39 protein-coding genes and 1 riboswitch (1 of these 40 running past the window's edge) are annotated in these 46,132 nt (G+C 38.8%); of the genes, 30 read left to right on the top strand and 9 right to left on the bottom strand.

Annotated features, from left to right (window positions below):
* Nucleotides 1-89 precede the first annotated feature (89 nt).
* Nucleotides 90-1,571 carry a cardiolipin synthase gene (gene cls, locus HMPREF2961_RS04530; RefSeq protein ID WP_156272189.1) on the bottom strand — a complete coding sequence of 494 codons (1,482 nt, stop codon included), beginning with the start codon at nucleotides 1,569-1,571 and terminating at the stop codon, nucleotides 90-92.
* Nucleotides 1,572-1,882: 311 nt separating this feature from the next.
* Between cls and HMPREF2961_RS04525 the strand changes: the two genes are divergently transcribed.
* Nucleotides 1,883-4,549 carry a cation-translocating P-type ATPase gene (locus HMPREF2961_RS04525; RefSeq protein WP_024636181.1) on the top strand — a complete coding sequence of 889 codons (2,667 nt, stop codon included), beginning with the start codon at nucleotides 1,883-1,885 and terminating at the stop codon, nucleotides 4,547-4,549.
* Between the two features lie 302 nt (nucleotides 4,550-4,851).
* Complete coding sequence (locus HMPREF2961_RS04520; protein WP_002315232.1) at nucleotides 4,852-5,604, top strand: class I SAM-dependent methyltransferase; 753 nt, start codon at nucleotides 4,852-4,854, stop codon at nucleotides 5,602-5,604.
* A gap of 22 nt (nucleotides 5,605-5,626) precedes the next feature.
* On the opposite strand, the gene HMPREF2961_RS04515 is transcribed toward HMPREF2961_RS04520, so the two are convergent.
* A complete protein-coding gene (locus HMPREF2961_RS04515) occupies nucleotides 5,627-6,781 on the bottom strand; it encodes a hydroxymethylglutaryl-CoA synthase (RefSeq protein WP_002335590.1) in 1,155 nt (384 codons plus the stop codon).
* Nucleotides 6,782-6,965: 184 nt separating this feature from the next.
* Between HMPREF2961_RS04515 and HMPREF2961_RS14490 the strand changes: the two genes are divergently transcribed.
* The 3 genes from HMPREF2961_RS14490 (at nucleotide 6,966) to HMPREF2961_RS15650 (ending at nucleotide 10,917) form a co-directional block, all read left to right on the top strand.
* Nucleotides 6,966-9,407, top strand: a complete 2,442-nt coding sequence (locus HMPREF2961_RS14490; protein WP_083314204.1) for a hydroxymethylglutaryl-CoA reductase, degradative — start codon at nucleotides 6,966-6,968, stop codon at nucleotides 9,405-9,407.
* 200 nt (nucleotides 9,408-9,607) lie between these two features.
* A complete protein-coding gene (locus HMPREF2961_RS15655; RefSeq protein ID WP_223261073.1) occupies nucleotides 9,608-10,198 on the top strand; it encodes a phosphatidylinositol-specific phospholipase C domain-containing protein in 591 nt (196 codons plus the stop codon).
* A 503-nt stretch (nucleotides 10,199-10,701) separates the two neighbouring features.
* Nucleotides 10,702-10,917 carry an RICIN domain-containing protein gene (locus tag HMPREF2961_RS15650; protein WP_123837990.1) on the top strand — a complete coding sequence of 72 codons (216 nt, stop codon included), beginning with the start codon at nucleotides 10,702-10,704 and terminating at the stop codon, nucleotides 10,915-10,917.
* A 132-nt stretch (nucleotides 10,918-11,049) separates the two neighbouring features.
* Here HMPREF2961_RS15650 and HMPREF2961_RS04495 read toward each other — a convergent pair whose 3' ends face one another.
* The 3 genes from HMPREF2961_RS04495 to HMPREF2961_RS04485 form a co-directional block, all read right to left on the bottom strand.
* Complete coding sequence (locus tag HMPREF2961_RS04495) at nucleotides 11,050-11,754, bottom strand: hypothetical protein (RefSeq protein ID WP_002290126.1); 705 nt, start codon at nucleotides 11,752-11,754, stop codon at nucleotides 11,050-11,052.
* A 185-nt stretch (nucleotides 11,755-11,939) separates the two neighbouring features.
* Nucleotides 11,940-12,185 carry a hypothetical protein gene (locus HMPREF2961_RS04490; RefSeq protein WP_002290128.1) on the bottom strand — a complete coding sequence of 82 codons (246 nt, stop codon included), beginning with the start codon at nucleotides 12,183-12,185 and terminating at the stop codon, nucleotides 11,940-11,942.
* A gap of 16 nt (nucleotides 12,186-12,201) precedes the next feature.
* The gene (locus tag HMPREF2961_RS04485) at nucleotides 12,202-13,053 is read right to left on the bottom strand and encodes an aldo/keto reductase (RefSeq protein ID WP_002290130.1); all 852 of its coding nucleotides are present in this window, start codon (nucleotides 13,051-13,053) and stop codon (nucleotides 12,202-12,204) included.
* Nucleotides 13,054-13,218: 165 nt separating this feature from the next.
* Between HMPREF2961_RS04485 and HMPREF2961_RS04480 the strand changes: the two genes are divergently transcribed.
* Nucleotides 13,219-14,223, top strand: coding sequence for a nucleoid-associated protein (locus tag HMPREF2961_RS04480; protein ID WP_002290131.1), 1,005 nt, complete (start codon nucleotides 13,219-13,221; stop codon nucleotides 14,221-14,223).
* Between the two features lie 293 nt (nucleotides 14,224-14,516).
* Here HMPREF2961_RS04480 and HMPREF2961_RS04475 read toward each other — a convergent pair whose 3' ends face one another.
* Nucleotides 14,517-14,873, bottom strand: coding sequence for a YxeA family protein (locus tag HMPREF2961_RS04475; RefSeq protein ID WP_002290132.1), 357 nt, complete (start codon nucleotides 14,871-14,873; stop codon nucleotides 14,517-14,519).
* 367 nt (nucleotides 14,874-15,240) lie between these two features.
* Here HMPREF2961_RS04475 and tuf point away from each other — a divergent pair, with 367 nt between their 5' ends.
* The gene (tuf, locus tag HMPREF2961_RS04470) at nucleotides 15,241-16,428 is read left to right on the top strand and encodes an elongation factor Tu (RefSeq protein ID WP_002289463.1); all 1,188 of its coding nucleotides are present in this window, start codon (nucleotides 15,241-15,243) and stop codon (nucleotides 16,426-16,428) included.
* Nucleotides 16,429-16,617: 189 nt separating this feature from the next.
* Here tuf and mprF read toward each other — a convergent pair whose 3' ends face one another.
* Both mprF and HMPREF2961_RS04460 read right to left on the bottom strand, forming a co-directional pair.
* A complete protein-coding gene (gene mprF, locus HMPREF2961_RS04465) occupies nucleotides 16,618-19,209 on the bottom strand; it encodes a bifunctional lysylphosphatidylglycerol flippase/synthetase MprF (RefSeq protein ID WP_002315227.1) in 2,592 nt (863 codons plus the stop codon).
* A 25-nt stretch (nucleotides 19,210-19,234) separates the two neighbouring features.
* Entirely contained in the window at nucleotides 19,235-19,996 is a 762-nt protein-coding gene (locus HMPREF2961_RS04460; protein ID WP_002315226.1) for an alpha/beta fold hydrolase, read from the bottom strand.
* A 165-nt stretch (nucleotides 19,997-20,161) separates the two neighbouring features.
* Here HMPREF2961_RS04460 and HMPREF2961_RS04455 point away from each other — a divergent pair, with 165 nt between their 5' ends.
* From HMPREF2961_RS04455 to HMPREF2961_RS04375, 17 genes are all read left to right on the top strand, one after another.
* A complete protein-coding gene (locus HMPREF2961_RS04455; protein ID WP_002290135.1) occupies nucleotides 20,162-20,794 on the top strand; it encodes a lysozyme family protein in 633 nt (210 codons plus the stop codon).
* A 57-nt stretch (nucleotides 20,795-20,851) separates the two neighbouring features.
* Entirely contained in the window at nucleotides 20,852-21,712 is an 861-nt protein-coding gene (locus tag HMPREF2961_RS04450) for a DUF368 domain-containing protein (protein ID WP_002309619.1), read from the top strand.
* Nucleotides 21,713-21,900: 188 nt separating this feature from the next.
* Complete coding sequence (locus HMPREF2961_RS04445) at nucleotides 21,901-24,216, top strand: cation-translocating P-type ATPase (RefSeq protein WP_002315225.1); 2,316 nt, start codon at nucleotides 21,901-21,903, stop codon at nucleotides 24,214-24,216.
* Nucleotides 24,217-24,397: 181 nt separating this feature from the next.
* Nucleotides 24,398-26,239 (top strand): DNA primase, encoded by a 1,842-nt coding sequence (gene dnaG, locus HMPREF2961_RS04440; protein WP_024636185.1) that lies wholly within the window; start codon nucleotides 24,398-24,400, stop codon nucleotides 26,237-26,239.
* A gap of 23 nt (nucleotides 26,240-26,262) precedes the next feature.
* On the top strand, nucleotides 26,263-27,372 hold the full coding sequence (gene rpoD / locus HMPREF2961_RS04435; RefSeq protein WP_002290142.1) for an RNA polymerase sigma factor RpoD: 1,110 nt from the start codon (nucleotides 26,263-26,265) through the stop codon (nucleotides 27,370-27,372).
* Nucleotides 27,373-27,588: 216 nt separating this feature from the next.
* Nucleotides 27,589-29,721, top strand: coding sequence for a cell division site-positioning protein MapZ family protein (locus HMPREF2961_RS04430; RefSeq protein ID WP_024636186.1), 2,133 nt, complete (start codon nucleotides 27,589-27,591; stop codon nucleotides 29,719-29,721).
* Between the two features lie 281 nt (nucleotides 29,722-30,002).
* Nucleotides 30,003-30,866 carry a virulence factor B family protein gene (locus HMPREF2961_RS04425; RefSeq protein ID WP_002290150.1) on the top strand — a complete coding sequence of 288 codons (864 nt, stop codon included), beginning with the start codon at nucleotides 30,003-30,005 and terminating at the stop codon, nucleotides 30,864-30,866.
* A gap of 104 nt (nucleotides 30,867-30,970) precedes the next feature.
* Nucleotides 30,971-31,444, top strand: a complete 474-nt coding sequence (locus HMPREF2961_RS04420) for a ferric iron uptake transcriptional regulator (RefSeq protein ID WP_002290152.1) — start codon at nucleotides 30,971-30,973, stop codon at nucleotides 31,442-31,444.
* Between the two features lie 95 nt (nucleotides 31,445-31,539).
* On the top strand, nucleotides 31,540-32,427 hold the full coding sequence (xerD, locus tag HMPREF2961_RS04415; RefSeq protein WP_002290156.1) for a site-specific tyrosine recombinase XerD: 888 nt from the start codon (nucleotides 31,540-31,542) through the stop codon (nucleotides 32,425-32,427).
* An 18-nt stretch (nucleotides 32,428-32,445) separates the two neighbouring features.
* Entirely contained in the window at nucleotides 32,446-32,817 is a 372-nt protein-coding gene (locus HMPREF2961_RS04410; RefSeq protein WP_002290158.1) for a GNAT family N-acetyltransferase, read from the top strand.
* Nucleotides 32,814-33,584, top strand: a complete 771-nt coding sequence (locus HMPREF2961_RS04405; protein ID WP_277885141.1) for a segregation/condensation protein A — start codon at nucleotides 32,814-32,816, stop codon at nucleotides 33,582-33,584. Before HMPREF2961_RS04410 ends, HMPREF2961_RS04405 begins: the two co-directional genes overlap by 4 nt.
* The gene (scpB, locus tag HMPREF2961_RS04400; RefSeq protein WP_002290163.1) at nucleotides 33,568-34,143 is read left to right on the top strand and encodes an SMC-Scp complex subunit ScpB; all 576 of its coding nucleotides are present in this window, start codon (nucleotides 33,568-33,570) and stop codon (nucleotides 34,141-34,143) included. The genes HMPREF2961_RS04405 and scpB overlap by 17 nt, the downstream gene beginning before the upstream one ends.
* On the top strand, nucleotides 34,144-34,860 hold the full coding sequence (locus tag HMPREF2961_RS04395) for a pseudouridine synthase (RefSeq protein ID WP_002313886.1): 717 nt from the start codon (nucleotides 34,144-34,146) through the stop codon (nucleotides 34,858-34,860).
* 81 nt (nucleotides 34,861-34,941) lie between these two features.
* A riboswitch (FMN riboswitch) is annotated at nucleotides 34,942-35,066 on the top strand.
* A gap of 123 nt (nucleotides 35,067-35,189) precedes the next feature.
* A complete protein-coding gene (locus HMPREF2961_RS04390; protein WP_002290166.1) occupies nucleotides 35,190-35,801 on the top strand; it encodes an ECF transporter S component in 612 nt (203 codons plus the stop codon).
* A gap of 377 nt (nucleotides 35,802-36,178) precedes the next feature.
* The gene (locus HMPREF2961_RS04385; protein ID WP_002290168.1) at nucleotides 36,179-37,702 is read left to right on the top strand and encodes a YfcC family protein; all 1,524 of its coding nucleotides are present in this window, start codon (nucleotides 36,179-36,181) and stop codon (nucleotides 37,700-37,702) included.
* A gap of 232 nt (nucleotides 37,703-37,934) precedes the next feature.
* Nucleotides 37,935-39,275: a M20 family metallopeptidase gene (locus HMPREF2961_RS04380; protein ID WP_002315221.1), complete on the top strand. Its 1,341-nt coding sequence runs from the start codon at nucleotides 37,935-37,937 to the stop codon at nucleotides 39,273-39,275.
* A gap of 154 nt (nucleotides 39,276-39,429) precedes the next feature.
* Complete coding sequence (locus HMPREF2961_RS04375; RefSeq protein ID WP_070704018.1) at nucleotides 39,430-40,167, top strand: alpha/beta hydrolase; 738 nt, start codon at nucleotides 39,430-39,432, stop codon at nucleotides 40,165-40,167.
* Nucleotides 40,168-40,329: 162 nt separating this feature from the next.
* On the opposite strand, the gene HMPREF2961_RS04370 is transcribed toward HMPREF2961_RS04375, so the two are convergent.
* Nucleotides 40,330-40,551: a ferredoxin gene (locus HMPREF2961_RS04370; protein ID WP_002290171.1), complete on the bottom strand. Its 222-nt coding sequence runs from the start codon at nucleotides 40,549-40,551 to the stop codon at nucleotides 40,330-40,332.
* A 30-nt stretch (nucleotides 40,552-40,581) separates the two neighbouring features.
* Between HMPREF2961_RS04370 and HMPREF2961_RS04365 the strand changes: the two genes are divergently transcribed.
* The 6 genes from HMPREF2961_RS04365 to der all read left to right on the top strand — a co-directional run.
* Nucleotides 40,582-41,613: a helix-turn-helix domain-containing protein gene (locus HMPREF2961_RS04365; RefSeq protein ID WP_002315219.1), complete on the top strand. Its 1,032-nt coding sequence runs from the start codon at nucleotides 40,582-40,584 to the stop codon at nucleotides 41,611-41,613.
* Complete coding sequence (locus HMPREF2961_RS04360) at nucleotides 41,600-43,003, top strand: RecQ family ATP-dependent DNA helicase (protein WP_002315218.1); 1,404 nt, start codon at nucleotides 41,600-41,602, stop codon at nucleotides 43,001-43,003. Before HMPREF2961_RS04365 ends, HMPREF2961_RS04360 begins: the two co-directional genes overlap by 14 nt.
* 65 nt (nucleotides 43,004-43,068) lie before the next feature.
* Entirely contained in the window at nucleotides 43,069-43,704 is a 636-nt protein-coding gene (locus tag HMPREF2961_RS04355) for an SAG1386/EF1546 family surface-associated protein (RefSeq protein ID WP_002315217.1), read from the top strand.
* Between the two features lie 48 nt (nucleotides 43,705-43,752).
* Nucleotides 43,753-44,433 carry a (d)CMP kinase gene (gene cmk, locus HMPREF2961_RS04350; RefSeq protein WP_002309595.1) on the top strand — a complete coding sequence of 227 codons (681 nt, stop codon included), beginning with the start codon at nucleotides 43,753-43,755 and terminating at the stop codon, nucleotides 44,431-44,433.
* 134 nt (nucleotides 44,434-44,567) lie between these two features.
* Entirely contained in the window at nucleotides 44,568-45,797 is a 1,230-nt protein-coding gene (gene rpsA / locus HMPREF2961_RS04345; RefSeq protein ID WP_002290176.1) for a 30S ribosomal protein S1, read from the top strand.
* Between the two features lie 181 nt (nucleotides 45,798-45,978).
* Nucleotides 45,979-46,132, top strand: partial view of a ribosome biogenesis GTPase Der gene (der, locus tag HMPREF2961_RS04340; RefSeq protein ID WP_002315215.1) — the beginning only. Its footprint extends 1,157 nt past the window's final position; only the first 154 of its 1,311 coding nucleotides appear in the window; it begins with the start codon at nucleotides 45,979-45,981; its stop codon lies beyond the right edge, outside the window.

Genomic DNA, 46,132 nt, shown 5'->3' with positions numbered 1-46,132 from the left:
GAAGGTCAGCTGATTGAACACCGTTTATTCAGAAAAAGAGGTTGTGACACGTTTTGTCACAGCCTCTTTTCTCTACTTGAATGGAAAAATTATAAGATTGGAGAAAATAATCGAGAAATTTGTTGTTTGAATAACAGCCAGTTAGACATTTCCTTCACTGTTTCAGTCGTCATTGGTGAACAATGTGTCTCATCTTCTTTAAACTGAGTAGCAAGTTCTTCTAAAAACTCAGGATCGTAGATGACAGCACTTGTTTCAAAATTCAATCGGTAGCTACGAATATCTTGATTTGCTGAACCTACCATGCAGATTTCATCATCCATTATCAATGTTTTTGCATGGAGGAAGCCATTCTCATAGACAAGGATTTGTACGTTTTCCTTGATGAGCTGACGAGCATAATATTGTGTTGCTCGATAAATAAAAGGATGATCCGGTTTATTGGGGATCATGATTTTTACATCGACACCAGAAGCAGTTGCGATTTTCAAAGCAGCAATGACACTTTCATCAGGAACGAGGTAAGGTGTCTGTATCCAAACACGTTTTTTAGCAGAAGTAATCAATTTGATAAACGAAAGCTTGATTTGTTCGCGTTCGTTATTTGGTCCGCTTGAGACAAGCTGGATGGACGTATCAGCAAGTTTGGATTCGTCTTGATCTGCTTTTTTAAAGAAATAATTCAAATGATAGCCGACCTTTTTTTCTTCAGGTACTGAGACGTTCCAGTCTGTTAAAAAACGAAGTTGAAGCAAAGAAGAAGCGGCACCGAAAATCCGTATATGCGTATCACGCCAATAGCCGAATTTTTTTGTCGTATTTACATACTGATTGGCAATGTTGAAGCCACCGGTGTAACTGATCTTTCCATCGATCACAACGATTTTCCGGTGATCATGGTAATTCAATCGGAAACGAAGCAATGCTTTTTGCGAGGTAACAAATGTATGGACATGTCCACCATTTTTGATTAGACGATTGAAATCTTTTGCTTTTGTGCCATGGGAGCCAAATGCATCATATAATATACGAACTTCTACGCCTTCTGCGGCTTTTTCTTCTAAAACGCGTAAGACTTGCTGACCGATAGTATCTGTCACAAATGCGTAATATTCGATATGGATCGAATGTTTGGCTTTTTTTAGATCTTGAAGCAGTGAATCTAATTTCTTTTGTCCGTCTGTGAGAAGAGTGACAGAATTCATTCTTGTCAGCGGCATACGATTTAATGAAGAGAAGAAGTCGACAAATTGTTGTTTGTCTTTGTCGCCCATGTCAGGATCGTAATGTTCAATGGTATCTCCTCTAAAAGACTGAAAGTTTTCTAATTCTTTCAAGTCACTTTGTCGGAGATAGAATTTTTTCTTATCCGTTAATCCACGTCCGAAAAATAAATATAATACAAAACCCACCCCAGGAAGGGCAAATAATACTAAGAGCCATGCCCAAATAGCTGCTACATCTCGGGGTTTGATCAAGATAGCCACTAAAGCAATAAGTGCATTCAATAGATAAAGGGCGGTTATAATACTAGATACCACAAAAATGTTCCTCCTTACATACAATAACATTAGTATAGCATGATAGAAGAAAGAAGCCTACCAAGGTGAATATACTTTTCACTCTTTTCATGAAAATGTAGGTAAATCGGGCTAAAGTAGTTGCTTTTTGTAGCTTAATAAGGTAGGATATTAGTACAGTTGAATATCTCCTTAGGGGAGTAACCGGCAACATTTTGTTGCGATAATATCAACAGTAAGTTAACCAAATGGTTTTCTGGTATTGTATGAAATGGTGAGACCTAAGACAAATGCGTATTTGTCTTAGGTCTCTTTTTTTTCAGACAGGACTAGGACCGAGATCAAAAAATGGGGGATGAAATTTGGAAAACAAGGAACAAGCACAACAAGCGGTCTATAAAGAAACGATCGACTCGTTGATGCAGCAAACGCAGAGCTCAACCGATGGATTGAGCACCACGCAAGCGAAGGAAAAATTAGAAAGAGATGGCTTGAACCAGCTAAAAGAAAAGCCGAAGAAGCCAACTTGGAAATTGTTCTTAGAAACCTTCAAAGATGCAATGGTTATCGTATTGCTGATTGTCGCACTGATTCAGATGGTCATGGGAGACTACATCGAATTCTTAGTTATTTTAGCAGTGTTGATGTTGAATTCTATCATCAGTGTTGTCCAAACAAAAAAAGCAGAAGGTTCTTTAGAGGCATTGAAAAATCTTTCAGCACCTGATGCTCGAGTGATTCGTGACGGTAAAGAAAAAACGATTCCGGCAAACGAACTTGTCGTAGGGGATATCGTGTTGTTAGACGCAGGCGATTATGTACCTGCTGATGGACGATTACTAGATGCGGGTTCATTAAAAGTAGATGAAGGCATGCTGACAGGAGAGTCGACTTCCGCAGAAAAAGAAGTAATGGATATCACAAGTACTGTTCCAATCGGTGATCGTACGAATATGGTATTCAGTGGAACGATCGTAACTTACGGACGCGGTAAATTCTTAGTGACTTCAACTGGGAACAATACGGAGATCGGACAAGTTGCTGGTCTTTTGGAATCAACAACTGAGCAAGTCACTCCGTTACAACGAGGTCTGGATAAATTCAGTAAAAAATTAAGTCTGGCTATTTTGGCATTATCTCTACTGATTTTAGGTATCCAATTGTTCCGTATTTATCTTGGAGAAGGTACAGGAGATATGACTGCAGATATCGTCAGCGCAGTGATGTTTGCCGTAGCCGTAGCCGTAGCTGCTATTCCAGAAGCATTACAGTCTATCGTAACAATCGTGTTATCTTTGGGAACGAATAAAATGGCGAAACGTCATGCCATTATCCGAAAACTTCCAGCAGTTGAGACACTTGGTTCGACAAGTATCATCTGTACAGATAAAACGGGTACATTGACACAAAACAAAATGACAGTTGTTGACTACTTTTTAGGAAATGGCGATACTGGAGATTTCACAAACGATCCTTCAAAGTGGACAGCTGACGAACGTCGTTTGATTGAAATCAGTGTCTTAGCGAATGATGCATCAATCAGTGAAGATGGGACTAAATTGGGCGACCCTACGGAAGTAGCGTTTATCGATTTTAGTGAAAAACTAAACCAGCCTTATCAGGAAATTCGAAACAACTACCCAAGACAAGCAGAACTTCCTTTTGACTCAGATCGAAAATTGATGTCTACTGGACACACGATCGATAACGAAAATTACTTATTTGTCAAAGGGGGACCAGATATCGTCTTCCAACGCAGTAAAAAGGTATTACTGAATGGCGAAGTTGTTCCGATGACGGATGAATTGATGAAAAAATTCCAAGAGCAAAATGAAGCTTTTTCAACACGAGCATTACGTGTACTAGCTTTTGCTTACCGTCCACTTGATAATTTTGATTTGTCATTTGAAGATGAAGATGATTTGATCCTTGTTGGTTTGCTTGCTATGATCGATCCTCCACGTGCTGAAGTCACTCAAGCGGTGACAGAAGCAAGAAGTGCAGGAATCAAAACGATCATGATTACTGGTGATCACAAAACAACAGCTGTTGCTATCGCAAAACAAATCGGGATTTTTGAAGAAGGAAACTTAGCTCTGACTGGAACGGAATTAGATGAATTAACAGAAGAGCAACTAAACGAAGTTTTAGAAAAAGTCACCGTTTATGCACGTGTTTCTCCTGAAAATAAAATCCGTATCGTTCGTGCTTGGCAAAATAAAGGTCATATCTCCGCTATGACAGGTGATGGCGTAAATGATGCACCAGCATTGAAACAAGCAGACATCGGGATTGCTATGGGAACTGGTACAGATGTGGCAAAAGATGCAGCAGCGATGGTATTGACGGATGACAACTTTGCTTCTATTGTCAGCGCAGTAGAAGTAGGACGTAACGTGTTTGATAATATCAAGAAAGCTATTTCTTATCTATTTGCCGGAAACTTAGGTGCGATCATTGCGATCATCTTTGCCTTAGTTGCTGACTGGTCCAATCCATTTACAGCATTACAACTGCTGTTCATCAATTTAGTCAATGACTCACTGCCAGCGATTGCATTAGGTACAGAAAAAGCAGAACCCGCTACGATGAACCGTCCGCCAAGAGATCCAAATTCAGGAATCTTTACGGACAAAACATTGATTTCTGTAACATATCGTGGTGTGCTGATTGGGATTGCTGTTATCTTCGCTCAATGGCTTGGCATGCAGCATTCACCTGAATTCGGTGTAGCTATGTCATTTTCAACATTGATTTGGTGTCGGACATTGCAAACATTCCCAGCACGTTCAAATACACAAACAGCTATCCAAGCAGGGTTCTTCTCTAACAGAAGTGTCTTACTAGCTGTAGTTGTATGTAGCGCGCTTTACTGCTTAACAATGATTCCAGGACTGAAAGAAGTCTTCTCTATCCCATCAGCATTTGGATTGACAGAAGTCTTTACATGTATGGGAATCGCCCTTGTGACAATCATCTTGATGGAAATCACGAAATTGATCATTGTACGAGTACAAGGAAATAAATAAAACGAATCAAGGAGGTTGTGAAATCAGCGTTCTGATCTGAGTATTAGAGAAACAAACGGAAAAATAGTTCCTCATATTTTGCCGTTTGTTGAGCTAATACCGAAGGTCAGCTGATTGAACACCGTTTATTCGGAATAAGGGACTGTGACACGACGTTTGTCACAGTCTTTTTTTATTTATAATAGACGGAAAGCAAAACATTTTTTTATTCATCAAAAGAGATATAATAGATAAAAGAGGAGAGTTATTTATTCCGAAAAGTGAAAATATCTAACAAAAATCAAAAAGTAAGAGGGATTCAAATGAATGAAAAAGAATGGGATGATTTTGCGGAAGAATATTATGAAATCCAGCAAGAATCACAAACAACTATTGCAGAAGATGTAAGAGAATATCTGAAGTCGGAGAAAGTCCTGCCTGCTGAAATAGTAGCAGACGTTGCCGGAGGATCTGGCAGATTTCTTTCTTTAGCAAAAGAAGTTAATCACTACGATTTGATTGATTTTTCTTCAGGAATGTTAGCAAATGCAAAAAAAGAAGCAGAAAAAATTGACTTATCAAATGTTTCCTTTATCAAACGATCATTAGAAGAATTTATCCAATCCAGTGAGACATATGAAGTGGTTTTTACAGCAGCAAACCCAGCTTTGACACATCCCAATCAATTAGAAAAACTGATGAAAAAGTCAAGCAAATGGTGCGTGATAATGAGAGTAGTGGAATCAATCGATGATGTTTTTTATCCTATCGAAAAGCAACTAGGAATGATAGAAGAAGATCCTAATACAACCCCATTTATCATGGATCAATTTGAATCATATTTAATTGATAAAGGATTCAAAGTAAAGAAAAAAGATTTTACTTATTTTGCACAGGAATCAATTACTGAAGAGTGGATGAAGATGTACTATGAAGAGTACGCAAAAGACCCTGTTATGACTAGATATATTCGCAAACTATTCAGTGAAAAACAAGAAATCATCAGTACGACTAGGTTGACCTATCGATTGCTTCTCTGGTCCAAGGACAAAAAAAGATCCCCTCACATTTCGTGAAGGGATCTTTTTTATGCGTGTATTATATTTTGTAATAACGAATATCATTTTCAATTTTTGTAATCGAGAAAGGTACGTCTGATGTATATTCTGCGCTTTCTCCATGTTCAGGAAGCGATTCGCTGAAAATCGTTTCATATTCGTCAACAGAGATTCGTTTTCGAGAATCCAGCATCTCTTGATGAGATTGCGCGAAGAGATATTCTTGATAGTTTTCCTCCAGATAACCTGTAAAAAATTCACTTACTGCACCAGAACCGTAGCTGAATAAACCAATGCGGTCTCCTGGCTGCAATGATTTCGAATTTTCCAGTAGAGAAGTTAGTCCAAGGTATAATGAACCAGTGTAAAGATTACCGATTCGTCGGCTGTAACGAATGCTTTCTTCATAGCGAGCCAGTAGCCGTTCTTGATTTCCTTCATCTGTTTGGTCTAATACGCTTTGCAATGCCTTTTTTCCCATCTTCGTATATGGGATATGGAAAGCAATCGCTTGATAATCTTCGAGTCCTCGACCCGATAATTCTTTATGTCGATTCCAAACTTTTTGGAACGATTCGATATACGTAGAATTAGATAAAGGTCCATCGACAACAGGAAATTCACTGTAATCTGGACGCCAGAAATCATAGATATCTTCTGTCAGAAATACGCTGTCGTCTTCAATCGATAAAATACGCGGATTTTGAGTGATCATCATCGCAACAGCACCGACACCTTGCGTCACTTCACCCCCGCTTGCCAAGCCGTAACGAGCAATATCACTTGCTATGACTAGTACTTTTCGTTCTGGATGATTTTTGACATATTCTTTTGCCATGTGTAAAGCTGCGGTGCCACCGTAGCAAGCTTCTTTTACTTCAAAAGAACGAGCAAAAGATTGGATTTTTAGTAAATGGTGGATAATTACCGCACTCGCTTTTGAATGGTCAATCCCGGATTCTGTTCCGACGATGACCATGTCGATTTGCTCACGGTCTTTTTCTGTCACGATCTTGCTGGCAGCATTTGCCCCTAGTGTAATGATATCTTCATTCGCACGATTGACTGCCATTTGGTCTTGACCAATACCGATATGATATTTTGCAGGGTCATCTCCACGGCTTTCTGCTAATTCTGTCATATCTAAATATAAATTAGGAATAAAAAAGGAAAGACGATCAATCCCTATTTTCATTTCAACACCTCTTTACTCATGATAAAAAACTTACTTTACTAAAGTATCATAAAAAGATTAAAAGAAATATAAAAAAGCGAATATTTAAGGATTGTTAAAATTTAATCTTAGAAAAAACTAACTGGAACAAGAGCTATTTGTTTTTATAGCAAAGAATGGTATATTTTTGTAGGAGGTGGCTTACTTGAAAGAAGTCGTAATGATAGATGCTGCAAGAACGCCGATAGGAAAGTATCGCGGAAGTTTAAGTTCATTTACTGCAGTTGAATTAGGCATACTTGTGACCAAAGAATTATTAGATAAAACAAAACTGAAAAAAGATAAAATAGATCAAGTAATATTCGGGAATGTCCTGCAGGCTGGTAATGGTCAAAATGTTGCTAGACAAATTGCTTTGAACAGCGGTATCCCAGTGGATGTCCCTGCAATGACAATCAATGAAGTTTGTGGATCTGGTATGAAAGCAGTGATTTTAGCACGTCAACTGATCCAATTAGGTGAAGCAGAGCTTGTGGTAGCAGGCGGAACAGAGAGTATGTCACAAGCACCTATGCTGAAACCCTATCAGTCAGAAACAAATGAATATGGCGAACCAATTTCCAGTATGGTCAACGACGGATTGACTGACGCATTTTCAAATGCACATATGGGATTAACCGCAGAGAATGTGGCAACCCAATTTTCTGTGAGCAGAGAAGAACAGGATCGTTATGCCTTGGCATCCCAATTGAAAGCAGCTCAAGCTGTTGAAGCTGGCATGTTTTCTGAGGAGATCATTCCGCTCAAGATTTCTGCTGAAGACGTGTTATCTGAGGATGAAGCAGTTCGTGGAAATAGTACATTGGAAAAATTGGGTACATTACGTACAGTATTCTCGGAAGAAGGAACAGTAACAGCAGGCAATGCTTCTCCATTGAATGACGGTGCCTCAGTGGTGATCCTTGCATCCAAAGAATACGCAGAGAATAATAATCTGCCTTATTTGGCAACCATCAAAGAAGTAGCGGAAGTTGGTATTGATCCAAGCATCATGGGAATCGCTCCAATCACAGCCATTCAAAAATTGACAGATAAAGCAGGAATAGCTTTACCAACGATCGATCTTTTTGAAATCAATGAAGCATTTGCGGCTTCATCTATCGTGGTCAATCGAGAACTACAGTTAGATGAAGAAAAGGTCAATATCTATGGAGGAGCAATCGCATTAGGACATCCAATTGGGGCAAGTGGTGCACGGATTTTGACCACGTTAGCTTACGGATTGCTTCGTGAGCAGAAGAGATACGGGATTGCTTCATTATGTGTTGGCGGAGGTTTAGGCTTGGCAGTCTTGTTAGAAGCGAATACGGAGCAAACACGTGAGGATTTGCAAAAAAAAAAGTTCTATCAGCTCACGCCATCTGAACGGCGCAGTCAATTAGTCGAAAAAGGTGTATTGACACAGGAAAATGCACTGATTTTTGAGGAACAAACACTTTCTGAAGAGCTCTCAGATCATATGATTGAAAACCAAGTGAGCGAAGTGGAAATCCCAATGGGCATTGCACAAAATTTCCAAATCAATGGCAAGAAAAAATGGATCCCGATGGCTACAGAAGAACCATCTGTTATTGCAGCTGCAAGCAATGGCGCAAAAATCTGCGGAAATATCTGTGCAGAAACACCTCAACGGCTGATGCGCGGACAAATCGTTCTATCAGGAAAATCGGAGTATCAAGCAGTGATCAATGCAGTGAATCATCGAAAAGAAGAACTGATTCTTTGTGCAAATGAAAGCTATCCTTCCATCGTGAAACGCGGGGGCGGTGTTCAAGATATCTCTACACGGGAATTTATGGGAAGTTTCCATGCCTACCTATCTATTGATTTTTTAGTGGATGTAAAAGATGCAATGGGTGCCAACATGATCAACTCGATTCTTGAGAGCGTAGCAAACAAATTACGGGAATGGTTCCCTGAGGAGGAGATTCTATTCAGTATTTTAAGTAATTTTGCTACAGAATCGTTGGCTTCTGCCTGTTGTGAAATCCCCTTTGAACGCTTAGGAAGAAGTAAAGAAATTGGTGAACAAATTGCTAAAAAAATCCAGCAAGCAGGGGAATACGCGAAGCTTGATCCGTATCGTGCAGCGACGCATAATAAAGGAATCATGAATGGTATAGAAGCTGTAGTAGCAGCTACAGGAAATGATACACGTGCGGTAAGTGCTTCGATCCATGCCTATGCGGCAAGAAACGGATTATACCAAGGATTAACAGACTGGCAGATTAAAGAAAATAAACTAGTTGGGAAGTTAACAGTGCCTTTGGCTGTGGCTACAGTGGGCGGAGCTTCTAATATCCTGCCAAAAGCTAAAGTATCCTTAGCTATGCTAGATGTCGATTCAGCCAAGGAACTAGCGCAAGTAATGGCTGCTGTAGGGTTAGCTCAAAATCTTGCTGCTTTGCGAGCATTAGTTACAGAAGGAATCCAAAAAGGACACATGGGGCTTCAAGCTCGTTCATTAGCGATCTCAATTGGGGCAGTTGGTGAGGAAATCGAGCAAGTTGCGCAAAAATTACGTGAAGCAGAAAAGATGAATCAGCAGACAGCTATACAGCTATTGGAAAAAATCCGAGAAAAATAAAAAAGTATCTTTAGAGGAAGAAAGCAAGATTTGCAGTTATTTTATTTACTGCAGATCTTGCCTTTTTTCTTTTACGAGAAAAATGCGTTCATTGTTAGAATATTTTTCTAGCTATAATTAAGTGTGCGCACAAAATAAAAAAGAATGGAGAACTTATGAATAAGAAAAAACTTACCGTACTACTGAGCATCTGTTTTGGGGTGTTTTTACTAGGTTATAAAGTCCCAATCTCTTATGCCAATATGACTACCGAATCTTGGACAGCTCGTACATATAATCGGAATTGGATGAGTCAGTTAAGAGATGATGTACGTCTATCAGAATTATCTATTCCAGGGACACACAATTCAGCGACAGCAACTTATAGAGGAGGACTCAGTGATTATGTGAGAACACAAAGTATCGACATCCGCAAGCAACTTGACAATGAAATACGTTTTTTAGATATACGTGCCATTGATGGTGTTTTTACGATGCATCACGACAGGTACTATCTAAACCAGAATTTCGGTGATGTACTTAATAAAACAGTGGCCTTTCTTCGTGACAATCCTGAAGAAGTAGTCTATATGAGATTGAAACAAGAATACAGTAGTGAAAATGACCATACATTCAACCATATTCTTAATACACGATATTTACAAGATAGTCGCTGGAGAGATTACTTTACGCTAATCCGACTCTTAGCGAGACACGAGGAAAAATCGTCATTTTTCGTAATTTCTTGGGAAATAATGTCGGAATCCCTTATCCGTCAAGTTTTGATATACAAGACTATTGGAATCCAGTGAATCCAAATGATAAACGATGGGCTGTCGAGCAGCAAATTGATAGCGCAAATCAAAGTAGAGGGACGAATGGTGTTAAATATATCAATTTTTTAAGTGCAAACGGATTTTGGAGCGGCGTACAGGGGTAGGCAGCAGTAACCAATCCTTTTACCTATCGTCGTATATTACATAGAAATATCAGACACATAGGAATCGTTCCTAACGATTACCCAAGCGAAAAGCTCGTCAATGCGATTATTGACATCAATCATCGCTTATTAAAAGATACTGAAAGCAGAGGCAAATACCATGGCTATATCGCTTCTATTCAATGTCAAGCAGATGTTTGGAGAGTAGTAGACTGGAATCAGAGTAACAATACTGGGATCATATTTAGAAATCGAGGTCATTCAAATCAAAAATGGATTTTCGAATATGATGAACAGACAAGATCATATATCCTAAGAAGTCTGGCAAATCCAAGATATCTTCTAGCAGAAGATATCTCATCTCGTGACGTAGAGATGATCGGTGGTTTCTTGACTCGGGCAAGATGGCGATTGATACCAGCTAGGGAAGAGCATGTAAATGGGGATGTTTATTATCTACAAAGTGTTCGGAGCCAACGAGTCTTAACTGTGCAAAACGACATATATTTAGATAATCGTCCTTTGCGTATGCAACCTTTGGAACATGCGCAAAGACAACGCTTTGTCATTCACAGAGAGGACATGCAATAGACAAGAAAAACAAATTGAAAAAAGCACGAATCTATTGTTATATTCGGATATATATTTTTAATATTAACTATTTATTATATGACTAAAAAGGCTGGAATCTTCGATTCCAGCCTTTTGTGACAAATAGAATTTTTATCTATCGGTAATCGCTGTCGCTGCAAATTGTTCAATTAAAGGAATCAAAGTCAATTTGACTTTGTATTTTCGTTCAAGTGCTTTTTCGATGACAAATTCATTTTCAGCAGTCATAGAAATAGTTGCTAACTTACGAGGTTCATCCGCATTTTTTTCATAAATAACTACTTCTTGTTCATTTTGTTCTGTGTAAAATTTAGGATACTCAGCAACAGCTTTTGAAAAATCAGCAAAACTTAAAGCGGCATTCGTATCAGTTGAGCGTGTATTTTCAGTTGTGTCCGCTTTTGGTTCTTCCACTTTTTCTTCTGGCACACTGACTGTTTCTTCTGTCACTGGTGTTGCAACGGTTTGTGCAGTTGGTTCATCGTTTTTCAATCGTTGATCATTCCAGTAAGATACGATCTCAATAAGAAGATTGTCACGGAATCGTTCGAAAATACCGTTTTCTCCCGAACGGATCCGCTTTAATACAGTATTGAAATTATCATCGATAGGCACGTTGATTCGTGTATCTTCATTTGTCTTTCCAGCTAATCCGATCGTTAAGATTTGACGGTTTTTGGGATCAAGCATGACTTGTAATGGCAAACCATAACGTCTCAAGCTTTCATCTTCTAGAGAACGGAATAACTGTCCTCTTACACCATCCAATGAAGGACGGAATTGATTTAATAATTTTTGTTTCTGTTTTTTCTTCATATGTTCTCTCCTTCGCTCATACCCTTTCGATTATAAGAAAAAAAAAGCCAAATGAAAAGGAGTAATGCAAAAAAACTTGCGTATACGCAAATTACAACAGAAAAATTTGCTTATTTTTCCATTTTTTGAAAGAAAAATAAAAAAAAGGAACAGGTTATCTATTCACATAACCTGTTCCAATCTTTTTATCTTTTCGGTATCAAGGCAAAAACAGGTAACTCAGGTGAATAAATGACTTCGTGTTCGTGCCAAGTTGTGACCATTAGTGAATGATCGAACCGTTTTTTTAGCTCTTCGATAATTTGATCATGTGTCCAGTTTCTTGCAGGAAAATGTTGGATCTTCTCTGCATCGATCAAAAAGACAAAATCGGAATGAAAAGTCTGAATGACTTCTTCCGAGAGAGAATTCAAGCGTTCGATTGGATCCATAAAATCACCTTTCGACTTAGAATTGGGTAGTATCTGGGTCTTTTGCCTTGCCAACTACACCATCTAATTGATCAATTTGTTTCATTTCTTCTTCTGTCAATTCAAAATCAAACAGTTCAGTATTTTCTTTGATTCTGCTTGGTGTGACTGACTTAGGAAGAGGAAGGAATCCGTGTTGCAATGACCAACGTAAAGCAACTTGTGCGATCGTCTTATCATGCGCTTCAGCGATTTGTTTCATTTCAGGTACATCGAAGATTTTCCCAGTGCCTAATGGGCTGTATGCTTCAAGGATCATCTCATGTTTTTTTGCATACTCAACTACAGCTGGCTGTAATTCACCTGGTGCAAGGAAAACTTGATTGACCATTGGCATGATTTTTGCTGTTTTAGCAAGTGTATCTAGATGGTGGGGCAAGAAATTGCTGACACCAATTGCTTTGATTTTACCTGCTTCATACAGTTCTTCAAATGCTCGCCATGTATCTGCGTTTGCTTGTTCCCAATTATCACGAAAAGCAACTGGATTTGGCCAGTGAATCAAGAACAGATCTACATAATCTGTTTGGAGTTTCTTTAATGATTCCTCAAAAGAAGACATCACAAGTTCATAACTGTGATTGGCATTCCATAACTTTGTTGTTAGGAAGATCTCTTCTCTAGGAATGCCACTTTCCTTAATCGCTTGGCCGACACTTTCTTCATTCTTGTATCCTTGGGCAGTATCGATATGGCGATAACCTGCAGCCAGTGCTTCTTTAACAGAGGAAACAGCGACATCCCCGTCAGGTGTTTGCCATGTGCCGAATCCTACTACTGGAATTTCGTAACCATTTGATAGACGATACGTGCTTGTTAATGAATTCATACTTTCAGCTCCTTTTTTATTCGTTCATCTATAAGTTTAGCGCATTTTCCAAAAAAAAGAATCCATTTTGTTTCTACTATTGAAATTTTTGTTTAAAAGAAAATGATTTTGATTCTGGCATTTTTGATTTTTTTTCCGTAAACTAGGACAGAAGGGAATGAGGAAATGGATATCTATTTAAAAAAAGCAATCCTGCATATTATTGACAGAGAAACAGGTTCGCCGGTCTTTTCACAAAAAGAGCTAGATCTGACAAAAGAATATATTCGTGATTTTCTTCAAAAGAAAATCCAAAAAATCTCTTCTGCCCAAACGAAAACTGGACAATTGGCAGAAGAAAGCATGATCGTTGAATCACTTAAAATCGCTCAAGAAAATTTTGTGGAAGCAAGTGAAGCAATCGTTCAGCGATGGTTCGATATTTACCAAGAAAGTGAAGAGGCGCCAAGTGCAGATGTATTTGTTGTTTTGTATGAATTAGATACAGTGATGTACCTATCTTTATTGAAAGTCAATTATCGTGAGGCTTATACGCATTTTGTTGAAGCAGACGAAGTAGGGATTGACAACCGTTTGATTTTGAACCGAGCAATACTAGGCGCGAAAACACAAAAAGCAGATGAAGCCTTCGCGGTGAACTTGTCCGATTGGACCTACGAATTGATTGAAAAAAAATATGAGTTTTCCGGTAAAAAAGAGCTTTATTTTTCTGGAAGAGTGATCGAAAGTGTTCCTGCACCTTCTTTAGAGGAAAACGTAAAAGTGATCCAAAAAGTAGCCAAGCATCTCGGAAAAAAATTCGAGACAGAAGAATTTGATATCATGGCTGATTTAAAAGAAGCTGTCTATGACACGATAGAAGAAAAAGGACGGTTGGATCATGAGATGATCGCAGAAAAAGTCTTCAAGGAAAACATTACGGCAAAACTGGCTTTTAAAGAAGAAGTACAGGAGCAAGGGTTTGTCCCAGAAGCACCCCCTGTAAAAGAAGTACAAGAAATTTCTGAGAAAAAATTTGGAAAACAAAAATTTAAACTATCAAACGGAATCGAACTGATTGTACCAGTCGATGTATATCGCAACCCAGATTTGATTGAATTTGTGAATAATCCGGATGGTACGATATCTGTGATGATCAAAAATGTGGATGAAGTATTGAATCGTTTATAAAAGAGACTGGAACATTAGATGTTCAACTACCGATGTTTAGTTGAATGAATGGTCCATGAGAAAGATCTGAAAAGACGAATATAACAAAAAAAGAGCGTGAGACAAAAGTAAAGAACACTTTAGTCTCACGCTCTAAACACGTATAAACGGCGGAAGCAGAAGCAACTCCTTCGGAAATAAGCTGAAATTCACAAAGATTTGAAAAGCAATTTTCGTGAATTCCTTCTTATTTCTTGGAGTTAAACGCTTCTGTCCCTGCCTCTTTTTATCTAATAAAATTTTAAGACCACCGATTATTGATCGATTTTTTCTGCCGCATTTTTAGGGACTTCAGAAGCTTTTATTTCTTCCCAGCTTAATACACCTTTACGAGGATTGACTTTGAGTTGGAGATACGCATTCATTTTTAATGGATGTTCTCTTACTTCATGAAGCGTCACTTGTTTTTTTTCTCCATCTTTGTTATAAGCCGCTTGCTTGTAGGTATAAGTCGTAAATTTTTCTCCATTATCTGTTCGGAAAGCTGACATTTCGCCATTCGTCGTGATTTTTGTATAATAGGCTTCGCCGCCGTAAAAATAATGATAGGCTGCAAAACTTCCGCCGAGAAAGATGCCTAAAACGACAAGTACGCCAATTAATTTTTTCATGTACTTCACCTCTCTTCTTATTATTAACGAAATAGAAGATTTCGTCTATTGAAAGTTGTTGGCGACAGCTGAATTTTAAACTTTTCCTCATTTTGTTCTTATTGCTTCAAAAGAAAGTTAAAGAAGAGCTTGAAGTTTTTCTCAAAAAACATAATTTTTTATTTATAAAAGGTACTTTTTTCGCGTATAAGACAGGCGAGTGCTCTTAGTTGACTTTGACCAATTTTGACGTATAATAAGCTTAGTTCGAATCTTACAAAAAGTAAGCCGGACGTATTCTTTTTGATTTATTCAAAAAAAGACTATAATAAAAAAGTGAGAGCTGAAATCCTTCAGTGATCTATATTATTTAGGAGGTTTGTAAATTATGGCAAAAGAACATTACGACAGAAGTAAACCACACGTTAACATTGGTACAATTGGACACGTTGACCATGGGAAAACTACTTTAACTGCTGCGATCACTACAGTATTAGGCAAAAAAGGCCTAGCAAATCCTCAAGACTATGCTAGTATTGATGCAGCTCCAGAAGAACGTGAACGCGGGATTACGATCAATACCGCACACGTAGAATATGAAACAGAAAAACGCCACTATGCGCATATCGATGCACCAGGACACGCGGACTATGTGAAAAACATGATTACAGGGGCAGCCCAAATGGATGGTGCCATCTTAGTCGTTTCTGCCACTGATGGTCCGATGCCTCAAACACGTGAACACATTTTGTTGTCACGTCAAGTTGGTGTAAAATACCTAATTGTTTTCTTGAACAAAGTAGATTTAGTCGATGATGAAGAATTGATCGATTTGGTAGAAATGGAAGTTCGCGAGTTATTGAGCGAATATGGTTTCCCAGGCGATGATACTCCTGTGATCAAAGGTTCCGCATTAAAAGCATTGCAAGGCGATCCAGATGCTGAAGCTGCTATTATGGAACTGATGGATACAGTGGATGAATATATCCCAACACCAGAACGTGATACAGATAAACCATTACTATTACCAGTGGAAGATGTTTTCTCCATTACAGGACGAGGAACTGTTGCCTCAGGTCGTATTGACCGCGGTGCTGTTCGTGTCGGTGATGAAGTAGAGATCGTAGGGATCAAACCCGAAACACAAAAAGCAGTTGTCACAGGTGTAGAAATGTTCCGTAAAACGTTAGATTACGGGGAAGCTGGGGATAACGTAGGCGTACTGTTACGTGGTATCCAACGTGACGATATCGAACGTGGACAAGTACTTGCTAAACCAGGTTCCATTACTCCACATACAAAATTCAAAGCTGAAGTGTACGTGTTGACAAAAGAAGAAGGTGGACGTCATACACCATTCTTTAACAACTACCGCCCACAATTCTACTTCCGTACAACTGACGTTACTGGAACAATCACGTTACCAGAAGATACAGAAATGGTCATGCCTGGTGACAATGTGACGATTGATGTTGACTTGATCCACCCAATCGCTGTTGAAAACGGAACGACCTTCTCCATTCGTGAAGGTGGCCGTACAGTAGGTTCAGGTATCGTTACAGAAATCGAAGCATAAGAAACGTGACTCGAATATTTTGGTAATGAAAAATGTTTAAAATGAAAAGCGGTCAAAACAGAAATCTTGTTTTGACCGCTTTTTTTGTTCTTCAATTGTACAATAAGAGAGGGCAGGAGCCGTACCTCACGCTTTGGTTCAGTCTCTTTTATTTATATTGTGAGTGTTTCCTTACTAACTACGCAGTTTTTAGTACTTTCTTCGTATCCATTTTTTCAAACCATTTATTCTACCTTGTGTCTGCTCAACTGGCGTATTATCAATAATCAGCAAAGCAATCATAACATATGCAATCCAACTATCTCGCGAATATAGGGTGTAGCGTGAGACCCAGTTCGTAGCGTACTTGCTTTTGTATTCTCTTAATCCATGGAAAGAATAAAAATGAGAGCCAAACTCGTAAACCAAGTAAGCAATTCTTTCCTGTAAAAAACTCTTTCTGGAAGTTCCAACATTTGAAAGAGGTGCCATCCCTAAATTGAACCATTGGATATGTTCTTCTTTCATATAAGCAAATAAATGCAGGAACAAGAAATCCATACTGCCGGAAGGGGCTTTTTTGGGATCATATCGCATCAAATCGATCGTTCCTACTTTGTTGTTCGTGTAAGTAGGCATGATCGTCGCAAAAGCGACAATTTCTTCTTGAGTATTTTTGACTACAGCAATAGGCGCTCTTTGTAAATAATCTTCCGAGAAAAAGCCTAAAGAAAAACCTTTTTCTTTTCGTGAACCCAACCAATTATCAGAAATATTTTTGAAAATACTCATTTGCTCAGCAGAAAACGGCGGTTGTAAGACATCAAATGTAAATCCTTCTCGTTCAATTCGGTTCAAGACAGCCCGAGTGCCCTTCATTTTTTTCCCTGATGTTGTAAAACTATTCAGGTCTACATAAGCTTCTTCCCCCATTTTAATGAAGTCATAGCCGAATTCATGCAAAATCATAACGATCTCTTCGCTTGTTTCGTAGAAAACAGGTAAATAACATAATCGGTCTGTCTCTTCGATGAAAGCTTCAATTGCTTCTGGAAAATCTTCTTTCTTACCAGAAGGATCGCCCATTACGATGCATTTATTATTGAAGCAAGCGAATTGGAGAAGCACAGTTGGTTCACCGTCTTTTTCATAGGCAAACATCCGCTTGTCTTTTAAGAAGATCAATTGACTGTCGGAGTTTCCTCCATAAGTTGTGAGGATCTTCAGTGCCTTTTCTTCATTAAAGGCTTCGCCAATCTGTTTCTTTTCTCCTTGAAGAAAATGGACAAATAGAACGATCATGAAGCTAACGGCGATAATGGCCAACAACCCTGAAAACCAAATCTTTTCAGAAGGGAATAAGAAAAAGGAAATAAAATGGTGACGCCGATGTGGAAAATCAGGCAGATTGTATACACCAATAACGATATAAAGCAATGTCAATGCACCGATAATGATTCCGTCGATTGTACGCCATTCCCACGAATAGATGAGTTGTTCCCGAAACAGTTCGTTTTTGGACGCAAGAATGATCAGAAGCAGAATAGACAAGAAAATCACCGGTGTGAAGCTAAAATCGCTTAATAAAACATAAAACAAAGCGAGTCCGATCAAGAAAATTGTAGGCAGATAGGCTCGTTTTACGCGTGCAGCGATCCCTCTCCCCATAACAATCAAAAGAAATCCTAATAATATACTAGGAAATTGGATAATAAAGTGGAATTTCAATGGGTTCAAACTATGAAGCCAGCGAAACTCTGTAAAAGCTTGCGGAATAGTGGCAGAAAGTACCAACATGATTCCAGAAAAGTATAAGAGGACAACCACGATTTTATGCGCGATTTCTGTTGCTAACTGCTTAGGGATCCCTGAATAACGTTGATCAAAAGTGGAACCGATATTTTTGAAGAAAAAGACGATTCCAATCAAAAACGGAATGATGTAGTAGAACAGACGATAAAGCAAGATCCACACAACGACTGTTTCTCTTGGCACACCAATAGCAGATAATCCGATAATCATCATCACATCGAAACTGCCGATCTCGCCAGGAATCATAGACACAATCCCTATCACTGAAGCAGCAATGAATAACGGAATCGTTTGCCACAGATCGATTCGGATTTCCATTAGGTAACCAACAGAAAGGAAACTGAACAGGACACCAGACCATTCCAATAATGAAACAAGCAAGAGCTGTCCTTGCGTTTTAAGTGAGGTACCACCAAGGAATCCTTTCTTTTTGAAAGTAGTGAATAAAAAGACAACAGGGAAATACAGACCGCCGCCAATCAGCCATATCCAATATTGCTTCAAAAAAGGAGCAACTGGCGTGAAGACTACAAGTAAAAAAGAAAGCAGACTGTAAATAGAAAGTCCAGCCATCAAAAACAAGAAAACTTTCGATAATGCCTGGATCACGTTTTTGCTCTCTTTCTTTTGTCCATATAGCTCAGAGCGAAGCCCCACACTGACAAACCCGCCGAAACCGGCAATATTGTTGATTGTATTGATCAGCCAGCTTGTCTCAAACAAGTAACGAGGATTCTGCTTTTGTTCAAGCATCCGATTCAAAATAATATCATAACCAATCATAGGTAACACAGAGACAAGACCAATCAACAGCATAAGTCCGCTTTTCCAAATAGGTATAGTGGCAAACGTTTCTCCTAATTGCTGGATAGATAGAGTCTTACCGATGGACATCAATTCACCGACAATAATGACAATGACAGAAATCAAAAAGATTGTTTTGAACAGTCCTAGATGGTTTTTCAGCCATTGTATGGTAGTTTTTAACAAATAAATCACCTTCTATTCCTAATAATTATGTTTCAGAAAGAAATTGAAGAACTTCTCGGTTGAAGCGTTCAGGATCTTTTCTAGCTAATTCATGTCCTTGTTCTTTTACAAGTACAAAAGAAGCTTTTGGTATAGTTTTAGCTATATACAGAGAATGTTTCAGCTTGATCACATCTTTTTTTCCTACAATAATCAAAGTTGGGGAGTTGATTTTTTTTAAATCATTTTCTGTAAGGCCGATATCATGCAGCAATAGTTTAATAACTAACAGATTTTTGCGAAGGCTTGGGCGAAATAAAGAGAGCAACCATACCCATGCATAATGAAAATTGCTGATGACTCTGGCAGAAAAACGAACGCCTTTAACTAGCGTGTTTCCAGAATTTAAAATCAGTCGATGAACTTTTTGGGGAAAGCTGCTGGCAAATACCAATGCCAGATTTGCGCCATCACTAAATCCAAGAAAATCTGCCTGATTGATTTTTTCTAGCAACATAATCGTATTCAGATCCTCAGCCATCAAATGAAAATTCAATATAGATGCTTCATTTGTTGAACGGCCATGTCCTCTGCTGTCTACTAGATAAACGGTATAGTAGCGTTCAAGTACGGGAACCTGTTCTGAAAAAAAGCGGCCGCTGCCATCATTGCCATGCAGTAAAAAGAGTGGGAAGCCTTGACCACTCTTTTCATAATAAATTTCGCTCCCGTCTGACATTTTTGCATATTTCTTTTCTTTTTTCACATAATCACCTACTGTGTAAAGTATAACGATTATAACAGTCATTGGGCAATCGTTTTTACTGAAAAACAACGATCATTTTCGTAAGATGATAAAAAACACAGGAAAATTCATTTTTTCTTAAGGTGTACACAGAATTTAAGGAAGAAATAGCCAAGAAGATAAAGAAATAGTAAGATAAAAAAGATGTCAAAATAACTAGGTGATGAAATGAAGCGAAAACGATTATCTATTATCCGTATTCTTTTTTACATGATCCTTCTAACGGTCATTGGTGCGGTGTTGTTTTTAGGAGGAAGAACTTATCGCTCAGTAAAACGGGTGGAAAGCTATCAAATAGAAATAACGACAGCTGCAAAAAATTATCATATGGAAGCATACGAAAAATTGATCAAGGCAATAATCTTGACCGAATCAAAAGGAAAAGGCACAGATCTCATGCAGAGTTCAGAGAGTTTGCATGGAGAAGCCGATATCATTGATAATCCAGCTGACAGTATTGATCAAGGGGTCAAATATTTGGCGGAGATGATAATGGAAGCAAAAAAACAAGGATGTGATCTGTGGACCGCTGTCCAAGCGTATAATTTTGGGAAAGATTATATTGCCTATGTAAAAAATCATGGCGGAGAAAACACAGTAGAACTAGCAGAAGCGTATTCTAAAGATGTGTTAAGCCCGCTTTTAGGAAATGAGGAAGGAAAACAGTACCGATATTGGCGAATCCAGTCCTTGCTTTACAACGGCGGCTATCTCTATCATAATGGAGGTAACATGTTTTATCCTGATATTGTCAAAATGAATGAAAAAATAATAGAGACTTACGAAAAAGTCTTTAAATAAACGAGTAGGAAATATCCAAACATAATAAAATGAGTTGAAAGAAGGAGTGCGCAAATAGTGGAAAAAAGGCAAAAAATGGAAAATCAAAAAGTGGGGTACACAACCAAAGATTGGATGTTGCGGTTTGTGAAGGGAATGTTTATCGGTTCAGGATTTATCTTGCCGGGGGTCAGCGGTGGTGCATTAGCAGCTGTTTTTGGCATGTATGAGCGACTGATTTCTTTTCTAGCCCATATCACAAAAAATTTCAAAGAAAATGTTTTGTTTTTCCTGCCTGTTGGTCTAGGCGGAGTGACAGGCATCTTTTTACTTTCTTTTTTAGTCAGTTTTTTATTAGGGGCGTATGAAACAACAATATTGTGGTTTTTTGTTGGGTGTATCGTCGGAACTGTTCCTGCCTTATGGAAAGAAGCAGGAAAAAAAGGACGAGATACTTCTGATGTGATCATCATGGTTGTTACTTTTGTTCTGGCTTATTTGTTTTTATTATACGGTGCTCGATTATTTGATGGACAAGTCGATCAGAATTTTGGGACTTGGCTGATCGCCGGTGGATTGATTGGTTTAGGGATGATTGTCCCAGGATTGAGTCCTTCTAATTTTTTGGTATATATGGGATTGTACAAAGCGATGGCTGACGGATTTAAAGAAGTTCGGTTTGAAGTCATCTTGCCGATCGGAATTGGTGGGGTTCTTTGTGTCCTTGGCTTGTCAAAAATCATGGATTATATTTTCTCAAAGGCATACAGTAAGCTATTCCATTTTATTTTAGGCGTCGTTTTTGCTTCAACGATTATGATCATCCCTACTGATTACGCGGGATTGGGAGTCGCTGGCGTGCTAGCTTGTCCTGTTCTTTTTGTAGCTGGTACAGCACTAGGATGGTGGATGAGCCGTTTGGAAGAACAATATAAGTAAAGATAGTTCGATAATAAAAAAACAACACACGGGTGATTCATACAAAAAAGATCAGCATCTTTTTCGTAAGAATCATTCGTGTGTTTTTCTATAAATTTTATAAAAACAAGTTGTTTTTAACCTTGGAACACGCTAGACTTAAACACGTGATTATTTTTGAAAGTTGGCGGAAAATGGAGAAAAAGAAAATGAATGGACTTACACAGCAAGAAGTAGTTCAAAAAATGGCTTCTGGCCAGCAAAATGACTACCAGGAAGATGCATCAAAAAGTACAAAGCAAATATTCAGCGATAATATATTGACGTTATTCAATTTTCTGAACTTCGGTATCGGGATTTGCCTGTTATTTGTAGGTGCTTATTCCAACATGGCATATTTAGCAATTATTATCGTAAATATCGTTATTGGAATTTATCAAGAAATACATGCAAGAAATCTTGTACGGAAATTATCGATTGTTTCCCAATCAGAAGTACTAGTGATTCGGGACGGTAAAGAACAATCGATTTCTACTAAAGAGCTGGTATTAGGAGATTTGGTAAAAATCGGAGCAGGAGAACAGATACCAGCCGATTTGCAGGTCATATCAGGACGGGCAGAAGCAAATGAAGCTCTTTTGACAGGTGAATCTGACTTGATTGTCAAAGAAGCTGGAGCTGAATTGCTTTCTGGGAGCTTTTTGACAAGTGGTTCTGTCATGGCTGAAGTCATCCGAGTAGGGGCAGATAATTATGCTGTCCGCTTGACTAGCGAGGCAAAAACCCACAAAGCTATTCATTCTGAACTTGTAGATTCGATTCGTAAAGTATCCAAGTTCACTAGTTTCGTGATTATTCCTTTAGGGATCATACTATTTTTGGAGGCACTGTTCATTCGCGATGCTTCTATCAAGATTTCAGTTATTGCCTCTGCAGCAGCTTTGTTAGGGATGCTTCCAAAGGGATTAGTATTGCTGATAAGTATTGCGTTAACGACAGGTGTAACAAAACTGGCAAAAAAACGGATTCTTGTTCAAGACATGTATTCCATTGAAACACTTGCTCACGTCGATACATTATGTTTGGATAAGACAGGAACTATTACTGAAGGGAAAATGAGTATCCAGCGTGTAGAAGCATTACATCCGCTGTATGAAAAAGCTATTCCAGAAATTATGGGAACGTATCTTGCAGAAAGCAGTGATAACAACATCACCATGCGGGCGATGAGAGAGTATTTTGAGCTTTCTAATCGTTATGATGTAACAAACAAAGTCGCATTTTCTTCTGATCGCAAATGGGGTGCGATGGAGTTTCCAGAATTAGGAGTCGTATACGTAGGAGCACCTGAACGCTTGGTGGAAGAAGATCGGCTGCCAGATAGTCTAAAAACAGCTCAAGCGAATGGCTATCGCGTACTTATGTTGGGGATTGCTCCAAATCAGCAATTAAACGAAGAAAAACCCGCGTTTGTTGAGCCAGTTGCTCTGTTTGAAATCGATGACCCAATCCGAAAAAATGCGCCAGAAACACTAGCTTATCTTCATGAGGAAGGCGTTGACCTGAAAGTAATCTCTGGAGATAATCCATTTACTGTCTCCAATATTGCCAGACGTGCAGGATTACCGAATTATGATGCGTATATCGACCTTTCTCAGATTACTGAAGAATCGGACGTGCGAGAAGCTGCACATCAATATACCGTTTTTGGTCGAGTGAGTCCTCAGCAAAAGAAATTACTGGTAAATGAATTGAAAGATAGCGGCAGAACGGTTGCGATGACAGGTGACGGCGTAAATGATGTTTTGGCATTAAGAGAAGCAGATTGTAGTATCGCCATGGCAGAAGGTGACGGAGCGACACGTCAAATTGCTAATCTGGTATTGTTGGACTCTGATTTTACGACATTGCCAGAAGTCCTGTTTGAAGGACGTCGGGTAGTCAACAATGTGACGAAAGTCTCCGGTATCTTTTTCATCAAAACGATTTATTCTTTTATTTTATCGATTATCTGTGCCGTTACAGCTATTGGATTTCCATTTATCCCTATCCAGATTACGCTGATTGATTTGGCGATTGAAGGGTATCCTTCCTTCTTTTTATCATTTGAACAAGATAAACGCAAAATCACTTACCGTTACTTGCCTACTGCACTTATCAACGCGTTGCCAAATGCCTTGCTTGTAGTAGTGAATATCATAGCAGTGTATCTACTTGGAAAAACGTTCGCGTGGGGAAGTAGTGAAACCACTACGTTGATGTATTACTTGCTAATTGGAATCAGCTGCATGGCAGTTGTAAAAGCTTGTTATCCTTTCAACCCGTTGCGAATATTCTTAGCAGTAACGACAATCGTAGGGATATATGTAGCTGCGATGCTGTTCCACGGAATTTTGGAAGTAAACTTAGGTTTAGGAGAAACCATAGGATACTTCGTTATGTTCATGATCATAAATATTGTCTTTCGATTATTGTACTGGAAGGCTGATATTCAAAATCAGCTACTGAAAAGAGTAGCAAATTGATGCTTAATTAAATAGAAATGTGTTATACTTGAAAAAGAATTGAAATATGATACAATCAAACATGTATAATTGTGTCCTTTAAAATCGCACTGATTTCAGTTAGTGCGATTTTTTACCGGTTATTCTCCTGAAATATCTTTTGTTAAAACGAAAAGATATCAATAAAGCAGGGGGTGGAAAAATGGCTCAACGGATTCCTCCAGAAGTTATCGAAACGGTACGCAGTCAAACGAATATCGTTGAGGTGATTGGACAATATGTCCAATTGAAAAAGTCTGGTAAAAACTACTTAGGGCTGTGTCCTTTTCATGAAGAACGCACACCATCCTTCTCTGTTGCAGAAGACAAGCAGATCTTTCATTGCTTTGGTTGCGGCAAGGGCGGAAACGTGTTTACTTTTCTTCAAGAACTAGAAGGACTGAGTTTTCCAGAAGCAGTGATAAAAGTAGCAGATTTCGAACAGATTCCGTTGGAAGATCAATGGCGTCAGCGAACGGTAGCTGTACAAAATCCTGAATCTGCTACAGGAAAATTGATTGCTGCTCATGAAAAAGCAGCGGAAATCTATCATCACATGCTGTTGCATACAAAAGCGGGACAGCCAGCCCTAGAATATTTGCAAAGTCGTGGGTTGTCTTTAGAATTGATTGAAGAATTCAATATCGGTTTTGCACCTAATGAACGCTCGTTTCTTCAGCAAGTCTTCAAGAATGAATCATTCTCAAATGAATTATTAGAACGTTCTGGATTGTTTGTCACACATGATGATGGCCGTCTGTCGGACCGTTTTTACCAAAGGGTGATGTTTCCTCTTCGTAATCCTCAAGGCCAGACAATCGGGTTTTCAGGACGCTGGCTTGCACCTGAAAAAGGGCAGGAAAAAGATCAGCCCAAATATTTGAACAGTCCGGAAACAGAATTGTTCAATAAAAGACAAGTTTTATTTAATCTTGATAAAGCAAGAAGCGATATCCGAAAAAATGGAGAAATCTTGTTGTTCGAAGGTTTTATGGATGTGATTGCTGCATGGCAGGCTGGTATCAAAACTGGATTAGCTTCCATGGGAACAAGTCTGACAGCTCAACAGATCCAGCAAATGGAAAAACTGACGAAAGAACTGGTTTTTTGTTATGACGGAGATAACGCAGGTTTTGAAGCAACCAATCGAGGGATTGAATTGCTTCGGCAAAATAGTCGCTTAGGACTTTCGGTCGTAGTCGTTCCAGAAAAGCTTGATCCTGATGAATATCTCCGTAAGTATGGGGAAGCATCTTTTCAAGAATTAGTGGCTCACGGGCGTGAAACAGTTTTTACTTTTAAATCACGTTATTTGAAACAAGGGAAAAATTTAGAGAATGAAAAAGACAAAATCGAATACCTTGAAGAATTATTAGTTGAACTTAGCCGAGTCGTTTCACCAATTGAACAAGATATGTATTTATCGCAGCTGTCCACAGAGTTTCAGGTCAGCAGAGAGACGATACAAAAACAATTGCGTGAGCTCCGAAGAACAAATCAGCAAAATCGTCAAGAACCTCAGGAAAACCAACATGCGCAGACCAAGAGACAAGAAACTGTACGGAAGAAAAGACCGTTGACGCAGGTAGAAAAGGCAGAGCAGATTCTGTTGTACCGCGCATTTAAAGAAGTTTCTGTCCGCAATATTTTAAAAGAACGAGAATTTCAGTTTATCCACGACGCATATGCAGAAGTTTATTTTTTATTCGATGCATATGTCTCACAACATTATGAATTCAACCTTGCAGAGTTTTTAGACTTTTTGCAAGATGAAAATTTAAGGCGGTTGGTGGTGGAGATCGAATATCTACCGGTGGCAGAAGAAAGTTCGCCACGGGAAATCCAAGACTTGCTAGATGTGATCAGCAAATCTGGCTTAGCTGATGAAATAACATTAAAAAAACAAATGCAGCAAGAAGCCAGACGTACTGGGAACAAACAGCTTGAGCTTGAATTGACGATCGAAATCATCAATTTAACGAAACAGTTAAAACAAGCCAAATAGCTACTCAAGGGGGGCCTTCTTTTATGGCAAATGGAACAGATAAAAAAAAGTATGAAGCAGCAGTAGCAGCTTTCATCAAAGAAAACAAACCCAAACGACAAGTTGTATATGATGATTTATCCAATCAGCTTGCTACACCATTCACTTTGAATGCAGATGAAATGGACAAATTGATCCAAAAGATTGAAGACGCAGGTATCAGTGTGGTGGATGAAAATGGTGATCCATCAATTCACAGCTTGAAAAGTGCTGAGAAAAAAGCTGAACAGGCAAAAACAGAAGATCTCTCTGCGCCAACCGGTGTAAAAATCAATGACCCGGTTCGTATGTATCTGAAAGAAATTGGCCGTGTCTCCCTTTTAACTGCGGAAGAAGAAGTAGCGTTAGCATTGAAAATCGAAGAAGGCGACCAAGAAGCAAAACAGCGTTTAGCAGAAGCAAACCTTCGTTTAGTAGTAAGTATCGCTAAACGTTATGTAGGGCGAGGCATGCAGTTCCTTGACTTGATCCAAGAAGGAAATATGGGGCTGATGAAGGCAGTTGAAAAATTCGATTATCGCAAAGGATTCAAGTTTTCTACTTATGCTACATGGTGGATTCGTCAAGCAATTACTCGTGCAATCGCCGACCAAGCACGTACGATCCGTATTCCAGTTCACATGGTAGAAACAATCAATAAATTGATTCGTATCCAGCGTCAATTGTTGCAAGACCTTGGAAGAGAACCTACGCCGGAAGAAATCGGTGCAGAAATGGACCTTCCGACAGAAAAAGTCCGCGAAATCTTGAAAATCGCGCAGGAACCTGTTTCCCTTGAAACGCCAATCGGTGAAGAAGATGATTCTCATTTAGGTGATTTCATCGAAGACCAAGAAGCAACAAGTCCAGCAGAACACGCAGCATATGAACTACTAAAAGAACAATTGGAAGATGTACTAGATACATTGACAGATCGGGAAGAGAATGTCCTTCGCTTACGTTTTGGTCTAGACGATGGACGTACGAGAACACTGGAAGAAGTAGGAAAAGTATTTGGTGTTACTCGGGAACGTATTCGTCAGATCGAGGCTAAAGCATTGAGAAAATTACGCCATCCTTCTCGTTCGAAACAATTAAAAGACTTCTTAGAATAAGCACGAACTATTGACCAGAAGAGAAATCAGTCAAATGGTTTGGTTTATTTTAAAAGAAAAAAAGCTTGGGACTATGCGGTCTCAAGCTTTTTTTTCTATAGGAAGAAAATTTATTCATTATTTTTAAGTAAATCCTAAAAATAAGCTATTGGCGTGACGTATAGAATATGATAGATTAAATGGTAGCGTAAACCTAGTAAAGGAGCCGATCGCTAAGTGATGAAAAAATGTCCAAATTGCGGATCGAAAAAAATGGATGAGAACAATATCTGTCCAGACTGCGGTCATCAACTAACTGCAGAAGATCAGCAAACAAAAGAAACAATCAAAGAAATAAATGCAGATGAAACTATGCAGGATAAATCAACTGAAGACGCAGTCTTTCCTGATACAGAATTAAACGATCCAATCGAATGGTCGGAATTGAAAGATCTACCTCTCGAATCTGTGATGGAATTATTCGAAAAAACAGAATTAGAAGACGATGTATCATCTACTCACGATAAAGTAGCCAATAAAGAAAAAATGGAACAGAAGAAAGCGACTGTTCGTGAGACTTTGGAAAAATCAGGAAAGAATCAAGAAGAAACCCTTGAATCAAAACAAAAAAGAAGAGTAGCTGAACTAAAAGAAATCGTCGATAATGAGGAAGAAAATTCGATACTATCCGCCTATATCAAAGCACATCGTGAAGATACAAAGGAAGAGCACGCGGAAGAGCTACTCAAAATGATCAGTGAAAAAATTGCACAGGAAAACAAAGTAGAACCAGAACATGAAGCTGAAAAAGACGCTGAAAAAGCCATTAGTAGAGTAAACGCTGCAGGTAAAGAATCATTAAAAACGAATGATCTAAAAACGGATGTCCCGGAAAAAACTGAAACATTGTCTGAAAAACAATCAGAAGACGAGAAATCGAATGGATTGCCGGAAGCAGAGAAAAAAGAAATGCTCGAAAAAGCAGACAAGAAGTCAACAGAGTCAGATGAAATAAATAATGAAGCCGATGCTGAAAGTCAATCTGCAAGTGAAGATAGCACTGTTCTTGAAGCTAAAATAGAAAAAGAAGAGAACCAGCCTGAGCTGATTGAAGCAGAAACAGAACCAATAACAATCGTGCCAAATACTGAAAAAACGCCTCAAGAATCAAACCTAGAAAAAAAAGATCTAGATAAGACACAAAAGAAAAAATCAAAAAAAGTGCCTTATCTCGCTTTAGCAGCGGTTCTTCTACTAGGTGGGGGAGGCTGGGCTTATTATGACCATCATCAAAAAGTAGAAGCCGAAGTAGCAGCAGAAGCAAAAAGACAGCAACAAATGGAAGACCTTCATGGGAAACTTGCTGCCTTTTATACAGATGACCACCATCAATTTATTCGTGCAGATATGATTCATCAAGATCTATCAAAACTAAAAAATGATTTATCAAGTCTTAAGAATGAAAAAGGATATTCAGCGTTAGAAACAACTTATCAAGATATCCAATCTAAGATCCAAGATATCCAGAAAGTGAATGAATGGTTCGTAGCACCTGTGATCGTCGATGATCATCTAGCAGATGACATCAAGTTGAAAGCAGATAAAGAGATACAAACAATCGAAACGGATAACACAGATTTTGGAAAATTGATTCAACAAGCACAAACAGAAGCTAAAAATCAATATGCTGAATTGCAAACAGCTAAAGAAAAAACAGCTATAGTCTTTAAAGACGGAAAAGTAGTGGGTTCAGCGACACGCGACCAATACAAGACGGCAAAAGAAGCAGTAGAAAAGGTGAAAAATACAGATCTATCTGCTCAGTTGAATGAACAATTGAAACAAGTAGACAAGATGCTCACTGATAAAGAGAAAAAAGAAGAAGAGGAAAAGAAAAAAGCAGAAGAAGCGAAAAAAGCAGAAGAAGCGAAAAAAGCAGCTGAAGAACAAGCAAAACAAGCCGCTCAAGCAGCAGCAGCTGCTGCAGCTCAAGCCGCTCAACAAGCTGCGGTCGCACAAGCAGCACAGCAAGAAGCGGCATCCTCGACTCCTTCCTCTTCAAACTCAGCGAATCAGCCAATCAAATCTGCCAGAGCAAGTGATATTGCCGATGCATCTAATCCAGCATGGACGTGGGCACCAGGTGTCCAAAGCAAAGTGATTGCTACATGTATCCAACGTGGATATATCGTTGAAGGAGGTTACAGATTAGAAAAAGCCAGAATCGAAAATGGGGAAGGCTATTACAATCTATATGCCACTTCAACAAAATCTGCATTGATGAAAGGCATTGGAGAAAGTGCTTTGCCATTTTATATCGTAACGATCAACTGTAAAACTGGGTGGTTCGGAGGAAATGGGAGCAATTAGTTTTAACTAAACGAAAGAGGTTGTGAGCCTGCCGTTTCACTCTGAGTCACAAGGAGCAATTTCAAAAAACAGCTTCTCATGTTTGATGAATAGTGTGACTTGAAACCGAGGAGTTGGCAGGTAAACACCGTTTATTCAAAAAAGGGGAGTATGACACAACTGTTGTCATACTCCTTTTTTCACCTTTCCAAAGCAAGGCTCAGCTATTCAAGTAGATAACATTATGTTATGATAGCAAAGAAATGTATTAAGAAAACCTTTCACTATAGAGGGAGAAAAAAATGAACGATTTATTAGCAACTATATTTACAGGTATTATTATTGATGAAAATGAAAAAAATTACTTTGTCCAAAAAAATGGGCAAACCTTTGGCTTAAGCAAATCAGAAGGCGAGCACAAAATCGGTGAGGCAGTGGAAGGATTCGGCTACCAAAATCAAAAACATGAAAACCGGATCACTACACAAATTCCAAAAAGTCGCATCGGTCACTATGCATTTGGGATCGTTACTGCTACACGAAAAGATTTAGGCGCATTTGTCGATATCGGTCTTCCAGATAAAGACTTTGTCGTATCTCTTGATGAATTACCGACCATGACAGAGCTGTGGCCTAAAAAGGGAGATCGTTTGATGATTTCCCTTAGAGTTGATGCAAAGGATCGTGTTTGGGGTAGTTTAGCAGACGAAAAAATATTCAAATCTTTAAGCAAGTATGGAACAGAAGAAATGAAAAACAAAGATGTGATAGGAACAGCCTACCGTTTGAAATTAACAGGTACGTATGTTTTGACTGAAGATTTCTATCTTGGGTTTATCCATCCTTCTGAACGATATAACGAACCTCGACTAGGCGAGCAGGTAAAAGGGCGTGTGATCGGTGTCCGACCAGATGGTGTACTGAATCTTTCATTGAAACCAAGAGCGTATGAAGCAATATCAGATGATGCACAAATGATTTTAACCATTTTAGAACGTTCTGCAGATCAGCAAATCAACTTTACAGATAAATCAGATCCAGAAGACATCATGAAAGCTTTCGGCATCAGCAAAGGTGCTTTTAAGCGAGCATTAGGCAATCTTTTGAAACAAGGACTGATTAAACAAGAAAACGGTGTGACAAAATTAGTCAAAAAATCTAATTGAGAATCCCTTGCATGTTTTTCTTAACTAGCTTATAATAATTTTAATTAACACAGTGTTATTGTTTTTCTAAATTGTAATTATTATAAATTGTTGGGGTTGAGTAAATGGTCATGAATGCTATTTCGGCGATGAAAAAAACAAAACAGCAGCTACATGAATCGGGGTTCAAGCTGACACCGCAAAGAGAAGCTACCCTGCTTGTGCTTTTGGAGAATGAGAAAGAGCATTTGTCTGCAGAAGAGATCTTCTTTTTAGTGAAAAAAAAGAGTCCAGAAATTGGACTTGCTACTGTTTATCGAACCCTTGAAATCTTGACAGAATTAAAAATTGTCGATAAAGTAAGTTTTAATGATGGATTAGCCCGTTATGATTTGAGAAAAGAAGGCGCCAAACATTTCCATCATCATTTACTATGCTTGAACTGCGGCACGATCGAGGAAGTAGAAGAGGATCTTTTACTTGAAGTGGAGCAAGTAGTAGAAGAACGTTATCATTTTTTAGTAAAAGATCATCGGCTGACGTTCCATGGAATCTGTCAGGAATGTTATGAAAAAGAAAAAAGAAACCAGTCCGTCTGAGTGTCTAGACGGCTTTTTCTTTGCTCAGATTATGGAAAAAGACTATCAGAATGAAGCGGTATCTGATATGATAGAGAGGCATGAGGGGGATTATTATGAAAGAGCAAATCAACGATTATCTCCACTACTTGAATATTGAACGGGGATTATCCGCCAATACACGTCAAAGCTATGAACGTGATTTGGAACAATACTTGCATTTTCTAGAAGAGCAGAAAGTTGCTTCATGGCAAGATGTCGATCGCTTTTTAGTCATCCGTTTTCTGGAAAAAATGCATGAAGAAAAAAAAGCGACAGCAACCGTTACGCGGATGATCTCAAGCCTCAGAAGATTTCATCAGTTTTTACGACAAGAGCGTATCACGGATCATGATCCAATGCAGCATATCGATACGCCAAAGAAAGCGCAGAAATTACCAAGTACATTGACGCTGGCAGAAGTAGAAAAGCTGATTGAAGCACCTGATACGACAAAAACATTAGGGATAAGAGATCGTGCAATCTTAGAAGTCATGTATGCTACTGGGATGCGCGTCAGTGAATTGATTGGATTGAAATTGGGAGATCTTCATCTTTCTCTTGGGCTGGTACAGACAGTCGGTAAAGGAGATAAAGAGCGGATTATTCCTTTAGGTGATTATGCGATCCAATGGCTGGAACGCTACTTAGACGAAGCACGTCCGTTACTTGTAAAGGACGCATCTGAAATGCATGTATTTGTCAATAATCATGGAAAAGGTCTTTCCCGGCAAGGAATCTGGAAAAATCTGAAACAGCTAGTAAGAGAGGCTGGGATTTACAAAGAAGTAACGCCGCATACGCTACGGCACAGCTTCGCCACCCATTTGCTAGAAAACGGAGCAGATTTGCGGACAGTACAGGAATTGTTAGGTCACGCGGATATCTCTACGACACAGATTTATACACATATCACGAAAAAAAGGATGACAGATGTTTATAAGCAGCATTTTCCAAGGGCTTAGTCATAGGAAGGTGAGAAGATGTTAACACATTACCGAAAAGAAAACCGTAAAATTGCTATGGGACTGTTGAGTTTCCATAAGAAGCTGACAGGTAAGTCTTCTTTGTTGAAGGAGATAGATACGTACGAATCTGAAGATGATTATGAACTTTTTTTCTTTACGCCGGAAGGTTCGACCAACATTCAAGGAATCATTGGTGTTTATTGGGCAACGAACGATCAGCTGATTATCCATGACATTTCTTTGAATCCATCTTATCGCGGTGAGAATATGGGCTTCCAAATGTTAGATGAATTACAAGAAAAGTATCCGGATGTCTCCATCCGTGCAACTGAAATCACAGAGCCTTATATTGGAAAGTGGCTAGCAAAGAAAAAGAAGAAAGAGTGAATGAGTTGACGGAGATCAATATTAAATTAGATGTATTCGAGGGACCTCTCGATCTGCTGCTTCATCTGATTCAGCAAATGGAAATCGATATATATGATATACCAATCGCTACGATCACAGAGCAATATATGAATTATATCCATACAATGAAGACACTAGAGCTAGCTGTTGCAGGAGAATACCTAGTGATGGCTGCTACATTGATGGCAATCAAAAGTAAGACGTTGCTCCCTATCCAAGAGTTTGTTACAGATGATGAAGAACTATGGGAAGAAGATCCTCGAGAAGAATTGGTCACTCAGCTTTTAGAATACCGTAAGTATAAGTATGCGGCTGAAAAATTAACAGAAAAAGCAGAGGAACGAAGTCTTTATTACACAAAAGACCCTATGAACATCGATGGATTGGCGGATGTTGAAAAACCGTTGAAGCGAGGACAAGTCAAAAAAATCGATCTAATCCGTGCCATGCAGAAAATTTTGGAACGTAAGAAATTTTCTCAAAAAGTGGAAAAAACGATCACGCCCGATGATACAACGATCGAAGAACGAATGATCTTTATCGAAGAGCGTATAAAAAGAAATACGCATGGCTGTACCTTCGACTCTTTTTTTGAGTCGCCTTCCAAAAGTGAAGTTGTCACTACTTTTATGGCTTTGCTAGAGTTGATGAAAAAAGGACAGATTATTGCGCAACAAAAAGAAAACTATGAATCAATTATGCTTTATCCAGCAGTAGGAGATACCGAACATGACGAAATTAAGTGAACTTGAAGCCCTTCTTTTTATTGTTGGCGAGGAAGGAATCAGTAATGAAGAATTAAGCGGACTGTTGAATCTCAGTGAAGCAGAAGTCGCAAATTTAGTGAAAGAATTAAAAGACTCTTACGCTCAAAACCCGCACTCAGCTTTGCATATTTTTGAAACGGAAAGCCATTATGTATTAACGACTAAAAAAGAGCTAGCGCCATTGCTCAAGCGATATGCACAAGGAACATCGAACACGTTATCTCAAGCCGCTGTCGAGACTTTAGCAATCATTGCCTATAAACAACCGATCACACGAGCTGAGATCGAGCAGATTCGAGGCGTTCAGGTTTCAGGAGCGGTACAGCGTCTGGCTGCTCATAAACTGATTGAAGAAAAAGGCAGAGTAGAAGGACCAGGTCGCCCGATATTATATGGAACAACTGGTTACTTCTTGGATTATTTTGGGCTGAAATCATTAGAGGAACTGCCTGATACACAAGAAATGGAAATTTCACTTGAAGAAGATGTGTCACCAGATCTATTCTTTGATGGAATGAATAAAGGAGAACAATTGTAAATGGAGAGATTACAAAAAGTAATTGCCCACGCTGGCATCACTTCTCGTCGAAAAGCAGAAGAATTTATCCTTGCAGGACGTGTAAAAGTAAACGGACAAGTTGTAAGAGAATTAGGGATAAAAGTTGGAAAACATGACACTGTGGAAGTGGATGAAGTGCCAATTTATCAAGAAGAATACGGTTATTATTTATTGTACAAACCTAAAGGAGTCATTTCTGCTGTAGCAGATGACAAAGGAAGAAAAGTCGTTACGGACCTTCTGCCGATGGTAAAAGAACGAATTTACCCCGTAGGTCGACTGGACTACGATACTTCGGGCATCTTACTGCTGACAAATGATGGAGATTTTGCCCAGCGCCTGACACATCCAAAACATGAAGTGGATAAAGTTTATGTCGCAAAAGTAAAAGGGATTGCGACAAAATCGATGCTTGCACCTTTGGCGAAAGGAATAAAGATCGAAGGACGAAAAACGTCTCCAGCTAAATTCCAAATTTTATCAGTGGATCCTAAGACAAATCACAGTATCGTGGAATTGACGATCCACGAAGGACGGAATCATCAAGTGAAAAATATGCTTCAAGCAGTTGGGCTTCCTGTGCAAAAGTTAAAACGTGAAAAATACGGTGATTTGACATTACAAGGTTTACGCCCTGGGGATTATCGTGAATTGAACAAAAAAGAAGTCAGCAGCTTATTGAATCATTCAAAATAAACACTTACTTTTTATAAGCGTTAAATGTTGCGTTTTTTGAAGAGATATGTATAATGAACATGTAAACAAAAATTATATAAGGTTCGTCTTCAGGGGCAGGGTGAAATTCCCGACCGGTGGTTATAGTCCACGACCTATTTTGCAAAAAATAGCTGAATCGGTGAAATTCCGATACCGACAGTACAGTCTGGATAAAGAAGATAGGGCTTATTTGACGCACACTTGATCAAATAACTCTAACTCTATTTTCCCTGGAAAATAGAGTTTTTTCATTTGGAGAGAAACGTCAAAAAGTTCGCTGAAGAGGAGTCCTAACAGGAGGATTTCAAATGAAGAACACCCGTGTACAGAAAATGGTTGCAGTAGCGATGTTTGCTGCGATCGCGTTAGTTTTACAGTATTTTGCTTTTCCGATCATGCCGGCTTTTAGTTTTTTGAAGATTGATTTTAGTGATATCCCGGTATTGATCAGTATGTTCTTATTCGGTCCAGCGGCCGGAGTAGCAACAGCGTTCTTGCGTTCAGTATTACATCTGCTGACTACAGGTTTTTCTCCAGATAACCTAGTGGGAGACACAGCTAGTTTCTTATCAACAACGATCTTTACATTCCCGATTTATTACTTCTTTAGTGTAAAGAAACAGCATAAAGGAAGAAATAAATTTTTAGGTGTGATTACAGGAACGATTGCTCTGACTATTTTCATGAGTATCGCGAATTATTTCGTTATTACGCCTCTTTACTTAATGTTTTTAGGACTGAACGCGACACAGATGTTGGGGATGTCTTTAGCAAATTATGTATTGATTGGGATTGTTCCTTTCAACTTGATCAAAGGATTCATCGTGAGTGCTGTCTTTTTAGTGCTACATGCGCAACTTCTTCCATGGTTAAGTCGAAAACAACATCAGATGGAACAACGTCATACAGCAGTTAAATAAATGTCAAAAAGATCAAGAAATTTCTTGATCTTTTTTTTGGAAAAAAATACAATACATGCAATATTGTAAACGTTTTATTTGTTTGTTTTGAGTATTTTTTTTATTTATGCATAAAAATCAATTAGTTCTTTTGGAATGTGAAATCCTTCTCCTTTTAAAAGACGGAAATGTTTGTTTATATAAAAAAGGAAACGCTACAATGAAAATGAAGAAAGCTTTAAAAACCTAAGAAAAGGGGGAGAAAATAGGAAAAAACGAACTTTTTGAACAAAAGTTTTATAAAATGCGTGTTATTATTTTTGTTCTGATACTCTTTTTGATAAAATAACATTAGAGCCAAAAATGATGTCTCTAACGGAAAAGAAAGGAAGAAGAAGATGGAACAAACAAAGAAGAAAAAATTTCAAATGCCTTCAGCGTATACGGTCTTATTCATTATTATTGCAGTAATCGCTGTACTTACTTGGTTTATACCAGCTGGGCACTATAGTGTAGACGATGCAGGCAACATTGTCGCTGGATCATATGAACGAGTACAACAAAATCCTCAAGGGCTGTGGGATATTTTCATGGCGCCAATCAATGGGATGCTAGGTGTACCAGCGGGGGAGCTAACTAAAGAAACACCTGCTGCAATCCCAATCTCTTTCTTCATTTTAGTTGTTGGTGGATTTTTAGGTATTATCAACAAAACAGGCGCCCTAGATGCCGGAATCGCTTCAGTTGTGAAGAAATTCAAAGGAAAAGAAAAAATGCTTATTCCAGTATTGATGCTGTTATTTGCATTAGGCGGATCTACTTACGGAATGGCGGAAGAAACGATTCCGTTCTATGCTTTACTGATCCCAGTTATGATGGCAGTAGGCTTTGATACAGTGGTAGCAGTAGCCATCGTATTAGTAGGGTCTCAAGTAGGCTGTTTAGCTTCAACGGTCAATCCTTTTGCAACCGGCGTAGCTTCGCAAGCTGTTGGGATTTCGATGGGTGAAGGGATTGGTCTTCGATTCTTGATGTTCGTTATTTTGTTAGCTATTTCTATTGTATATGTGTATCGCTATGCATCAAAAATCGAAAAAGATCCAACAAAATCATTAGTATACAATCAACGTAAAGAAGATATGAAACATTTCGATATCGAAGCAATCGGTCGCCAAGAAGTAATCACGAAAAAACAAAAACATGTAAATGTATTGTTCTTCATTACTTTTGGTATCATGATCATTAGTTTGATTCCTTGGACAACCTTGAATGCGAATTTCACAATTTTTGAATCGTTGACAAACTGGTTAACAAATCTTCCGGTACTAGGAACTGTTTTAGGTAAAAGCATGCTTCCACTAGGTGACTGGTACTTCCCAGAAATTACTATGTTGTTCTTAGTCATGTCAATCGTCGTAGCAATCACGTATGGTATGAAAGAATCTGAATTCGTCTCTGAATTTTTAGCTGGTGCTTCTGACTTGATTGGTGTAGCTATCGTAGTAGCTGTTGCTCGTGGTATTCAAGTGGTTATGAACAACGGATTGATTACAGATACTATCTTACACTGGGGCGAACAAGGATTAAGTTCATTATCTTCAAGCGTATTCATCATCATTACATTTATTTTCTATATTCCTATGTCATTCTTGATTCCTTCAACTTCTGGCTTAGCTGCTGCAACAATGGGAATCATGGGACCTATGGGTGAATTTGCCGGTGTAGGGAAGGATTTAGTTATCACTGCTTATCAATCTGCGTCTGGCTTAGTAAACTTGATTACGCCAACATCTGCTATCGTAATGGGTGCTGTAGCGATTGCTCGTTTCGATGTTTCAGTGTGGTGGAAATTTACTGGTAAATTAATTGCGATATTATTTGTAGCCATCTGTGTGATCCTAGGTGTAGCAGCAATGTTCTAAACCTAGACAAATACAGGTACAAGGTCTATCATAAGAGTGAAGAAACCGATATACGGCTATCAATAAGCACGTGGATAAGTCGATTGCTCCATTCAGTGAGTGTTTTTTCTTTCATCATTAAGAACATTCTGCTTGCTGATGGAGCAGGCTTAAAACGTCATTATTAGAGAAGAAGAGGTTGTGTCGGAGGCATTTGACATAACCCTTTTTAACATATTAGGAGGTTAAAATCATGAAACAATTTGTGACAGAACAACATCATGAACAAGCATTAGAATCATTGAGCGAATTGATCCGAATCCCTTCCGTACTAGATGAAGCAGATTCAGGGCAAGGACACCCCTTCGGTAAAAAAGTGATTGAAGCTTTGGACAAAGTATTGGAAATCAGTGAAAAGCTAGGATTTAGAACATTTAAAGATCCAGAAGGCTATTACGGTTATTCAGAGATTGGCTCAGGAGATGAATTATTCGGTATCTTGTGTCATATGGACGTTGTTCCGGCAGGCGACGAAAACAATTGGGAAACGAAACCATTCGATCCAACCGTAAAAGACGGCTGGTTAGTTGGTCGCGGCTCTCAAGATGACAAAGGTCCTTCCATTGCAGCAATGTATGCTGTAAAAGCTTTGATGGACGCTGGCGTGGAATTCAAAACACGTATTCGTTTTATCTTTGGTACAGATGAAGAAAATTTGTGGCGTTGTTTAGAAAAATATAACGAGAAAGAAGAAGGCATTACGCAAGGATTTGCGCCAGACGCTGAATTCCCTTTAATTTATGCGGAAAAAGGCTTACTACAAGCTTACTTGACAGGTCCTGGAACGAACGATTTTTCTGTAAAAGCTGGCGGAGCGCTGAATGTTGTTCCTGATGCAGCTCCTTATTCTGGTGAAAAGATTTCTGAAGTAAAAGAAGCATTGAAAAAACACGGATTCGATTTCGAAGAACAAGGCGAAGGAATCGTCGTTCTTGGTAAAAGTATCCACGCGAAAGATGCCGCACAAGGAGTGAATGCTATTTCTCGTCTGGCAATCGCTCTTTCAGAAGTATTCGATTTTGGCCCAATCAATTTCTTAGGAAAATTAGTTCAAGAAAATGCAACTGGTGAAGCAGTCGTGGGCAAGACAGAAGATGAACAATCTGGTGAGTTAACGATGAACTTTGCAAGTTTGGAAATCACACCAGAACAAACAAAAATCGGTGTAGATATGAGAATTCCTGTGACATTCAAAAAAGAGGATTTAGTAGCTAAATTAACTAAAACAGTAGAAAAATATGAGTTGTCTTATGAAGAGTTTGACTTCCTAGATTCATTATACGTGCCATTGGACAGTGAGTTAGTGAAAAACCTATTGGGGACATATCGCGAGATTACTGGAGACATGACTGAACCATTTGTATCAGGTGGCGCTACGTTTGCCCGTACGATGAACCAGTGTGTGGCATTCGGTGCGATGTTCCCTGATACTCCTGACTTCATGCATCAGGCAAATGAACGATGGGAATTAAGCAGTATGTATAAAGCAATGGAAATTTATGCAGAAGCAGTGTATCGTTTGTGCGCTAAATAAAAAATAATCATATAAAAAAGGCGGATATTCGAATGGATATTCCGTCTTTTTTATTTGGTGCTGGAAAGTTTGCATTTTTCTCTTATTTTTTTTAAGGTATAATCATACTTGATTGAGAAGAAGGTATAAACTCAGATAGAAAAGGTGGGAGAAATTGAAAATATTTAGACGAATACTAATTGGCTTAGTCATTATTTTAGGATTACTTGGCGGAAGCGGTTATTACTATATACAGCAAAATACGTACGAACCATCGTCAGAAGCACAAAAGGTGGTAAAAGAAGGAAGAAACAAAGAAGATTACTTGTTTTTTGAAGGAGAGAAAAAGAATCAGGCAAAGTCTCCATTACTTATTTTTTATCCTGGTGCTCTCGTAGAACCAGAAAGTTATAGTATTTGGGCGCAAGATTTAGCAAAAAACGGCTACTCAGTTGCTATTGTCAAAATGCCTCTTGATCTAGCAGTGATAGGTGGAAACAAAGCGGATAAGATCAAAGAAGATTTTCCAGATTCCGATTATGTGATCGGTGGTCACTCTTTAGGCGGTGTCATGGCAAGTCGATATGCGAATAAGAATCGTTCAGACAGTCATTTAAAAGGGGTATTCTTCATGGCAAGCTATCCCGATAAAAAAGGAACATTGAAAGAATCAGCTGTCCCAATTTTATCCATTACAGCAACTAAAGATAAAGTATTGAATCAGAAAGCTTATGAAGAAGCCAAGCAGTACTTACCAGAAAGAACAGAGTATGTATCAATCAACGGCGGGAACCATGGAGGTTTTGGTAGCTATGGTGAGCAAAAAGGAGATGGAGAAGCAGAAATTTCTAACGCAGATCAGCAAACTGTGATTGTCAATACATTGGAAAACTGGCTGAAAAAGTTGAAATAACCGAAATGGGTCCTATAGGGTCTATGAAAAAAACAAGTCAAATAAATAGATAGTAAATATAACTTTCAAAATAAGTCGGGATTTCACGGAACGGGAGAAACAGATCCCGGCTTATCTTTAAGTTTAGAAAATCTAGTATCCATTTTTAAAGCTTAGTTTGACTTACATTTTATTTTCTAATAAAATCGCCCGAACTGGACATTTTTGATACGCTTTTCTTACATACGCTTCTTCTTCCGGCATGACGAACTGTTGATGAGCCTCTGGTTCTTGGGCAAATAAAACGATTCCTTCTTCATCATAATCGAAAATATCCGGCGCTTCGATTTGGCAAAGACCGCATGCAATACAGCGTTCAGGTACAAGTTTACATAGTAGTGACATTTCTAACCATCCTAACTTAAGGAGAATAATATGATTGTTTTTATTTTATCGCTATTTTCATCAAGAAACAAGCTGCGAGTCAGCTCTCTTTACCAGCTCCTTGTGGGAAAACGGACGACTTCAGTACTTATTTTCGGATTTACTCACGAACTTTTATTTGCTCATAACAGTTTTCCAGATTTGAAGCAAGACAAGTTTTATCAGATTATGCAAAAACTTGCACAGCAAGGCTGGATCGAAATAAATGAAAATGAAGCAAAACTAACGTCTGCAGGAGCAGATAGGTTGTCTGAACTTCACACAGAATATACTGGTTTGCGTTTTGACCGATATGGACGAACTGGGGCAACTAGTTGGCGGCTCATCAAATTTGCTGTTCAAGTGATTTCTAATCTGGCATCTGGGAACCAAGATTATCTTCCAGCAGAGACAAGTCCTTTTTATACTTTCCAACTGAAAAAATGGCTTAGTGGAAGCAGATTGCCACGTGGAATTTTGATTGATAGCGCGTATGAAAGTTTAGCGCAGCTGTTTTCGGAGATACCAGAAGGAGCAGCCGATTTTTTAGCTAACCAATTCTCTGGAAATGATCGAACAGGACTTCTGCCGTATCAGCTAGCAAAAACCAATGATGAGGCAGCTGTTTATTTACAACAAAGCAGATGTATCCATCTTTTGTTCGCACAAATAGAAGAACGGCCAGATTCGCTATGGTATGTGTTGATTGATCCGTTATTACAGCAAAATTTCAATCAAAGCATGATGATCACCAAGCAGATGTTTATGAATGGTCAGACAATTGACCAGATCATGGCAATCCGACATTTAAAAAAAGGGACGGTAACAGATCATCTTATTGAGTGGGCCTTGTTTTTTGATGATTTTCCATATGAGCGGGTTCTCTCTCAAGAAACGGTCGAACGATTGGAACCAAATAAGGATTCCGTGCGCGAGTGGCGCTTCAGCGAATGGAATGTAGATGGACAATTAGATTATGGAGAATTTCGTTTGTATCAAATCTATCTATTGAGAAAGGAAGCGATACAGAATGTTAATAAATGAATTAAAAAAATATTTTGGATTCGATTCATTTCGACCCGGCCAAGAAGAAATTATTCAGGCGTTGCTTGATGGAGAAGATACTCTCGCTATTTTGCCTACAGGAACGGGGAAAAGCCTGTGCTATCAATTAACAGGGTATTTAACGGATGGGATGGTTCTCATCGTGTCACCGCTACTTTCTCTCATGGAAGATCAAGTGACACAACTGCAAAAACGAGGGGAAAAACGAGTAGCTGCTTTCAATAGCTTGCTTTCGCGAGCTGAAAGAGGATACGTTCTCCGTCATCTGTCGCAATATAAATTTTTATTTTTGAGTCCGGAAATGTTGACTAACCCTTCTCTTTTAGAGCAGCTGAAAAAACAGGATATAGCGCTATATGTAGTGGATGAGGCACATTGTGTATCACAATGGGGAGTTGATTTTCGGCCAGAATATCAACAGTTAGGAAAAATCCGCGAGCATTTAGGAAACCCGGTCACATTGGCTCTAACCGCGACAGCGACAGATTTAGTAGCGAAAGATATACGTCAGGTGCTATTTGATCGACAGCCAAAAGAGGTTAGACAATCAGTCAATCGACAAAACATCTCGCTTTTTGTTCGAAAAACGCAGCAAAAAGAACAAGAACTTGAACAATTCATGGAAAGTGCACATGGTGCGGCAATTATTTATTGTGCAACAAAAAAAGAAGTCGAACGTTTGTATCATTTATTCAGGGAGCGCTTTTCAGTTGGATATTATCACGGTGGCCTTGACACAGCTCAAAGAAGACAGCTTCAGCAACAGTTTGTAAAAAATCAGCTGCAGTTTCTCATTGCTACGAACGCATTTGGTATGGGGATCGATAAATCTGATATTCGTTATGTGATCCATTACGATTTGCCAGACAGTCTGGAAAACTATGTACAAGAAATCGGTCGAGCAGGCAGAGATCAGGAAGAAAGTGCAGCAATCCTTTTATATCAAAGTGGAGATGAACGTATTCATTATTTCTTTAATCAACTTTCTAGAGAACAGCGACAAAGTTTTGAGCTTTATTTGGAATATGCAGCAGAGCAAGCGCCATTTGATGAGCTGCAAAAAAAATGGATGGAGTTGATCCAGCAGTCTGAAAAACCAGAAAATTGGGTGGAACGGCTCAAACGTCAGGAAAAAGAAAAAGAATTCCGCCTGCAGCAGATGCTTCGTTATATCCATGAAGAAGACTGCCGCAGAAAATTCATCTTGGCTTATTTTGGGGAAGAACTTTCCGAAAAGCCGCAGAATTGTTGTGATATTGATGGCGCAAAAGTAGAACTTCTACCAAAGAAAAAGGATTTTTCTAAGACTGAACCGCTTCATTGGGAATCGATTTTACTAAATTTATTTAAAAAAAACATGGAACATTGATTTTTTAGGACAAGACACTTTTTCCTATGGTATAATACACACGATAGAGTTTAGGAGGTAAAACAGTGAGCAGAAAAGATAGACATCAATCTACAGAAAATAACGAAACACAAGAACCATGGGAACAACCAATTTATGATACAGATGATGAGGTTTCATCAAGAAGTTCTCAGAGACAACAAAAGAAAGGAAATACATTATTTCTTTCGCTATTTTTGATTTTACTAGTCTTATGTATCGCTATTCCAGCAGGTGCTTATTTCTGGATCAGAAACGGATCAAGCAACAATGCAACAGCAGCATCTTCTTCTGAAACTTCGACATCAGTAGTAGAAAGTTCCACAAGTACAACAAAAGAGGAGTCAACTGAGACTTCAACAGTAGAATCTAGTACAATGGCGGAAGAATCTACTGTTTCTCAAGATACAGGGGTAACGTCAGAAAGCAGTATTGCAGCAGAGACAACACCTTCTTCCTCAAGTGACACAACTTATCAAGCAGGGGATTCAAGCAGCAATGCAGCAGAAACAACACCTTCTTCCTCAGCTGTAGCCGGTACGACAACGACTGTTCAAGCAGGCGAAGGTCCAAAACAAGTGGCTGAGCGTGCAGGAATCACCACTGACCAATTGTTTGAATTGAATGGCTTAGATCCAAACAACTTTATGCTTTACCCTGGTCAAGAATTAAGAATTAAATAATAATAGCCGCGCTTTGCGGCTTTTTTTTTGAGAAAAAGGAGTTATATCATGACACAAATCAGTATTGCGATCGACGGACCTGCTTCATCTGGAAAAAGCACCGTTGCCAAAATCTTAGCAAAAGAATTAAATTATATTTATACGGATACCGGTGCCATGTATCGCGCAGTGACTTATCTAGCTATTACGAATAATGTATCTTTTTCAGATGAGGAAGGACTAGTTTCACTGATCAAAAAGTATCCTATCTCTTTTTCACAACAAGAAGATGGGCAGCATGTATTCACAGCATCAAAAGACGTCACACTAGAAATCCGTCAGCCAGATGTCACAAAAGCTGTTTCAGAAGTCTCTGCTCATGGGAAAGTCAGAGAAGAACTAGTTGCTATCCAGCGGAAAATAGGCGAACGCGGTGGCGTTGTGATGGACGGAAGAGACATCGGGACAGCTGTATTGCCGAATGCAGAAGTAAAAATCTTTTTAGTAGCAAGCGTAAGTGAGCGTGCAGAAAGACGATTCAAAGAGAACCAAGAAAAGGGGATTCCGACTGATCTTGAAACACTAACAAAAGAGATACAGGCAAGAGACCATTATGATTCAACAAGGGAAGTTTCTCCGCTGCAGCAAGCAGAGGACGCTGTTCGTATCGATACTACCGGCAAATCCATTCCAGAAGTCGTTGCAGCGATAAAAGCCGTCGTTTTAGAAAAGGGATATCTTCTTTTTTAAATGAAGAAAAAAACTGAAAAACAATTGTTTTTTCAAGGAAAACGAACGAAATCGCTTTATTTTTTTTGAATAATCAATTAAACTAAAAACAGTACCGTACTTACGGCAGAATGTTGGTTAGGAGGACAAGTGTTATGACAGAATTTGATCAAAATCAAGAGAACAACCAGTCAATGGAAGACGCAATGAAAAGCGTCCAAGAAGTAAAAGTTGGCGATGTTGTTAAGGGCGAAGTTTTGGTTATCGAAGACAAACAAGTAATTGTCGGAATCGAAGGGGCCGGAGTTGAAGGCGTCGTTCCGGCAAAAGAATTATCAACTTTACCAGTAGAAGATATCAACGAAGTAGTGAAAGTCGGCGATGTATTAGACTTAGTCGTTATCAGTACGATTGGCAAAGATAAAGAAAACGGCAGCTATCTTCTTTCAAAACGCCGTTTAGATGCTAAAAAAGTTTGGGAAGACATTGAAAGAGATTTCCAAGACGGCAAGGTAATTGAAGCACCTGTTACAAATGTTGTCAAAGGCGGTTTAGTCGTTGACGTCGGTGTGCGTGGCTTTGTCCCTGCATCAATGGTGGAAGATCATTTTGTTGCGGATTTTTCAGATTATAAAGGCAAAACATTGAGCTTTAAAATCATTGAAATCGAACCATCAGAAAATCGTTTGATCTTATCGCACAAAGCGGTAGTTGAAAATGAAAGAGAAGAAAAGAAAAAAGAAATCCTTTCAACGATTCATGAGGGAGATGTTCTCAGCGGACGTGTCGCACGTCTTACTGATTTCGGGGCATTTGTCGACCTAGGCGGAATTGACGGTCTAGTCCATGTCTCAGAGATTTCTCATAGTCATGTAGCAAAACCAAGTGATGTGTTAGCTGTTAATGACGAAGTAAACGTCAAAGTGTTGTCTATCAACCCTGAACAAGAACGTGTTTCCTTGTCAATCAAAGATACACAGCCTGGACCTTGGTCAGAAATCGATACAAAAGCCCCAGTTGGAGCAGTATTGGACGGAACTGTTAAACGTCTAACAAGTTTCGGTGCCTTTGTTGAAGTATTCCCTGGAGTAGAAGGACTAGTCCATATCTCTCAAATCTCACATAAACATATCGCCACACCTCACGAAGTACTTCATGAAGGCGACGAAGTGAAAGTGAAAGTACTGGAGATCCATCCAGAAGAACATCGTATTGCATTGAGCATCAAAGCTTTAGAAGAAAAACCAGCTTCAGAAGAAGAACCAAAAAATGTGGAGTCTTATGAATTACCAGAAGAAAATACTGGATTCACTATGGGAGACATTTTAGGGGATGCGTTGAAAGAAGAAGTAGAAGAAAAAGCAACCGATGATTCTGAAAAATAATTGATTTTGTATCTGTGACTGAGATGAAAGCAGCTGCTTTTGTCTCAGTTTTTCTTTTGAAAAGCGGTGAGTATTTCATTAAGGAATAAAAATACTTCGTTTAATTGACAATCTATGCTTGAAAGTTGGCATTGCATTCGTTAAACTAAGTGAGATTGGAAACTTGTGAGGAGGAAATAATATGGCAAATCCAACAATTGCAATCGTTGGCCGCCCGAACGTCGGTAAGTCTACGATTTTTAACCGCATCGCTGGTGAGCGTATCTCGATTGTCGAAGATACTCCTGGAGTAACTCGTGATCGTATTTATGCAAAAGGCGAATGGTTAGGTCGAG

Source organism: Enterococcus sp. HMSC076E04 (assembly GCF_001814285.1).
Taxonomy (GTDB): Bacteria; Bacillota; Bacilli; order Lactobacillales; family Enterococcaceae; genus Enterococcus_B; species Enterococcus_B lactis.
The sequence above is the reverse complement of the archived record's forward strand: the minus strand, read 5'-3'. Positions and strand labels throughout refer to the sequence as shown.

Bases quoted from the DNA above. Each gene is read 5' to 3' on its own strand.
- dnaG (WP_024636185.1), top strand. From the start codon at position 24,398: ATGGCTCAACGGATTCCTCCAGAAGTTATCGAAACGGTACGCAGTCAA.
- HMPREF2961_RS04420 (WP_002290152.1), top strand. From the start codon at position 30,971: ATGGTCATGAATGCTATTTCGGCGATGAAAAAAACAAAACAGCAGCTA.
- HMPREF2961_RS04485 (WP_002290130.1), bottom strand. From the start codon at position 13,053: ATGAATTCATTAACAAGCACGTATCGTCTATCAAATGGTTACGAAATT.
- HMPREF2961_RS04520 (WP_002315232.1), top strand. From the start codon at position 4,852: ATGAATGAAAAAGAATGGGATGATTTTGCGGAAGAATATTATGAAATC.
- HMPREF2961_RS04370 (WP_002290171.1), bottom strand. From the start codon at position 40,551: ATGTCACTACTATGTAAACTTGTACCTGAACGCTGTATTGCATGCGGT.
- cls (WP_156272189.1), bottom strand. From the start codon at position 1,571: ATGTTATTGTATGTAAGGAGGAACATTTTTGTGGTATCTAGTATTATA.
- xerD (WP_002290156.1), top strand. From the start codon at position 31,540: ATGAAAGAGCAAATCAACGATTATCTCCACTACTTGAATATTGAACGG.
- scpB (WP_002290163.1), top strand. From the start codon at position 33,568: ATGACGAAATTAAGTGAACTTGAAGCCCTTCTTTTTATTGTTGGCGAG.
- HMPREF2961_RS15650 (WP_123837990.1), top strand. From the start codon at position 10,702: ATGATCGGTGGTTTCTTGACTCGGGCAAGATGGCGATTGATACCAGCT.
- HMPREF2961_RS04385 (WP_002290168.1), top strand. From the start codon at position 36,179: ATGGAACAAACAAAGAAGAAAAAATTTCAAATGCCTTCAGCGTATACG.
- HMPREF2961_RS04395 (WP_002313886.1), top strand. From the start codon at position 34,144: ATGGAGAGATTACAAAAAGTAATTGCCCACGCTGGCATCACTTCTCGT.
- HMPREF2961_RS04460 (WP_002315226.1), bottom strand. From the start codon at position 19,996: ATGACTGTTATAATCGTTATACTTTACACAGTAGGTGATTATGTGAAA.
- HMPREF2961_RS04365 (WP_002315219.1), top strand. From the start codon at position 40,582: ATGATTGTTTTTATTTTATCGCTATTTTCATCAAGAAACAAGCTGCGA.
- HMPREF2961_RS04380 (WP_002315221.1), top strand. From the start codon at position 37,935: ATGAAACAATTTGTGACAGAACAACATCATGAACAAGCATTAGAATCA.
- HMPREF2961_RS04495 (WP_002290126.1), bottom strand. From the start codon at position 11,754: ATGAAGAAAAAACAGAAACAAAAATTATTAAATCAATTCCGTCCTTCA.
- HMPREF2961_RS04425 (WP_002290150.1), top strand. From the start codon at position 30,003: ATGAACGATTTATTAGCAACTATATTTACAGGTATTATTATTGATGAA.
- rpsA (WP_002290176.1), top strand. From the start codon at position 44,568: ATGACAGAATTTGATCAAAATCAAGAGAACAACCAGTCAATGGAAGAC.
- HMPREF2961_RS04360 (WP_002315218.1), top strand. From the start codon at position 41,600: ATGTTAATAAATGAATTAAAAAAATATTTTGGATTCGATTCATTTCGA.
- HMPREF2961_RS04455 (WP_002290135.1), top strand. From the start codon at position 20,162: ATGAAGCGAAAACGATTATCTATTATCCGTATTCTTTTTTACATGATC.
- HMPREF2961_RS04445 (WP_002315225.1), top strand. From the start codon at position 21,901: ATGAATGGACTTACACAGCAAGAAGTAGTTCAAAAAATGGCTTCTGGC.
- HMPREF2961_RS04475 (WP_002290132.1), bottom strand. From the start codon at position 14,873: ATGAAAAAATTAATTGGCGTACTTGTCGTTTTAGGCATCTTTCTCGGC.
- rpoD (WP_002290142.1), top strand. From the start codon at position 26,263: ATGGCAAATGGAACAGATAAAAAAAAGTATGAAGCAGCAGTAGCAGCT.
- HMPREF2961_RS04490 (WP_002290128.1), bottom strand. From the start codon at position 12,185: ATGGATCCAATCGAACGCTTGAATTCTCTCTCGGAAGAAGTCATTCAG.
- HMPREF2961_RS04480 (WP_002290131.1), top strand. From the start codon at position 13,219: ATGGATATCTATTTAAAAAAAGCAATCCTGCATATTATTGACAGAGAA.
- cmk (WP_002309595.1), top strand. From the start codon at position 43,753: ATGACACAAATCAGTATTGCGATCGACGGACCTGCTTCATCTGGAAAA.
- HMPREF2961_RS04390 (WP_002290166.1), top strand. From the start codon at position 35,190: ATGAAGAACACCCGTGTACAGAAAATGGTTGCAGTAGCGATGTTTGCT.
- tuf (WP_002289463.1), top strand. From the start codon at position 15,241: ATGGCAAAAGAACATTACGACAGAAGTAAACCACACGTTAACATTGGT.
- HMPREF2961_RS04410 (WP_002290158.1), top strand. From the start codon at position 32,446: ATGTTAACACATTACCGAAAAGAAAACCGTAAAATTGCTATGGGACTG.
- HMPREF2961_RS04515 (WP_002335590.1), bottom strand. From the start codon at position 6,781: ATGAAAATAGGGATTGATCGTCTTTCCTTTTTTATTCCTAATTTATAT.